Origin of the sequence: Pseudomonas sp. PDM01, assembly GCF_014852325.1 — a bacterium.
GTDB lineage: Bacteria > Pseudomonadota > Gammaproteobacteria > Pseudomonadales > Pseudomonadaceae > Aquipseudomonas > Aquipseudomonas migulae.
Genome location: NZ_JACVBK010000003.1, coordinates 287,166 through 344,836, shown reverse-complemented (window position 1 = coordinate 344,836; position 57,671 = coordinate 287,166). Strand labels below are relative to the sequence as shown.

The 57,671-nt window shown below is 61.3% G+C and carries 52 protein-coding genes and 1 pseudogene (2 of these 53 cut by a window edge); 26 read left to right on the top strand and 27 right to left on the bottom strand.

What is annotated here, in order from left to right; genetic code table 11:
- The 21 genes from IB246_RS09430 to gspM all read left to right on the top strand — a co-directional run.
- Window positions 1-238 carry the end of a pilus assembly protein PilP gene (locus tag IB246_RS09430; protein WP_008041856.1) on the top strand. 290 nt of this gene lie to the left of the window's left edge, so 238 of the gene's 528 nt are visible here — the last part of the coding sequence; the start codon falls outside the window, past its left edge; its stop codon occupies window positions 236-238.
- A 13-nt stretch (window positions 239-251) separates the two neighbouring features.
- Window positions 252-2,336 (top strand): type IV pilus secretin PilQ, encoded by a 2,085-nt coding sequence (pilQ, locus tag IB246_RS09425; RefSeq protein WP_008041855.1) that lies wholly within the window; start codon window positions 252-254, stop codon window positions 2,334-2,336.
- 4 nt (window positions 2,337-2,340) lie between these two features.
- Window positions 2,341-2,859 carry a shikimate kinase AroK gene (gene aroK / locus IB246_RS09420; RefSeq protein ID WP_032828585.1) on the top strand — a complete coding sequence of 173 codons (519 nt, stop codon included), beginning with the start codon at window positions 2,341-2,343 and terminating at the stop codon, window positions 2,857-2,859.
- Window positions 2,860-3,010: 151 nt separating this feature from the next.
- The gene (gene aroB, locus IB246_RS09415) at window positions 3,011-4,111 is read left to right on the top strand and encodes a 3-dehydroquinate synthase (RefSeq protein ID WP_008041853.1); all 1,101 of its coding nucleotides are present in this window, start codon (window positions 3,011-3,013) and stop codon (window positions 4,109-4,111) included.
- Window positions 4,112-4,121: 10 nt separating this feature from the next.
- Entirely contained in the window at window positions 4,122-5,747 is a 1,626-nt protein-coding gene (locus IB246_RS09410; protein ID WP_008041851.1) for an AAA family ATPase, read from the top strand.
- 350 nt (window positions 5,748-6,097) lie between these two features.
- Window positions 6,098-10,543 (top strand): glutamate synthase large subunit, encoded by a 4,446-nt coding sequence (gltB, locus tag IB246_RS09405; protein ID WP_192230019.1) that lies wholly within the window; start codon window positions 6,098-6,100, stop codon window positions 10,541-10,543.
- Window positions 10,544-10,576: 33 nt separating this feature from the next.
- Window positions 10,577-11,995: an FAD-dependent oxidoreductase gene (locus tag IB246_RS09400; protein ID WP_008041850.1), complete on the top strand. Its 1,419-nt coding sequence runs from the start codon at window positions 10,577-10,579 to the stop codon at window positions 11,993-11,995.
- Window positions 11,996-12,236: 241 nt separating this feature from the next.
- Window positions 12,237-13,304, top strand: a complete 1,068-nt coding sequence (gene hemE / locus IB246_RS09395; protein WP_008025187.1) for a uroporphyrinogen decarboxylase — start codon at window positions 12,237-12,239, stop codon at window positions 13,302-13,304.
- A gap of 292 nt (window positions 13,305-13,596) precedes the next feature.
- The gene (gbpA, locus tag IB246_RS09390; protein WP_008041848.1) at window positions 13,597-15,063 is read left to right on the top strand and encodes an N-acetylglucosamine-binding protein GbpA; all 1,467 of its coding nucleotides are present in this window, start codon (window positions 13,597-13,599) and stop codon (window positions 15,061-15,063) included.
- Between the two features lie 77 nt (window positions 15,064-15,140).
- A complete protein-coding gene (locus IB246_RS09385) occupies window positions 15,141-15,683 on the top strand; it encodes a cytochrome b (RefSeq protein ID WP_008041847.1) in 543 nt (180 codons plus the stop codon).
- 101 nt (window positions 15,684-15,784) lie between these two features.
- Window positions 15,785-16,189, top strand: coding sequence for a type II secretion system protein N (locus IB246_RS09380; RefSeq protein ID WP_318652992.1), 405 nt, complete (start codon window positions 15,785-15,787; stop codon window positions 16,187-16,189).
- 7 nt (window positions 16,190-16,196) lie between these two features.
- On the top strand, window positions 16,197-18,125 hold the full coding sequence (gene gspD / locus IB246_RS09375) for a type II secretion system secretin GspD (protein ID WP_192230017.1): 1,929 nt from the start codon (window positions 16,197-16,199) through the stop codon (window positions 18,123-18,125).
- Window positions 18,122-19,603, top strand: coding sequence for a type II secretion system ATPase GspE (gspE, locus tag IB246_RS09370; RefSeq protein WP_008041844.1), 1,482 nt, complete (start codon window positions 18,122-18,124; stop codon window positions 19,601-19,603). The genes gspD and gspE overlap by 4 nt, the downstream gene beginning before the upstream one ends.
- Window positions 19,604-19,606: 3 nt before the next feature.
- The gene (gene gspF, locus IB246_RS09365) at window positions 19,607-20,815 is read left to right on the top strand and encodes a type II secretion system inner membrane protein GspF (protein WP_008041839.1); all 1,209 of its coding nucleotides are present in this window, start codon (window positions 19,607-19,609) and stop codon (window positions 20,813-20,815) included.
- A gap of 3 nt (window positions 20,816-20,818) precedes the next feature.
- The gene (gspG, locus tag IB246_RS09360; protein ID WP_008041838.1) at window positions 20,819-21,274 is read left to right on the top strand and encodes a type II secretion system major pseudopilin GspG; all 456 of its coding nucleotides are present in this window, start codon (window positions 20,819-20,821) and stop codon (window positions 21,272-21,274) included.
- Between the two features lie 3 nt (window positions 21,275-21,277).
- Window positions 21,278-21,745, top strand: a complete 468-nt coding sequence (gene gspH / locus IB246_RS09355) for a type II secretion system minor pseudopilin GspH (protein ID WP_008041837.1) — start codon at window positions 21,278-21,280, stop codon at window positions 21,743-21,745.
- Window positions 21,738-22,121 carry a type II secretion system minor pseudopilin GspI gene (gspI, locus tag IB246_RS09350; protein WP_008041835.1) on the top strand — a complete coding sequence of 128 codons (384 nt, stop codon included), beginning with the start codon at window positions 21,738-21,740 and terminating at the stop codon, window positions 22,119-22,121. The genes gspH and gspI overlap by 8 nt, the downstream gene beginning before the upstream one ends.
- The gene (gene gspJ / locus IB246_RS09345; RefSeq protein WP_008041833.1) at window positions 22,114-22,656 is read left to right on the top strand and encodes a type II secretion system minor pseudopilin GspJ; all 543 of its coding nucleotides are present in this window, start codon (window positions 22,114-22,116) and stop codon (window positions 22,654-22,656) included. Before gspI ends, gspJ begins: the two co-directional genes overlap by 8 nt.
- Window positions 22,653-23,504, top strand: coding sequence for a type II secretion system protein GspK (locus tag IB246_RS09340; RefSeq protein ID WP_008041832.1), 852 nt, complete (start codon window positions 22,653-22,655; stop codon window positions 23,502-23,504). Before gspJ ends, IB246_RS09340 begins: the two co-directional genes overlap by 4 nt.
- Complete coding sequence (gene gspL / locus IB246_RS09335; protein ID WP_008041831.1) at window positions 23,501-24,607, top strand: type II secretion system protein GspL; 1,107 nt, start codon at window positions 23,501-23,503, stop codon at window positions 24,605-24,607. Before IB246_RS09340 ends, gspL begins: the two co-directional genes overlap by 4 nt.
- Complete coding sequence (gene gspM, locus IB246_RS09330; RefSeq protein WP_008041830.1) at window positions 24,604-25,035, top strand: type II secretion system protein GspM; 432 nt, start codon at window positions 24,604-24,606, stop codon at window positions 25,033-25,035. Before gspL ends, gspM begins: the two co-directional genes overlap by 4 nt.
- Here gspM and IB246_RS09325 read toward each other — a convergent pair.
- Window positions 25,028-26,260 (bottom strand): MFS transporter, encoded by a 1,233-nt coding sequence (locus tag IB246_RS09325; RefSeq protein ID WP_225609813.1) that lies wholly within the window; start codon window positions 26,258-26,260, stop codon window positions 25,028-25,030. The genes gspM and IB246_RS09325 overlap by 8 nt on opposite strands.
- 167 nt (window positions 26,261-26,427) lie before the next feature.
- Between IB246_RS09325 and IB246_RS09320 the strand changes: the two genes are divergently transcribed.
- Complete coding sequence (locus tag IB246_RS09320; RefSeq protein ID WP_008041827.1) at window positions 26,428-27,330, top strand: LysR family transcriptional regulator; 903 nt, start codon at window positions 26,428-26,430, stop codon at window positions 27,328-27,330.
- 416 nt (window positions 27,331-27,746) lie between these two features.
- Here the strand turns inward: IB246_RS09320 and IB246_RS09315 are convergent, their stop codons facing one another.
- From IB246_RS09315 to IB246_RS09220, 20 genes are all read right to left on the bottom strand, one after another.
- Window positions 27,747-28,973 (bottom strand): beta-ketoacyl-ACP synthase, encoded by a 1,227-nt coding sequence (locus IB246_RS09315; RefSeq protein ID WP_008039910.1) that lies wholly within the window; start codon window positions 28,971-28,973, stop codon window positions 27,747-27,749.
- On the bottom strand, window positions 28,973-29,701 hold the full coding sequence (gene fabG / locus IB246_RS09310; RefSeq protein WP_008039909.1) for a 3-oxoacyl-ACP reductase FabG: 729 nt from the start codon (window positions 29,699-29,701) through the stop codon (window positions 28,973-28,975). The genes IB246_RS09315 and fabG overlap by 1 nt, the downstream gene beginning before the upstream one ends.
- On the bottom strand, window positions 29,698-30,186 hold the full coding sequence (locus IB246_RS09305) for a hotdog family protein (protein WP_008039908.1): 489 nt from the start codon (window positions 30,184-30,186) through the stop codon (window positions 29,698-29,700). Before IB246_RS09305 ends, fabG begins: the two co-directional genes overlap by 4 nt.
- Window positions 30,183-31,379: a beta-ketoacyl-[acyl-carrier-protein] synthase family protein gene (locus IB246_RS09300; RefSeq protein ID WP_008039907.1), complete on the bottom strand. Its 1,197-nt coding sequence runs from the start codon at window positions 31,377-31,379 to the stop codon at window positions 30,183-30,185. Before IB246_RS09300 ends, IB246_RS09305 begins: the two co-directional genes overlap by 4 nt.
- Window positions 31,376-31,981: a hypothetical protein gene (locus tag IB246_RS09295; protein ID WP_008039906.1), complete on the bottom strand. Its 606-nt coding sequence runs from the start codon at window positions 31,979-31,981 to the stop codon at window positions 31,376-31,378. Before IB246_RS09295 ends, IB246_RS09300 begins: the two co-directional genes overlap by 4 nt.
- Window positions 31,981-32,706 carry a class I SAM-dependent methyltransferase gene (locus IB246_RS09290; RefSeq protein WP_008039905.1) on the bottom strand — a complete coding sequence of 242 codons (726 nt, stop codon included), beginning with the start codon at window positions 32,704-32,706 and terminating at the stop codon, window positions 31,981-31,983. The genes IB246_RS09295 and IB246_RS09290 overlap by 1 nt, the downstream gene beginning before the upstream one ends.
- Window positions 32,703-33,950 (bottom strand): NAD(P)/FAD-dependent oxidoreductase, encoded by a 1,248-nt coding sequence (locus tag IB246_RS09285; RefSeq protein ID WP_008039904.1) that lies wholly within the window; start codon window positions 33,948-33,950, stop codon window positions 32,703-32,705. Before IB246_RS09285 ends, IB246_RS09290 begins: the two co-directional genes overlap by 4 nt.
- Entirely contained in the window at window positions 33,937-35,094 is a 1,158-nt protein-coding gene (locus IB246_RS09280) for a hypothetical protein (RefSeq protein WP_008025140.1), read from the bottom strand. Before IB246_RS09280 ends, IB246_RS09285 begins: the two co-directional genes overlap by 14 nt.
- Window positions 35,094-37,433, bottom strand: coding sequence for an MMPL family transporter (locus IB246_RS09275; protein WP_008039903.1), 2,340 nt, complete (start codon window positions 37,431-37,433; stop codon window positions 35,094-35,096). The genes IB246_RS09280 and IB246_RS09275 overlap by 1 nt, the downstream gene beginning before the upstream one ends.
- Complete coding sequence (locus IB246_RS09270; RefSeq protein ID WP_008039902.1) at window positions 37,417-38,121, bottom strand: outer membrane lipoprotein carrier protein LolA; 705 nt, start codon at window positions 38,119-38,121, stop codon at window positions 37,417-37,419. Before IB246_RS09270 ends, IB246_RS09275 begins: the two co-directional genes overlap by 17 nt.
- Window positions 38,118-38,543: an acyl-CoA thioesterase gene (locus IB246_RS09265; RefSeq protein ID WP_008039900.1), complete on the bottom strand. Its 426-nt coding sequence runs from the start codon at window positions 38,541-38,543 to the stop codon at window positions 38,118-38,120. The genes IB246_RS09270 and IB246_RS09265 overlap by 4 nt, the downstream gene beginning before the upstream one ends.
- Window positions 38,536-40,080, bottom strand: coding sequence for an HAL/PAL/TAL family ammonia-lyase (locus IB246_RS09260; RefSeq protein ID WP_008039899.1), 1,545 nt, complete (start codon window positions 40,078-40,080; stop codon window positions 38,536-38,538). Before IB246_RS09260 ends, IB246_RS09265 begins: the two co-directional genes overlap by 8 nt.
- Window positions 40,061-41,008, bottom strand: a complete 948-nt coding sequence (locus IB246_RS09255) for a glycosyl transferase (RefSeq protein ID WP_008039898.1) — start codon at window positions 41,006-41,008, stop codon at window positions 40,061-40,063. The genes IB246_RS09260 and IB246_RS09255 overlap by 20 nt, the downstream gene beginning before the upstream one ends.
- The gene (locus tag IB246_RS09250; RefSeq protein WP_008025129.1) at window positions 41,005-41,739 is read right to left on the bottom strand and encodes a glycosyltransferase family 2 protein; all 735 of its coding nucleotides are present in this window, start codon (window positions 41,737-41,739) and stop codon (window positions 41,005-41,007) included. The genes IB246_RS09255 and IB246_RS09250 overlap by 4 nt, the downstream gene beginning before the upstream one ends.
- 131 nt (window positions 41,740-41,870) lie before the next feature.
- On the bottom strand, window positions 41,871-43,553 hold the full coding sequence (locus IB246_RS09245) for an acyl-CoA synthetase family protein (RefSeq protein WP_008042030.1): 1,683 nt from the start codon (window positions 43,551-43,553) through the stop codon (window positions 41,871-41,873).
- A complete protein-coding gene (locus IB246_RS09240; RefSeq protein ID WP_008025126.1) occupies window positions 43,550-44,095 on the bottom strand; it encodes a hypothetical protein in 546 nt (181 codons plus the stop codon). The genes IB246_RS09245 and IB246_RS09240 overlap by 4 nt, the downstream gene beginning before the upstream one ends.
- Window positions 44,092-44,346, bottom strand: a complete 255-nt coding sequence (locus IB246_RS09235; protein WP_008025124.1) for an acyl carrier protein — start codon at window positions 44,344-44,346, stop codon at window positions 44,092-44,094. The genes IB246_RS09240 and IB246_RS09235 overlap by 4 nt, the downstream gene beginning before the upstream one ends.
- Before the next feature lie 9 nt (window positions 44,347-44,355).
- Window positions 44,356-44,616 (bottom strand): phosphopantetheine-binding protein, encoded by a 261-nt coding sequence (locus tag IB246_RS09230; RefSeq protein ID WP_008025122.1) that lies wholly within the window; start codon window positions 44,614-44,616, stop codon window positions 44,356-44,358.
- Window positions 44,597-45,406 carry a lysophospholipid acyltransferase family protein gene (locus IB246_RS09225; RefSeq protein WP_008025119.1) on the bottom strand — a complete coding sequence of 270 codons (810 nt, stop codon included), beginning with the start codon at window positions 45,404-45,406 and terminating at the stop codon, window positions 44,597-44,599. Before IB246_RS09225 ends, IB246_RS09230 begins: the two co-directional genes overlap by 20 nt.
- Window positions 45,382-46,107, bottom strand: a complete 726-nt coding sequence (locus tag IB246_RS09220) for a beta-ketoacyl synthase chain length factor (protein WP_008042032.1) — start codon at window positions 46,105-46,107, stop codon at window positions 45,382-45,384. The genes IB246_RS09225 and IB246_RS09220 overlap by 25 nt, the downstream gene beginning before the upstream one ends.
- Window positions 46,108-46,462: 355 nt before the next feature.
- Between IB246_RS09220 and IB246_RS09215 the strand changes: the two genes are divergently transcribed.
- Window positions 46,463-47,233, top strand: a complete 771-nt coding sequence (locus tag IB246_RS09215; protein ID WP_008025116.1) for a ParA family protein — start codon at window positions 46,463-46,465, stop codon at window positions 47,231-47,233.
- Window positions 47,234-47,363: 130 nt separating this feature from the next.
- Here IB246_RS09215 and trxC read toward each other — a convergent pair whose 3' ends face one another.
- The 6 genes and pseudogenes from trxC to IB246_RS29005 form a co-directional block, all read right to left on the bottom strand.
- Window positions 47,364-47,798: a thioredoxin TrxC gene (gene trxC / locus IB246_RS09210; protein WP_008042033.1), complete on the bottom strand. Its 435-nt coding sequence runs from the start codon at window positions 47,796-47,798 to the stop codon at window positions 47,364-47,366.
- An 85-nt stretch (window positions 47,799-47,883) separates the two neighbouring features.
- Window positions 47,884-49,347 (bottom strand): protein adenylyltransferase SelO, encoded by a 1,464-nt coding sequence (gene selO / locus IB246_RS09205; RefSeq protein ID WP_008042034.1) that lies wholly within the window; start codon window positions 49,345-49,347, stop codon window positions 47,884-47,886.
- Between the two features lie 48 nt (window positions 49,348-49,395).
- A complete protein-coding gene (gene mscK, locus IB246_RS09200; RefSeq protein ID WP_008042036.1) occupies window positions 49,396-52,746 on the bottom strand; it encodes a mechanosensitive channel MscK in 3,351 nt (1,116 codons plus the stop codon).
- A 34-nt stretch (window positions 52,747-52,780) separates the two neighbouring features.
- On the bottom strand, window positions 52,781-54,523 hold the full coding sequence (locus tag IB246_RS09195) for a potassium/proton antiporter (protein WP_008025108.1): 1,743 nt from the start codon (window positions 54,521-54,523) through the stop codon (window positions 52,781-52,783).
- Window positions 54,524-54,774: 251 nt separating this feature from the next.
- Window positions 54,775-55,638, bottom strand: a complete 864-nt coding sequence (locus IB246_RS29010; RefSeq protein WP_407013414.1) for a methyl-accepting chemotaxis protein — start codon at window positions 55,636-55,638, stop codon at window positions 54,775-54,777.
- Window positions 55,630-56,385: pseudogene (locus tag IB246_RS29005) on the bottom strand (MCP four helix bundle domain-containing protein); the annotation flags it as partial. The gene IB246_RS29010 and the pseudogene IB246_RS29005, both read right to left, overlap by 9 nt.
- Before the next feature lie 404 nt (window positions 56,386-56,789).
- Here IB246_RS29005 and IB246_RS09185 point away from each other — a divergent pair.
- From IB246_RS09185 to IB246_RS09175, 3 genes are all read left to right on the top strand, one after another.
- Entirely contained in the window at window positions 56,790-56,999 is a 210-nt protein-coding gene (locus IB246_RS09185; RefSeq protein WP_008025106.1) for a hypothetical protein, read from the top strand.
- On the top strand, window positions 56,996-57,298 hold the full coding sequence (locus IB246_RS09180) for a cell division protein ZapA (RefSeq protein ID WP_008025105.1): 303 nt from the start codon (window positions 56,996-56,998) through the stop codon (window positions 57,296-57,298). Before IB246_RS09185 ends, IB246_RS09180 begins: the two co-directional genes overlap by 4 nt.
- Before the next feature lie 100 nt (window positions 57,299-57,398).
- Window positions 57,399-57,671, top strand: partial view of a methyl-accepting chemotaxis protein gene (locus tag IB246_RS09175; protein ID WP_008042041.1) — the beginning only. The gene runs 1,662 nt beyond the window's last position; only the first 273 of its 1,935 coding nucleotides appear in the window; it begins with the start codon at window positions 57,399-57,401; the stop codon falls past the right edge of the window.

Genomic DNA, 57,671 nt, shown 5'->3' with positions numbered 1-57,671 from the left:
TTTCAACATCGAGCAGTTTGAAATGGTCGGCACGATCTCCAATGCGGCGGGCTCCTTTGCGCTGTTGCGCGGGGCGGGCGGTGTGCATCGGCTGAAAGTCGGCGATTACCTGGGGCGCAACGATGGCCGGATCGTCGCCATCAGCGGCTCGCAAGTCGATGTGGTCGAAATCGTTCCTGACGGCGAAGGCGCCTGGCTGGAGCGGCCACGGACTATCCCTTTGAAAGAGCACTCATAGTGGAACTCGAATAATGAACAGGATTTTCGCAACCTTCGGTATTTCGCTATGGATAGCGTTGCTGTCGCCGATGGTACAAGCGGCCAACCTCAAGGCGCTGGATGTTGCCGCGCTGCCGGGAGACCGCGTCGAGTTGAAGTTGTCATTCGATGGCGCGCCGCCGGCGCCCCACGGTTACACGACGGAGCAGCCTGCGCGGATTGCGCTGGATCTGCCTGGCGTGGTCAGCCAGTTGGCGAGCAAGACCCGTGATCTTGGTGGCGGCAACGCCCGCAGCGCCACAGTGGTGGAAGCCAAGGACCGCACGCGTCTGATCATCAACCTGACTCAATTGACCCCGTACACCGCACGGGTCGAAGGTAACAACCTGTTTGTTGTGGTCGGGCGGGGAGGCAGTAACGCTGCCGCGCCTGCCGCCAGGCCTTCGCGGGTCGCCACGGCAACTGCGGCGCCGGCCAAGGCTTATGCGCCGGCGAGCAAGGCCATTCGCGGCGTGGATTTCCAGCGTGGAACCCAAGGCGAAGGCAACGTGGTCATCGACCTGTCGGACCCTTCCATCGCCCCGGACATTCAGGAGCGCGATGGCAGGATTGTCCTTAATTTTGCCAGAACCCAATTACCGGAACCTCTGCGAGTGCGCCTGGACGTCAAGGATTTCGCCACGCCGGTGCAGTTCGTCAACGCCAGTGCCACTGGTGACAGGGCGACCATCAGCATCGAGCCCAGCGGCGCCTTCGATTACTCGACCTACCAGACCGACAACAAGCTGACCGTCAGCATTCGCCCGATGACCGTCGATGACCTGCAAAAGCGCAACGCCGAACGTTTTGCCTACACCGGTGAAAAGCTCTCGCTGAACTTCCAGGACATTGACGTGCGCTCGGTGCTGCAACTGATCGCCGACTTCACCAACCTCAATCTGGTGGCCAGCGACACGGTGCAGGGCGGTATCACCTTGCGCCTGCAAAACGTGCCATGGGATCAGGCGCTGGACCTGGTGCTGAAAACCAAGGGGCTGGACAAACGCAAGATCGGCAACGTGTTGCTGGTGGCGCCGGCCGACGAGATTGCCGCGCGCGAACGTCAGGAGCTGGAGTCGCAGAAGCAGATTGCCGATCTGGCGCCATTGCGTCGTGAGCTGCTGCAGGTCAATTACGCCAAGGCGGCGGATATCGCCAAGTTGTTCACGTCGGTGACCAGTGCCGAGGCAAAAGTGGATGAGCGGGGTTCGATCACTGTCGATGACCGGACCAACAACATCATTGCCTATCAGACCCAGGATCGCCTCGACGAGCTTCGCCGGATCGTCGCGCAACTGGACATCCCGGTGCGTCAGGTGATGATCGAGGCGCGAATCGTCGAAGCCAACGTCGACTATGACAAAAGCCTCGGCGTGCGCTGGGGCGGTTCGTTGCAGAACAAAGGCAACTGGAACACATCCGGGGTCAGCAACGGCGCCGATGCTTCGTCGACCATCGGCACGCCTGGCAGCACCAGTACCAACTCGCCGTTCGTCGATATGGGCGCCGCCGCCAATACCTCGGGGCTCGGCATCGCCTTCATCACTGACAATGTGCTGCTGGATCTTGAGCTGACCGCGATGGAGAAAACCGGTAACGGCGAAATCGTCTCACAGCCCAAAGTGGTCACGTCCGACAAGGAAACCGCAAAAATCCTCAAAGGCACCGAGATCCCGTACCAGGAGGCCAGCTCCAGCGGCGCCACATCGGTGTCCTTCAAAGAGGCCTCGTTGTCGCTGGAAGTGACGCCGCAGATCACCCCGGACAATCGGATCATCATGGAGGTCAAGGTCACCAAGGACGAACCGGACTACCTGAACAAGGTCCAGGATGTACCGCCGATCAAGAAAAACGAGGTCAACGCCAAGGTCCTGGTCAATGACGGCGAGACCATCGTAATCGGTGGCGTTTTCTCAAATACTCAGAGCAAGGTTGTAGATAAGGTGCCATTTCTCGGCGATGTGCCGTATCTTGGCCGCCTTTTCCGGCGTGACGTGGTTTCGGAGAAAAAATCCGAGCTGCTGGTATTTCTCACTCCGCGTATCATGAACAACCAGGCGATTGCTGTGAGTCATTGATTCTGTGCGAAATTTGATTCTTGTTGGACCGATGGGGGCTGGAAAAAGCACCATCGGCCGGTTGCTGGCCAAAGAGCTGCGCCTGCCATTCAAAGATTCCGATAAGGAAATTGAATTGCGCACGGGCGCCAATATCCCATGGATCTTCGATAAGGAAGGCGAACCGGGCTTTCGTGACCGCGAGCAGGCGATGATTGCCGAGCTGTGCGATTGCGACGGCGTGGTGCTGGCGACCGGTGGCGGTGCAGTCATGCGCGAAGCCAATCGTCGGGCGCTGCGTGCCGGTGGTCGGGTGGTTTATCTGCACGCTTCCGTGGAGCAGCAGGTCGGCCGCACTGCCCGCGACCGCAATCGGCCACTGTTGCGTACTGCCGACCCGGCCAAGACCCTTCGGGATTTGCTGGAGTTGCGCGACCCGCTTTATCGGGAAATCGCCGACCTGGTGGTTGAAACGGATGAGCGGCCGCCGCGTATGGTGGTGCTCGATATTCTCGAGCGCTTGCAGCAGCTGCCTCCCCGTTAAAGCGCAGCGCGAAATGCGCTATCCTCGGCGTCCTGCCACGACCGCTCAAGGTTGTGGCGGATGGCTACCGAACGGCGTCACACCATCAGATGCCCTGGATACTCGATAACTCAAGGCGGGATGCCTGATTTCATCTTCACTGTGGGGACACATGCAGACACTCAAGGTCGATCTAGGCGAGCGTAGCTACCCGATTCATATTGGCGAAGGTTTGTTGGATCAGCCTGAGCTGCTGGCCCCGCATATTCGCGGACGGCAAGTGGCGATCATCTCCAACGAAACCGTTGCGCCGCTCTATCTTGAACGTCTGACCCGCAGCCTTGCACAGTATTCGGTGATTTCCGTGGTGCTGCCCGACGGCGAAGCCTTCAAGACCTGGGAAACCCTGCAACTGATTTTCGACGGCTTGCTGACCGCACGACACGACCGTCGCACGACCGTGATCGCCCTCGGTGGCGGCGTGATTGGCGACATGGCCGGGTTTGCCGCCGCCTGTTACCAGCGTGGCGTCGATTTCATCCAGGTTCCAACCACTCTGTTGTCGCAAGTCGATTCCTCGGTGGGCGGCAAGACCGGGATCAATCATCCGCTGGGCAAAAACATGGTCGGCGCGTTCTATCAGCCGAACGTGGTGCTGATCGATACCGCCTCCCTCAATACCCTGCCGGCCCGCGAGTTGTCCGCCGGGCTTGCTGAAGTCATCAAATACGGCTTGATCTGCGACGAGCCCTTCCTGACCTGGCTTGAAGAAAACGTCGATCGCCTGCGCGCCCTGGACCAGGTCGCCCTGACCTATGCCATCGAACGCTCCTGCGCGGCGAAGGCAGCGGTGGTCGGCGCCGATGAAAAGGAAACCGGCGTTCGCGCCACGTTGAACCTGGGCCACACGTTCGGCCACGCCATCGAAACCCACATGGGCTATGGTGTCTGGCTGCATGGTGAAGCGGTCGCTGCCGGTACGGTAATGGCGTTGGAAATGTCCACGCGTCTGGGCTGGATCAGTGAGCAAGAGCGTGATCGCGGCATTCGCCTGTTCCAGCGTGCCGGCCTGCCGGTCATCCCGCCTGAAGAGATGACTGAAGCCGATTTTCTCGAACACATGGCAATTGACAAGAAAGTGATCGACGGTCGTTTGCGCCTGGTGCTGCTGCGCCACATGGGCGAAGCAGTGGTGACCGACGATTATCCGAAAGAGGTTCTACAGGCCACGCTGGGAGCGGATTACCGCGCCCTGGCTCAGCTTAAAGGTTAATAAGATCCCGATGACTAGTTTGCACGCCGACGAGGCTTTCCTCGGCCATTACCAGTTGAGTCATGACCCTTTTGCTCCACGGGTGCCTGGCTTCAAATTCTTCCCGGCCCAGCGCAAACCTGTGCTGGGTCAGCTGCACCACCTGGCCCGTTACAGCCAGTTGCTGCTGGTGGTCACCGGCCCGCAAGGCAGTGGCAAGACCCTGTTGCGTCAGGCCCTGGTGGCCAGCACCAATAAACAGTCCGTTCAAAGCGTGGTGGTTTCCGCCCGTGGCGCCGGTGATGCGGCGGGCGTGCTGCGTCAAGTGGCTCAGGCGCTGAACGTCGCCGAGGCCGAGACCGGCGCGATTCTGGCTCAGGTCGTGCAGCTCGCGCTGACCGGTCAGGAAGTCTATTTGCTGGTGGACGACGCCGAGCAGCTCGACGAGTCCGCGCTCGAAGCCTTGATGGAGCTGGCCGCCGGTGCGCCGGAAGGCCGCCCGCACGTGTTCCTGTTCGGCGAATCCTCGCTGATCGCTCAACTTGAGGCGCTGAGCCTTGAAGAAGAGCGCTTCCACGTCATCGAGCTGCAGCCTTACACCGAAGAAGAAACCCGCGAATATCTGGACCAGCGGCTCGAAGGTGCTGGACGGGGTATCGAACTTTTCACCGCAGAACAGATCTCTGATATTCACGAAAGCTCCGACGGCTGGCCTGGCAACATCAACCAGGTTGCCCGCGATGCAATGATCGAAGCCATGATTGCCAGCCGCTCAGCGGTCAAGCGTCCAAGTATGGGGTTCAACATGCCGAAGAAACACGTATTGGCGATTTCCGCCGTCGTCGTGGTCGCGGTAGCCGCCGCCTGGTTGATGCCGGGTCGCAGCAAAGCACCGACCACCGGCGCACCTGCCAACGAACAGGCGCAACTGCCGCTCGGGCAGGGCACGCCACAACCTAACAGCGGCGGCGCACCAGCCGTGGAATTCGCCGGTAATTCGCAACCGATGCCATTGCCGTTGGTCGGCAACTCGCAGCCGGTCATGCGTGGCCCGCTGGCTGAAGCCGCCGGTGGCATTACCGAGGGCGACGATGGCGTGCCGGTAGAGGGTTCCAGCGCTACACCGCCGACCGTGACCACCATCGCGCCTCCTGCGGGCATCCAGGCCGGTCCTGCGCCGACGCCAGCCGCCAAGCCGACGCCAGCGCCTGCACCAGCGCCTGCACCAGCGCCGACTCAGGTCGCGACGGCCAAGCCGGTTCCGACGGCGCCTGCAGTGAAGCCGGCACCAGCGCCTGCGCCAGCCAAGCCAGCGGCCGTCGCAACCGCCAAGCCTGCCGAGAAACCAGCGGCTGCGGCCAAGGCTGCCGGCGGCACCTGGTACGCCGGTCAGGCTCCGGGTAACTACGTGGTGCAGATCCTCGGCACCAGCTCCGAGGCGACTGCGCAAAACTTCGTGAAAGAGCAGGGCGGCGAGTACCGTTATTTCAAGAAAGTCCTCAACGGCAAGCCGCTTTACGTCATCACTTACGGTAACTTCGCCAACCGCGATGCAGCCGTTACCGCCATCAAGGCCTTGCCAGCGAAGGTTCAGGCTGGTAAACCTTGGCCTCGCACTGTCGCCAGCGTCCAACAGGAACTGGCAACAACTCGCTGAAGATTCGGCGGCCTTACCCAGGCCGCCTCTCCCGGCACCTCAAAATTTCTACAAGCGCATGCCGCCTCTACAGGCCGCGTGCCTTGTGGTGTCTGCGTCACAGTAGTCTTTGAGTCGTTGCAGTCAAAATTAAAAAAGTTTTGACTAGCACAGCAGATCGCTTTAAACCTTTCACAAATGCGACATAGATTTGCGACATTTCGTCGTCAAATTTGTGAGCCTCTGTGTCGGTGTGTACAATGACCTCCCTTTTGCCCCCGCAAAGCTGGCGTACGTTCGGCGCGGATGGTAAGTGGTTGAATTGAAAAGAAATTTGCCTCGATAAGAGGCAGCCTGGTGAGAAAGTGTCTATGAAAGCAGGTCTGTACCAACCAGATGAATTCAAGGATAACTGCGGTTTCGGCCTGATAGCCCATATGCAGGGCGAGCCCAGTCATACCCTTTTGCAAACGGCCATCGAGGCCCTGACCTGCATGACCCACCGCGGTGGGATCAACGCCGACGGCAAGACCGGTGACGGTTGCGGTCTGCTGATTCAAAAGCCGGACGTGTTCCTGCGAGCCATCGCCCAGGAAACCTTCGGCGTCGAACTGCCCAAGCAATATGCGGTGGGCATGGTCTTCTTCAACCAGGACCCGGTCAAAGCCGAAGCCGCTCGCGAGAACATGAACCGCGAGATACTGGCCGAAGGCCTGACCCTGGTCGGCTGGCGCAAAGTGCCGATCGACACCAGCGTCCTCGGTCGCCTGGCCCTTGAGCGCCTGCCGCAGATCGAGCAGGTCTACATCGGCGGTGAAGGCCTGAGCGATCAGGACATGGCGATCAAGCTGTTCAGCGCCCGTCGTCGCTCGTCCGTGGCCAACGCCGCCGACGTCGATCACTACATCTGCAGCTTTTCGCACAAGACCATCATCTACAAAGGCCTGATGATGCCGGCGGATTTGACCGCCTTCTATCCAGACCTCAGCGATCAGCGCCTGCAAACCTCGATTTGCGTGTTCCACCAGCGCTTTTCCACCAACACCCTGCCGAAATGGCCGCTGGCCCAGCCATTCCGCTTCCTCGCCCACAACGGCGAGATCAACACCATCACCGGCAACCGCAACTGGGCCCAGGCCCGTCGCACCAAGTTCACCAACGATCTGATGGATCTGGAAGAACTCGGCCCGCTGGTGAACCGCGTCGGTTCCGACTCCTCCAGCATGGACAACATGCTCGAGCTGATGGTCACCGGTGGCATCGACCTGTTCCGTGGCGTGCGGATGATCATTCCGCCTGCGTGGCAGAACGTCGAAACCATGGACCCGGACCTGCGTGCGTTCTACGAATACAACTCGATGCACATGGAACCGTGGGACGGCCCGGCCGGCGTGGTAATGACCGATGGTCGTTACGCGGTGTGCCTGCTCGACCGTAACGGTCTGCGTCCGGCGCGTTGGGTCACCACCAAGAACGGTTTCATCACCCTGGCGTCGGAAATCGGTGTCTGGAACTACCAGCCTGAAGACGTGATCGCCAAGGGCCGCGTTGGCCCGGGCCAGATCTTTGCCGTGGACACCGAGACCGGCCAGATCCTCGACACCGACGCGATCGACAACCGTCTGAAGTCCCGTCATCCGTACAAGCAATGGCTGCGCAAGAATGCCCTGCGCATCCAGGCGACCATGGAAGACAACGACCACGGTTCGGCGTTCTACGATGTCGATCAGCTCAAGCAGTACATGAAGATGTATCAGGTCACGTTCGAAGAGCGCGACCAGGTGCTGCGTCCGCTCGGCGAGCAAGGCTACGAAGCCGTTGGCTCCATGGGCGACGATACGCCGATGGCCGTGCTGTCCCAGCGCGTGCGCACGCCGTACGACTATTTCCGCCAGCAGTTCGCGCAGGTGACTAACCCGCCGATCGACCCGCTGCGTGAAGCCATCGTCATGTCGCTGGAGATCTGCCTCGGTGCCGAGCGCAACATCTTCCAGGAGTCGCCGGAACACGCCTCGCGCGTAATCCTCAGCTCGCCGGTCATTTCCCCGGCCAAGTGGCGCTCGCTGATGAACCTCGATCGTCCGGGCTTCGAGCGCGCGATCATCGACCTCAACTACGACGAAAGCGTCGGCCTCGAAGCTGCCGTGCGCAACGTCGCCGATCAGGCTGAAGAAGCCGTTCGCGCCGGTCGCACCCAGATCGTCCTGAGCGACCGTCACATTGCACCGGGCAAGTTGCCGATCCACGCTTCCCTGGCCACCGGCGCGGTACACCACCGCCTGACCGAAAAAGGCCTGCGTTGCGACTCCAACATCCTGGTGGAAACCGCCACCGCACGCGACCCGCACCACTTTGCGGTGTTGATCGGCTTCGGCGCCTCGGCGGTCTATCCGTTCCTGGCTTATGAAGTGCTGGGCGACCTGATCCGTACCGGTGAAGTGCTGGGCGACCTCTATGAGGTGTTCAAGAACTACCGCAAAGGCATCACTAAAGGCCTGCTGAAGATCCTGTCGAAGATGGGTATCTCGACCATCGCTTCTTACCGCGGTGCTCAACTGTTCGAAGCCATCGGCCTGTCCGAGGAAGTCTGCGACCTGAGCTTCCGTGGCGTGCCGAGCCGCATCAAGGGCGCACGTTTCGTCGACATCGAAGCCGAGCAGAAAGCCCTCGCCGCCGAAGCCTGGAGCCCGCGCAAGCCGATCCAGCAAGGCGGTCTGCTGAAGTTCGTCCACGGTGGCGAATATCACGCCTACAACCCGGACGTGGTCAACACCCTGCAAGCCGCTGTGCAGCAGGGCGACTACAGCAAGTTCAAGGAATACACGTCGCTGGTGGACAACCGTCCGGTGTCGATGATCCGCGACCTGTTCAACGTCAAGACGCTGGCCACGCCGCTGGACATCAGCGAGATCGAACCGCTGGAATCGGTGCTCAAGCGCTTTGACTCCGCCGGCATTTCGCTTGGCGCACTGTCGCCGGAAGCTCACGAAGCCCTGGCCGAAGCCATGAACCGCCTCGGTGCGCGTTCCAACTCCGGCGAAGGCGGCGAAGACCCGGCGCGCTACGGCACCATCAAGAGCTCGAAAATCAAGCAAGTCGCGACTGGCCGTTTCGGTGTGACCCCGGAATACCTGGTCAACGCTGAAGTGCTGCAGATCAAGGTCGCTCAGGGCGCCAAGCCCGGCGAAGGCGGTCAACTGCCAGGTGGCAAGGTCAACGGTCTGATCGCCAAGCTGCGTTACGCAGTGCCGGGCGTGACCCTGATTTCGCCGCCGCCGCACCACGACATCTACTCGATCGAAGACTTGTCGCAGCTGATTTTCGACCTGAAACAAGTCAACCCGAAGGCGCTGGTCTCGGTGAAACTGGTAGCAGAAGCGGGCGTCGGCACCATCGCCGCCGGTGTGGCCAAGGCCTATGCGGACTTGATCACCATTTCCGGCTACGACGGCGGCACCGGCGCATCGCCGCTGACCTCGATCAAATACGCGGGCGCTCCGTGGGAACTCGGCCTGGCCGAAACCCACCAGACCCTGCGTGGCAACGACCTGCGCGGCAAAGTCCGGGTACAGACCGACGGCGGCCTGAAAACCGGCCTCGATGTGATCAAGGCGGCCATCCTCGGCGCTGAAAGCTTCGGTTTCGGCACCGCGCCAATGATTGCCCTGGGTTGCAAATACCTGCGTATCTGCCACCTGAACAACTGCGCCACCGGCGTCGCGACTCAGAACGAGAAGCTGCGTAAGGATCACTACATCGGCACCGTCGACATGGTGGTGAATTTCTTCACCTACGTCGCCGAAGAAACCCGTGAGTGGCTGGCCAAGCTGGGCGTGCGCTCCCTCGAAGAGCTGATCGGTCGCACCGATCTGCTGGAAGTCCTCGAAGGCCAGACCGCCAAGCAGAACCACCTGGACCTGACCCCGTTGCTGGGCAGCGATCACATCCCGGCAGACAAGCCTCAGTTCTGCCAGGTCGACCGCAACCCGCCGTTCGACAAAGGCCTGCTGGCCGAGAAAATGATCGATATGGCCACCTCGGCCATCAACGACATGAGCGGCGCCGAATTCGCGCTGGATATCTGCAACTGCGACCGTTCGATCGGCGCGCGGATCTCCGGTGAAATCGCGCGCAAGCACGGCAACCAAGGCATGGCGAACGCGCCGATCACCTTCCGCTTCAAAGGGACGGCCGGTCAGAGCTTCGGTGTGTGGAACGCCGGCGGTTTGAACATGTACCTGGAAGGCGACGCCAACGACTACGTCGGCAAAGGCATGACCGGTGGCAAACTGGTCATCGTTCCGCCGAAGGGCAGCGCCTACAAGACTCAGGACAGTGCCATCATCGGCAACACCTGCCTGTACGGCGCCACCGGCGGCAAGTTGTTCGCTACCGGCACTGCGGGCGAGCGTTTCGCCGTGCGTAACTCCGGTGCTCACACCGTGGTGGAAGGCACTGGCGATCACTGCTGCGAGTACATGACCGGTGGTTTCGTCTGCGTCCTGGGCAAAACCGGTTACAACTTCGGCTCAGGCATGACCGGCGGTTTCGCCTACGTGCTCGATCAGGACAACACCTTCGTTGACCGGGTCAACCACGAACTGGTGGAAATCCAGCGGATCAGCGGCGAAGCGATGGAAGCCTACCGTAGCCACCTGCAACGCGTGCTGAACGAGTACGTCGAGGAAACCGACAGCGAGTGGGGTCGTGAACTCGCGGAAAACCTCGATGACTACCTGCGCCGTTTCTGGTTGGTCAAGCCCAAGGCTGCCAGCTTGAAAACGTTGCTTTCCAGCACCCGTGCCAACCCGCAGTGATATGCGCCTGAAGAGTTTGATGAGGTTTTAACAATGGCTGAACGTCTGAATAACGACTTCCAGTTCATCGACGTCGGGCGCAAAGATCCGAAGAAGAAACTGTTGCGTCAACGCAAGAAAGAGTTCGTGGAGATCTACGAACCCTTCAAACCCCAGCATTCGGCCGATCAGGCCCACCGCTGCCTGGGTTGCGGTAACCCGTATTGCGAATGGAAGTGCCCGGTGCACAACTTCATTCCGAACTGGCTGAAACTGGTGGCCGAGGGCAACATCCTCCAGGCCGCCGAGCTGTCGCACCAGACCAACACCCTGCCGGAAGTCTGCGGCCGGGTGTGCCCGCAGGATCGTCTGTGCGAGGGTGCCTGCACCCTCAACGACGGCTTCGGCGCGGTGACCATCGGTTCGGTCGAGAAGTACATCACCGACACCGCGTTCGCCATGGGCTGGCGCCCGGACATGTCCAAGGTCAAGCCGACCGGCAAACGTGTCGCGATCATCGGCGCAGGCCCGGCCGGTCTCGGTTGTGCCGACGTGCTGGTACGCGGCGGCGTGACCCCGGTGGTGTTCGACAAGAACCCGGAAATCGGCGGTCTGCTGACCTTCGGTATCCCGGAGTTCAAGCTGGAAAAGACCGTGCTGAGCAATCGCCGCGAAGTTTTCACCGGCATGGGCATCGAGTTCCGCCTGAACACCGAAGTGGGCAAGGATGTGTCCGTCGAGCAACTGCTCGAAGAATACGATGCCGTGTTCATGGGCATGGGCACCTACACCTACATGAAGGGCGGCTTTGCCGGTGAAGACCTGCCGGGCGTGCATGACGCGCTGGACTTCCTGATCGCCAACGTCAACCGCAACCTGGGCTTTGAAAAGTCGCCGGAAGATTTCGTCGACATGAAAGGCAAGAAGGTTGTGGTACTGGGCGGCGGCGACACGGCGATGGACTGCAACCGTACGTCGATCCGCCAGGGCGCCAAGTCGGTGACCTGTGCGTATCGTCGTGACGAAGCGAACATGCCTGGCTCGCGCAAAGAGGTGAAGAACGCCAAGGAAGAAGGCGTGAAATTCCTCTACAACCGCCAGCCGATCGCCATCGTGGGTGAAGACAAGGTTGAAGGCGTGAAGGTGGTCGAGACCCGTCTCGGCGAGCCGGACGCTCGTGGCCGTCGCAGCCCCGAGCCGATCCCGGGCTCCGAAGAGATCATCCCGGCCGACACCGTGGTCATCGCTTTCGGTTTCCGTCCAAGCCCGGCGCCGTGGTTCGAGCAGTTCAGCATCCAGACCGACAGCCAGGGCCGCGTAGTTGCGCCTGAACAAGGTCAGTTCAAGCACCAGACCAGCAACCCGAAAATCTTCGCCGGTGGCGATATGGTTCGCGGTTCCGACCTGGTGGTGACGGCGATCTTCGAAGGCCGCAATGCGGCTGAAGGGATCCTGGACTACCTGGGCGTCTAATTAGACGACGCCAAACCCTGTGGGAGCGAGCCTGCTCGCGATAGCGGTGGATCAGTCAACAGAGATGTTGAATGTGAAGCCCTCATCGCGAGCAGGCTCGCTCCCACATTGGTTTCAGGGTGTTGCCAAACACTGTATTCCCCCGCGACAAATTGACCCGATAGACAAAAGGCTGACCTGCATCCGTGCCTTTTGCGTCGAGCTCTGAGAAAATGCCCGCACTTTTTTTCCGGATGCCGACATGACTGCCCTGAAGAACGACCGTTTCCTTCGCGCCCTGCTCAAGCAACCTGTAGACGTCACCCCTGTGTGGATGATGCGTCAGGCCGGTCGCTACTTGCCTGAATACCGCGCCAGCCGTGCCAAGGCCGGCGACTTCATGAGCCTGTGCATGAACCCGGCGTTCGCTTGCGAAGTCACCATGCAACCGCTCGACCGCTATCCGCAACTGGATGCGGCAATCCTGTTCTCCGACATCCTCACCATCCCGGACGCCATGGGCCAGGGCCTGTACTTCGAAACCGGTGAAGGTCCGCGCTTCAAAAAAGTCGTCAGCACGATGGCCGACATCGAAGCCCTGCCGATTCCTGATCCGCACAAAGACCTCGGTTACGTGATGGACGCGGTCAGCACCATCCGCCGCGAACTGAACGGCCGTGTACCGCTGATCGGTTTCTCCGGCAGCCCATGGACCCTGGCCACCTATATGGTTGAAGGCGGTTCGTCGAAAGACTTCCGCAAGACCAAAGCCATGCTCTACGACAACCCGCAAGCCATGCACCTGCTGCTGGACAAGCTGGCGCAGTCGGTGACCTCGTACCTCAACGGCCAGATCATGGCCGGCGCGCAAGCGGTGCAGATCTTCGACACGTGGGGCGGCAACCTGTCGGCGGCGGCGTACCAGGAATTCTCCCTGGCCTACATGCGCAAAATCGTCAGCGGCCTGATCCGCGAACACGAAGGCCGCAAGGTTCCGGTCATCCTGTTCACCAAGAACGGCGGCCTGTGGCTGGAAAGCATCGCTGATGCCGGTGCTGATGCGCTGGGCCTGGACTGGACGTGCGATATCGGCAATGCCCGGGCTCGCGTTGGCGACAAAGTTGCCTTGCAAGGCAACATGGACCCGACCGTGCTCTACGCCAAACCGGAAGCCATTCGTACCGAAGTCGGACGGATCCTCGCCAGCTACGGCAAGGGCAGCGGCCACGTGTTCAACCTGGGTCATGGCATTACGCCGGAAGTCGATCCGGAACATGCGGGTGCGTTCTTGCGCGCGGTGCATGAGCTGTCGGCGCAGTATCACGAGTAGTTCTCGCAGGTTCCATCAAGCCTGTCCGGCCAACGCCGGGCAGGCTTTTTTTTTGTCTGAAATACCGTGTGCCCGCCTAATCCGTTTCATCCTGTAAGAATGTTTTCCCTCTTTGTCAGACAAGTGAAGAGAGAGAGTAATCCCCATCTAAACGGCGACTTGTCCTACATAGAATTCGTGTCCATCTCCGTAAGGTTTCAGACCTTCGTCCGGTGCAGCCCACCGAACGAGATTACGAACAGCGGCGTCCTTGTGGCGCCTTAATTTTCGATAAGTAGTCTGGAACACACTCATGAAAAAGACCTTCTACAAGGGAGGTGCGCTAACCGCATGCTCCTCTTCAATGATCCTGTTATCGGCAATGCTGGCGTCTCAAACTGTTTCGGCCCATGGCTATATGGAAGTGCCGCCCTCGCGCGCACTGCTGTGCCAGAAAGGGGTGAACACCAACTGCGGTTCCGCGCAATACGAGCCTCAAAGTGTTGGCGAAACATTCAAAGGTTTTCCGGCCGGTACAGGCGGTGCGCCTTTGCAAGGGCCGATCGATGGCAAGATTCCGAGTGGCGGTCATCCATCGTTCTCCGCTATGGATGCTCAGTCCGCTACCCGTTGGCAATTAACGGAAATCAAAGACCGCAACATCGATTTCCAATGGCGCTACACCCAGGCTCACCCTGCCACCAAGCATGAGTACTTCATCACTCGCAACGGCTGGAACGTTAACGAATCCCTCAAGCGCGCCTCGTTCGAAAGCACCCCGTTCTGCATCGTCGAGGGGAATCATCAACTGCCGGTGTCCGGCGCCAAACACAACTGCAACATTCCTGACGACAAATCCGGTCAGCACGTCATCCTCGGGATCTGGACCGTCGGTGATACCGACGCGGCGTTTTACAACGCTGTTGATGTGAACATCCTCGGCGAACCGTCGTTGCCCGGTGGCTGGTCTTCCGTTGGCGGCATCACGCCATCGGCCCAATTGCTGATCGGCGACAAGGTCAAGGCCCGCGCATTCTCTGCCAACGGTGTCAGCCCGAATTACGACGTCGAGATCTCCATCGACACTGCCGAGGAAGGCTCGCCGAACAACTGGGCGTTCAAACTCGCAGAAAAAATCAACAGCACCCAATCGCTTATCCGTGCCGGTATTCGTGATGAGAGCGGCAACATCGAACCGGTCCGGGGTAACAACACCCTCTACGCCCAGAAAGAAAGCGGCGTAACCCGATTCGAAGTTCAGCTGGACATGAAGGAAGACACCGCCGCGCGTATGTCGGTGGCCTCCCAGCAAGCCGAATACGTTCTGGACAAAGGCCTGGCCAACGTCCAGTTCAGCATGATCTCGAACCGTGCGATGAACGTCGAAGCGACCTTGTTCGACGAGAACAACAAGCCGGTCGGTTCCGTCGCGAAGCAGGTAGACAGCGGTCCGACCTGGCTGACCATGGATGTTCGCAGCAATCCCGGCAAACACACCCTGACGCTGGTCGGCACCACGCTGGATGGTCGCACCACTCGCCAGGACACCCAGCCCACCCACATGACCGGTGAAGGCGCGGGCATCGAGCACGACTTCGTGTTCCCCGAAGGCATCAGCGAGTACACCGCCGGCACCAAAGTGCTGCAACCGAAGACCAATGAAATCTTCGAATGCAAGCCATTCCCCGCGTCCGGTTACTGCAAGCAATACACCCCGACGGCCAACGGCTTTGAGCCCGGTGTAGGGGGGCACTGGCACATGGCGTGGGACAAAATCTAAGTCTCTCGTAACACTTCAGGCGATCCGGAACAGGATTGCCTGAAGGCTTATCTTCCTGTTGAAAAATCGAGTTGAAAATGACGGTTTCGGGTTACTCCACCCAACGCGTATGGCTGCACTGGGTGTCGGCGGCGGTGATTATCTGGACGCTGGTGTCGGGGTTCTATGTGGCCTTTGTGGACGTGCCAGCCCGCGTCGGTGAGCGGGTTGCCTTTATCAATGTGTCGCTGACGACGGTGTTCATCCCGTTTTTTGTCTGGCGGCTGTTTATTTTTGTCGTTCACGCCCGGCAGACGAGCGTGAACACCTTGTCGTCCATGGAAAAACTCGCGCTGTTTGCCCACACGCTGATCTACCTGACGGTGACTGTCGTGCTGGTGACCGGTGTGTTGATGATGGACCGCCCGATTGATGTATTCGGGTGGGTCGATATTGCGCAGCCGCTGAGTGATCCAGCGCTTATCGCGCTGTTTGTCACCGTTCACGTTTGGTCGTGCCTGGTGCTTTCACTGCTGATCGCGATGCATGTCGGTGCGGTGATTTTCCATGAACTGTGCGGTCACCGCGTACTGCGACGAATGTCCTTGTGCAGCAAGTTTGGCAGTGGCCGCGCCGAGTGAACGGGCGACTCTGCACCCTCGGCCTGCTACTGGTGACAGTCGCGTACGGATCCTTTCTGGTGTGGCAAGAGTGGGGGTTTCGTCAAAGCCGTGTCGCACCGATGCCTGTCGTTTCAACGATAGCGACGCCACCGTCCCGTGCACCTCTGGATACCACTGCGGTGGCGACGGTGCTCGGTCTGACGGCGGGAGCCACGTTGTTGGCCAGCGCCGAGCCGCTGACCCTGCAGGCCAGTTTTGTCCTGGCCACAGGGTTGTCCAGAGCGCTGCTGGCAGACGCTCAAGGCTCGCGGATTTATCAGGTGGGCGATCCGTTGCCGGGCGGCAGCGTCCTGCGCCGCGTCGAGGCGGATCGGGCGGTGTTGTGGAACAAGGGGCGAGAAGAAGTGCTGACGCTGCAGACTTCTGCCACGCAGCTCTTGCGTCGATTAGACGCGCAAACCGAGGCTCCGGCCCCCGCGACTCCTGCGCATTTTCTACGCCCGCTCTCCGGGCCGTCAGAGTGATCAACCCATGAACTTTTCCATCAGCGCGAAGGCGTTGCGCCCCCTGCTTTTTTTCGCCGCGTTGGCGCTGTCACTCTTTCACGGCGCGGTACGGGCCGAGGAAGAAAAATGGCAACTGGCGATGAACAATGCCGAGCTGCGCGACATCGTCGAGGAAATCTCCACCATTCTCGGTACCACGGTGGTGCTTGATCCCAGAGTCTCCGGGCGCATCACCGTCATGTCCCGTCAGGCCCTCGACCGCGAAGGTGTTCGCCGATTGTTTTATTCGGTGCTGGATGCCCACAACTTCACGGTCATCGACGAGGGTGACCGGATCCTGATTACGCCGGTCACTGAAGCGAAAACCCGCGCCGGCCAAGGCATTGCAAAAAACGCCACGGCTTCGCAATTCATCACCCAGGTCGTCGAACTGAACACCAGCAGCGCTTCCGACATCGCCGGCCTGGTTCGGCCGCTGGTGTCGGCCAACGGCTATGTCGGTCCTTCGGTGTCAGCCAATGCGCTGGTGGTCACCGATACTGCGGCCAATGTGAACCGTATCGCGCAGGTGGTCCGGCAACTGGATTCCGGGCAGAACAACCAGCATGCCGTGGTGCAAATGCAGCACGCACAGGCTGCTGATGTGGCGACTGTCATGGAGTCCTCTCTGGGCAAACGCAGCGCTGATACGGCGATCCAGGTACTGGCCGACGCCAGAACCAATCGGCTGATCCTCATTGGTCCACCGTCGGTTCGCCAGCGCCTGATCGACCTCGCACGCCGTCTCGATACCCCCGCGACCGCCACCCTCGACAATGCGCGGGTGATTCGCCTGCGTCACAGCGATGCCAGGCAACTGGCCGAAGTCCTCGAAACGATGGGCCAGGGCCGAAAGCCGGCAACAGCCGTCGGCGGCGCCCGGGATAACTCACCCGGCACGACGTTCATGATCAAGGCCGACGAAAGCCAGAATGCGCTGGTGCTGATCGCCGAGCCGGCGCAAATCCGCACCATCGAGGACATCGTGCGTCAGTTGGACCAGCCTCGGGCGCAGGTGCTGATCCATGCCGCCATCGTCGAGATTTCCGGGGACATCGCCGAGGCCGTGGGTGTTCAGTGGAGCGTCAGCGGCAGCGATGCAAAAGGCTTCATCAACTTTCCCGGCACCGATATTCCGATCATTGGCGGGCTGAACTTTGACGAGAAAAAATCCGCGCCGGAAGGGGCCGTCCTGCAGCTGGGTAATGACCGCTTCGGCGCGTTGGTTTCGGCGCTGGCCAGCAACACCCGCAGCAACCTGCTGTCCACGCCGAGCCTGCTGACCCTGGACAATCAGGAGGCAGAAATCATCGTCGGCCAAAACGTCCCGTTCAAGACCGGCTCCTACGCCACCAACAGCAACGGCGCGGAAAATCCGTTTACCACGGTCGAGCGCAAGGACGTGGGCATCAGCCTGAAGATCAAGCCGTACATCAACGAAGGCTCGACGTTGCGCCTGGAGGTCGCGCAGGAAGTGTCGGACATCGCGCCTTCGGTATCGGGCATCGATTCTTCGGACCTGATCACCAACAAACGTGCGCTCAAGAGCACGATCCTGGCGGACGATGGCGAAATCATCGTCATCGGCGGGCTGATCAGGGACAGCGTCCGCACCCAACAGAGCGGGGTGCCGTTGCTGCGCGACATTCCCTACCTCGGTGCGCTGTTTCGCTGGACCCGCGACACCCAGACCAAAAGCAACCTGATGGTGTTTTTGCGGCCGACCATCCTGCGCAGCAAGGAAGACCTGTCAGACGTCAGCCAGCAGCGTTACAACGCGCTGCGTGAATTGAGCAAGCCCGGCGCGCGAGGGAACAACTCCTTGCTGCTGCCGGCCGAGGCGCGTCAATTGTTCGACCCCGCGCCCGACGCCCCCGTGTTCGATTTGCGTAAGCAAGCGGCGGAATCGCCATGAGCGAACCGCGTGAATCCCTCCAGCCATTGCCCTTCGGTTTCGCCCGGCGTTTCGGCGTACTGCTGGAGCACGACGGGCCGGGCTCAAGCCTTGTACTGCGCGCCAATGCGCCGCTCACGGCCCTGTCGGAAGCCCGTCGGGCAAGCGCTCGGGATCTGCCGATGCGGGTGCTTGAGCCTGATGTGTTCGCCGCACGTCTGGCCGTCGCTTATCGCGAAGGTCAGAGCGCGGCCGAGCAAGTTGCCCAAGGGCTGGACGAAGAGCTGGACCTGCTCAGTCTGGTCGATCAAGTCCCGCAAACCGCCGACCTGCTGGAGCAGCAGGGCGACGCGCCGATCATCCGGTTGATCAACGCACTGCTCAGCGAAGCGGTGCGCGAGCACGCGTCGGACGTGCACCTGGAAACTTTCGAGCAGTACCTGTCGGTACGCATGCGCGTCGACGGGCAATTGCGCGAAATGCTCAGGCCTCGACGTGAACTGGCCACCTTGCTGGTGTCGCGGATCAAGGTCATGGCGCGCCTGGACATTGCTGAAAAACGGGTCCCGCAGGATGGTCGAATGGCCCTGCGACTGGCCGGGCACGAAGTCGATGTGCGGGTCTCCACGCTGCCTTCGGCCCACGGCGAACGGGTGGTACTGCGCCTGCTCGACAAGCAGGCCGGGCGCCTGGAATTGCCGCGACTCGGCATGCCTGCCGATACCCTCGCCGCGTTGCGCCAGTTGCTCGCAAAACCTCACGGCATTCTCCTGGTGACCGGGCCTACCGGTTCCGGCAAGACCACCAGTCTGTACGCCGCGCTGAGCAGCCTGAACGATCAGACACGCAACATCCTCACGGTCGAAGACCCCATCGAATATCACCTGCCGGGTGTGGGGCAGATGCCGGTCAATCCGAAAGTGGACATGACGTTTGCCCGCGGCTTGCGGGCGATCTTGCGACAGGATCCGGACGTGGTGATGGTCGGTGAAATCCGTGATCGCGAGACGGCGGAAATCGCCGTCCAGGCATCACTGACCGGGCACCTGGTGCTCTCGACGTTGCACACCAACAGTGCCGTCGGTGCAGTGACGCGGCTGGTGGACATGGGCGTCGATGCCTACCTGCTCGCGTCGTCGCTGGTGGGCATTCTGGCCCAGCGTTTACTGCGCACGTTGTGCCCCCATTGCAAGACGGCGTACAGCGCCGATGAGGCCACGTGCGAGCGCCTCGGGCTCGATTCGGCAGCGCCACCGCAACTGTTCAGGGCTGTGGGGTGCGACCAGTGTCAGCACGGTTATCGCGGGCGGATCGGAATCTACGAGCTGATCAGCGTGACGCCCGCCGTCTCGGTTCTGATTCATCAAGGTGCGAGTGAACAGGCGTTGATAGAAGAGACGCGCAAGGTCTCCCGCAGCCTGTTTCAGGACGGTTGCCAGCGGGTGCTGGAGGGCGTGACCAGCCTCGACGAATTACTGCGCGTGACGCAGGAGGACTAGCGAGTGCCGACGTTCGATTACCGCGCTGACGACGCCCAGGGCCGACGCTGCAAAGGCCGACTGGAGGCCGACGGCCCGCGACATGCCCGGCAACTGATGCGTGAACGCGGCTTGTGGCCGCGTGAGTTGAGCGAGGTTAGGGCAGGTGGCGACACGGGGACGCAGTCTCGCAGCGGACGCCTGAGCGCGGCGGATCTGGCGCTGTTGACCTTGCAGTTGTCCACCCTCGTACAGGCGGGGCTACCGCTGGAGGAAGCCCTTGAAGCGGTGACGAAGCAGAGTGCGAAGCGCAAGGTTGCCGGTTTGTTGTCGGCAGTCAGGAGTCGGGTGATGGAAGGTCATGCCCTGTCGACGGCGCTGGCTCAATTTCCCAAGGCGTTCCCCGAATTGTTCCGCGCCACTGTCGCGGCTGGCGAACGTTCCGGTCACTTGGGGCATGTGCTGGAACAACTGGCCGCTTACACCGAGGCCCGCCAGGCGTCGCGGCAGAAAATCCAGATGGCCCTGGTGTACCCGTTGATCCTGATGTTGGCCAGTGTCGCGATTGTTGGTTTTCTGCTCGGCTACGTGGTGCCGGACGTGGTGAAGATCTTCGTCGACAGTGGCCAGCCGTTGCCCTGGCTGACGCAGGCGCTGATTGCCCTCAGCAATGGGCTGCGCAATCACTTTCTGCTGTTGATGGGCGTGCTGACGACGTTGCTCGGCCTCTGGCGCTGGAGCCTGCGCCAGCCGGCCTGGCGCCTGCGCTGGCATCGTCTCGCGTTGAAACTGCCGGTAATGGGCGAGGTGCTGCGGGCGATGGAAGCCGCGCGGTTCGCCAGCACGCTGGCAATCCTCGGCAAAAGTGCAGTGCCATTGGTGGACGCGCTGGAGATCGCGGCGGCCGTCATCGGCAACCTGACCATCCGCAGCCGCATGGCCGATGTCGCACGCTCGGTCCGTGAAGGTGGAACGCTGACTCGCGGTCTGGAACTGAGCGGCGACATCCCGCCGATGATGCTGCACATGATCGCCAGCGGCGAACGCGCCGGTGAGCTCGATCGCATGCTGGTGCGGGCCGCCGAGCAACAGGAAAGCAGTCTGGCGGCGCGTATCGCACTGGTCGTGAGCCTTTTTGAACCGGCCATGCTGGTGCTGATGGGCGGCGTGGTGCTGCTGATCGTCATGGCCATCCTCCTACCGATTCTCAGCCTCAACCAATTGGTGAATTGACCCATGAATGCAGCACAGAGAAACAGCCCTCGCGCTCAACGCGGTTTTACCCTGATCGAAATCATGGTGGTGGTCGTCATCATCGGCGTGCTGGGGGCCATCGTGGTGCCGCAGTTCATGAGCCGTCCCGACCAGGCCAAAGTCACCGCCAGCAAAATTGATCTCCAGGCCATCGCCACGGCCCTCGAAATGTATCGCCTCGACAACTTCAACTACCCCTCGACACAGCAGGGGCTGGAAGCCTTGAGCAAACAACCTTCCGGCCTGCCGGCGGCGAGGAACTGGAACCCTCAGGGTTATCTGAAAAGCCTGCCGGTCGATCCGTGGAACACGCCCTATCAGTACCTCAATCCCGGTGTGCATTCAGTGGACGGCGGCTATGACTTGTATTCCCTCGGTTCCGATGGCGTGAAGGGTGGCGAAGGGCATGCGGCCGATATCGGCAACTGGGGCGACTGAATCATGCGCCAGCGTTGTCGGGGATTCACCTTGCTCGAACTGATGATCGTGATTGTTTTGATCGGCGTGCTGTTGGGTATGGTGAGCTTCGCCACCGGGTCGAATCCGGCGCGTCAGGCCCGGCAGGAAGCGCACGGGATCGTGGGCGTGATTCAACAGTTGCGTGAACGCGCAGTGCTCGATGGCCAGGAGTTCGGCCTGCGGCTGAGTGTCGAGGGTTATCGGGTGATGAGGCTCGATGTTCAGGGTTGGGAACCGTTGGCGGCTTTTTATCGATGGCCCGAAAACGTGCGGCTACGGCTTGAGCAGGACGGTCATCCGGTAACCCTTGGCGCCGACGATGGACCTCCTCAGTTGCTGATGTTCAGCAACGATGAAACCAGCGTCTTTACGCTGTCGTTTGGCAGCGACAAAAAGACGTGGCTCAGCCTGTCCAGCGATGGCCTTGGCCAGGTGGTGATCGATGGCTAGCCGGCCGTTTGCTTCACGCATGCGTGGCTTCACCTTGCTGGAAATCATGGTGGCCCTGGCGATCTTTTCGACGCTGGCGGCCGCCGTGTTGTCGGCGAGCCAATACGTGCTCAGGCAAACCGGCGCGGTCGAGGAACGGCTCTTCGCCGCGTGGCTGGCAGACAACCATCTGAATGAACTGCGCCTGCAAACCGGATGGCCCCTCGACCAGCAACAACGGATCGTGTCGATGGATCGCCGCGACTGGTTGCTGCGCCAGCGTATCAGCGTTTCGCCTGATCCGCGCCTGCTCAAGGTCGATGTTGACGTCAGCCTTTCCGGGCGTGAGCAAACCGTACACCGCGCCAGTGGCTGGATACCTCATCGTGATGAATAAGCAGAGCGGTTTCACCTTGCTGGAACTGGTCATCGCCATGGCGATCTTCGCGTTGCTGGGCCTGGCCAGTTGGGGGCTGTTCGATGGCGTGGTGCGCGTGCAACGAGGGACGACGGCGCATGAGCGTGAGTTCCGAAGCCTGCAACGGGCGGTGGCGGTGATCGAGCGGGATGTGCTGCACGCCACCGATCAACCTGTCGTGCTCCAGCAATCGGTGTTGCAGTTGCAGCGTAGCCATTGGCGCAACCCTTTGGACCAGCCGCGCAGCGAGCGCCAGTTGCTGACCTATCGACTCGATAACGGCACGCTGTGGCGTGAAAGTCAGGGGGAGGGGGTGCCGAGCGTGCAGCGGCAAAAACTGCTGGGCGATGTTCGAGACTTGAGTTGGCGGGTGTTTGATGCACAGTCCGGTTGGAACCGCGATTGGCCATCCGGGCGGGGCGTGAAGCGGCCGATGGCGGTGGAAGTGCAATTCTCTACGGGTCGTTTCGAGGCGATTCGTCGGGTATTGCTGTTGCCCGGCGCCTTGCCATGAGGAGGCATCAACGCGGCATCGCGTTGATCAGCGTGTTGCTGGTCATGAGTCTGGCGATGTTGATCACCAGCGGCTTGCTACGCAGCCATCGCCTGTCGCTGCACAGCAGCGGCCAGGCCCTGCAGCACATTCAAATGCGCCAACTCGCCGTTGCGGGGGAAAGCTGGGCGCTTTTGCGCTTGCGGGACGCGGCGCAGGGCTCGCAAAAAACTGTCGACCTGACCCAGGACTGGGCGCGCATGACACCCGACTTCGACGTCGAAGACGCGCAGATCCGCGTTGATATCGAGGACCTCGCCGGGCGCTTCAATCTCAACGCATTGTTGACTCAGGGGCAGATCGATCAAGTCACCCTCAACCGCTGGGCGCGCTTGCTCGAGATGCTGGATCTTCCACCGCTGCAACTTGCTCAGGTGGGGGCTTTACGAGAACTGAGCCAACTGCGCCTGCTGCCGGGGGTTGACGCTCATGTGCTGCGTCAACTTGAGCCTTGGGTGGCGATGTTGCCCGGCCACGCAACGCTGAACGTCAACACGGCTCCGGAATTGGTGCTGAGGACGCTCGATGGCGTGGACGCGACCACGGCTGCTGGGCTGGTTCGTCAGGCTTTGACGACGGGATGGGCCAGCGTACAGGCCTTTACGCAAGACCCGCTGCTCTCCGGTGCAGGCCTGAGCAGTCATGGGCTTGGCACCGGCAGCCGCTGGTTCCGCATCACGGTGCAGGTCACTCAGGGGCAGCGCCGATTGCGGCTGGCCACGGAGGTCGAACGCGACGCCGACACCCACCAACTCAACGTCCTGCAACGACGCCTTCTTCCTTCGACTGCCCACGAGATGCCGCGATGAATACCTGGCTTTACCTGACCGCCGAGGGCCTGGGCGAACCGTCGGCAGACTGGCCTTGCTGCGTCTGGTCCTCGACTGCGCAACGCCAGTCCATGCCCTTGAATCAAGCGGCGCAGTTGCTGGACGGGCAGGCGGTGGACCTGCTGCTGCCCATGGAGTTGTGCAGTTGGGTGCGTAGCGATCCGTGGCCTTCCAAACGCCAGCCCGGCGCGCAAGCCGTCGCGTTTGCCGTGGAAGATCAATTGAGCGAGGCGTTGGAAAAGCTGCACCTGAGCATCGGCGCTCGCGATCAGGAAGGGCGTTATCCGGTCATGGTGATCGACCGTCAGCGGTTTGCCGCGATGCTCGCGTTATTGGCTGAAGAGGGCATCGAGGTGCGTTCGGTGTTCGTCGATGCCGATGTCTTGCCCCTGGATCAGGCGCTCGGAGTTTGGTGGTTCGGTCGATGGCTGGTCGGCGGAGGGCTGCCGGCCCGCCTGACGTTGACGGACGACGGGTTGACGTTGCTGGGACCGGCCTTGCCCGCGGGGATTCAATGGGTCGACGAGCGTCAGGGTGCGACGGATGTCGATCAATACCTGGCCCACCGTCCCGCGCAGGCCATCAATCTGCTGCAAGGCGAATTCGCCCTGCGCAACAAACGTCTGCCCTGGCGCCTCGGCGGTTTGACGATCCTCACGTTGCTGTTGCTGACCTGGGGCGCCAGCGCTGCGCGAATCCATTTTCTGGAGAGTGAAACACGCAGGCTCTACAGCCAGAACGAGCAACGGTTCAAGACGCTTTACCCCGAGCAGAGCCGTATCGTCGATCTGGCAACGCAGCTCAACACGCTTCAACAGCAGACCGCCGAGCCGCAGCGCACACGCGTTGCCGAGCTGGTGACGCTGGTCGAGCAGGTGATTGGCGCAAGCAATGTCGAGGTCCGGCGCATCGAATTTCGTGCCGGCGATGGCTGGAAAATCCAGCTGAGCGCCAACAGCTTTGCCGAGCTGGAACAACTGCGCGAGCGTGGGCGACAACAAGGCGTGCCACTGCGGCTCGACAGTGCGAGCAAAGAGCGCGACCGCGTGCAGGCGACCCTTACAGTGGAGGACCGCGCATGAAAGCGGCCTGGCAACGGCTGTCCCTTCGCGAGCAACGACTGTTGCTGGCCATGGGCGCATTTTTATTGGTTGTCGTGGCGTTCAGCCTGATCTGGCAACCGACACGCCAACGCCTGGAAACCATGGAACGCCAGCACCAACAGCAACTGGCCGTGTCTGCGCAACTGCAACTGGCACAACCGCGAAGCCCCCCGCCCGTCGTCAGCCATCAGTCGTTGTCGCTGCGTGTCAGCGAAAGCGCCACAGAAGCGGGGCTTGAGATCCATCAGATGGACACCGACAACGACGTGTTGCGCCTGACCCTCAGCGGCGACGCGAAGGCGTTGCTGCAATGGCTGGACCGCACCGAACGTGACGGCGTCGCCTTGCAATCGCTGACCCTGGAAAAGAGTGACGCGGTGCTTGAGGCGCGAGTGGTGCTCAGGTAGTCGAACCGTTCCCCGGCAGCAGCGGCAGGCGGGCCAGTTTCAACGCAACCAGCAACGCCACCACCAGCAGCGCACCGATGAACACGCCAATCCCGTTCCACCCGCCGAGGTGCCAGAACACACCGCCCGCCGTACCGGCGATGCTCGACCCGGCGTAGTAACTGAACAAGTACAACGACGATGCCTGACCCTTGGCCTTCGTGGCGCGGCGGCCGATCCAGCTGCTGGCCACCGAGTGCGCGCCGAAGAAACCGAAGGTGAAAATCAGCATGCCGATGATCACCACGGGCAGCGGCGTGAGCATGGTCAGGGCGAGACCGGCGAGCATCAGCACGATGGTCGACCAGAGCATTTTGCGGCGTCCGAGTTTGTCGGCCAGCGAACCGATTTTCGCCGAGCTGTAGATGCCCGACAGGTACACCACCGACAGCAGCCCGACAAAGGCCTGGTCCATGTGGTACGGCTCGGCCAGCAGGCGATAGCCGATGTAGTTGAAGAGCGTGACGAACGCGCCCATCAGCACGAACGCTTCTAAGAACAACAGCGGCAAACCGGCGTCGCGAAAGTGCATGGTGAAACCGTCGAGCAGGCTGCGCGGGTGCAGCGAGCGGGCGCGGAAGTTGCGCGATTCGGGGAGGATTTTCCAGAACACCGCCGCCGCGATCAGTGCCAGGCCGCCGATCACCAGCATCGCCGTGTGCCAGCTGACGAAGTCGATCAACACCCCGGTAATCAAGCGCCCGCACATCCCGCCAATCGCGTTGCCACCGATGTACAGGCCCATCGCCAGACCGATGTGTTGCGGGTGGATCTCTTCGCTCAGGTAGGTCATGGCGACCGCCGCCAGGCCACTCAACGACAACCCGATCAACGCGCGCATCACCAGCACGCCGTGCCAGCTCGGCATCATGGAACTGGCGATGGTGCACAGCGCCGCGGCAAACAGCGCCGCCACCATCACCGGTTTGCGCCCGACCCGGTCGGAGATCGGCCCGGTGATCAGCAGGCCGATGGCGAGCATGGCCGTGGCCACCGACAGAATCAGGCTGCTCTGCGCCGCGTTAATCGAATATTCGTGGGACAGCAGCGGCATCATCGGTTGCACGCAATACAGCAGCGCGAAGGTCGCAAAGCCGCCGGAGAACAGCGCCAGTACCGTGCGCATGAACATCGGCGTGCCCTTTTCGATGTAGATCTCCTTCAGTTCAGAGACGGCATCGTCCAGCGCGGCGGGCGGAACTTCATGGGCGAGTGGGGCGACAGCAGTTTTCACTTCAGACCTCGGGGGAGCGCAGCCGGTCAGGCAATGAAAAAAGCATATAGCTGCCTAATGATTCAATCCAATATATTGTTCGACCTGTTTGAGAGGTTTTACGACCTAATGGAGTTTTCATGGAATTGCGTCACCTGCGCTACTTCATTGCCGTCGCCGAAGAACTGCACTTCGGCCGCGCCGCCCAGGTGCTGGGCATCTCGCAACCGCCGCTGAGCCAGCAGATTCAGGCGCTGGAGCAGGAAGTCGGTGCGCGATTGTTCGAGCGTACCAATCGTCGGGTCGAGCTCAGTGAGGCCGGGCGATTGTTTCTGGAAGAAGCCCGGTTGGTGCTGGCGCAGGTCGACAAAGCGGCGGATGTGGCGCGGCGGGCGCAGTTGGGTGAGCTGGGGGAATTGAAGATCGGATTCACTTCATCGGCGCCATTCAACTCGACCATTCCCCAGGCGATTTTTTCATTCCGCCAGCGGTTCCCGGCGGTGCACCTGAACCTGCGGGAAATGAGCAGCACCCAGGTGGCCGAAGCGCTGGTGGACGAGTCGATCGAAGTCGGGATCATGCGGCCGTTGGGTTTGCCGGATTCGCTCAGCGTGGTGGAGTTGATGCGCGAGCCGCTGGTGGCCGTGCTCAGCTCCAAACATCCGCTGGTGCAGGACAGTGAAGAGGGAATATTCCTGTCAGCTCTGGCCCTGGAACCGTTCGTATTTTTCCCACGCAGTTACGGCAGTGGTCTGTATGCACAATTGCTCAGCCTGGCGCGGGACGCCGGTTTCAGCCCGCACTTCGCGCAAGAGGCGGGTGAGGCGATGACCATTATCGGGTTGGTGGCTGCGGGGCTCGGCGTGTCGGTGCTGCCGGCGTCTTATCAGCGGATGCGGATTGATGGCGTTGTGTACCGACCCCTGCTCGACCCTGCAGCGGTTTCGGCGGTGTGGCTGGTACAGCGCAAGGATCAGAAATCCCCAATGGCCAAGGCGTTTGTGGACCTGCTGACACTCAAGGTCGAACCCCTCAAGTCATGAACGACACAACCCTGTAGGAGCCGGCTTGCCGGCGATCGCGGATTGTCATTCAACATTGATGTCGACTGATCCACCGCTATCGCCAGCAAGCCGGCTCCTACAGGTTTTGCATTTTTTCAGTAGCAGTTGTGGGACGTTTCCTTAGACGTCTCTAACGAGCTGAATGACCCCACAACATCGTCACACCCGTAAACCTGTAGGAGCCGGCTTGCCGGCGATCGCGGAATGTCAGTTGGCATTGATGTCGACTGATCCACCGCTATCGCCAGCAAGCCGGCTCCTACAGGTTTTGCATTTTTTCAGTAGCAGTTGTGGGACGTTTCCTAAGACATCTCTAACGAGCTGAATGACCCCACAACATCGTCACACCCCTAAACCTGTAGGAGCCGGCAAGCCGGCTCCTACAAGGGATTGCGTTACGACCAGCGCTTGAAGATCAGCGAGGTGTTGACGCCGCCAAACGCGAAGTTGTTGTTCATCACATACTGATTGCTCATCTGCCGAAACTCGCCGCGCAGGTAATCGAGCTTGCCGCAGTGCGGATCGACCTCGTCGAGGTTGAAGGTGTGTGCGTACAAATCGCGGTTCATCATTTCGATGCTGAACCAGGATTCCAGTGCGCCGCAGGCGCCGAGGGTGTGGCCGAGGAAGCTCTTCTGTGAACTGATCGGCATGTGTTCGCCGAACAGGCTGCTGGTCGCCAGTGTTTCAGCGATGTCGCCCTGTTCAGTCGCGGTGCCGTGACCGTTGACGTAGCCGATGTCCGATGGCTGCAAACCGGCGTCTTCCAGGGCCAGCTCCATGGCGCGGCGCATGGTGGCCTGCTCTGGACGGGTAGTGTGCTGGCCGTCGGCGTTGCTGCCGAAGCCGACGAGTTCGGCGTGAATGTGTGCGCCGCGTGCCAGCGCGTGTTCGAGCTCTTCCAGCACCAGCATGCCGCCGCCTTCACCGATCACCAGGCCATCGCGAGCGCTGTCGTAAGGGCGTGGTGACGTCTGCGGCGCGTCGTTTTTCAGGCTGGTGGCGTAGAGCGCGTCGAAGACCATGGCTTCGGTGGGGCACAGCTCTTCGGCGCCGCCGGCGAGCATCAAGGGCAAGCGGCCGAACTTGATCGATTCGTAGGCGTAACCGATGCCCTGACTGCCGCTGGTGCAAGCACTGGAAGTCGGGATCAATCGGCCGGTGAGGCCGAAGAAGATGCTGATGTTGGCCGCCGTGGTGTGCGGCATCATGCGCACGTAGGAGTTGGCGTTCAGGCCTTCGGCCACCGAGTTGAGCAGCATGTTGCCGAATGCCTTGATTTCGTCGGTGCTGCCGGTGGACGAGCCGCACGCGACGCCCATGCGCCCGTCCTTGATCGAAGGGTCACCCAGCAAACCGGCATCGGCCAACGCCTGTTCCGCCGCGCCGACGGCCAGGCGCGAGACGCGGCCCATGCTGCGCAGTTGCTTGCGGGTCCAGTGGCTCGGCACTTTGAAATCATCAATGGGACCTGCCAGGCGCGTGTTGAGCTCGGTGAAACGGTCCCACTCGTCCATGCGGCGGATGCCGCTGCGGTTGGCTGCGAAGTTGCCGGCGATGGTTTCCCAGTCGCTGCCCAGTGAGGTGATGCCGGCCATGCCGGTGACGACGACGCGCTTCATCAGCACAGGCCTCCGTTGACGGCCAGAACCTGCCGGGTGATGTACGACGCTTCCGCCGACATCAGGAAATTCACCGCGCCGGCCACCTCTTCCGGGGTGCCCATGCGCTGTGCGGGAATCATTTTCATCAGTTCTTCCACTGGCACGTTTTCGTCGAGCATGGCGGTGTCGATCAGGCCGGGTGCGACGCAATTGACGGTGATTTTGCGCTTGCCCAGTTCAATCGCCAACGCTTTTGCCGCGCCAATCAAACCGGCCTTGGAGGCACTGTAATTGACCTGCCCGCGATTGCCGATCAAACCGGAAACCGAGGTGATGCAGACAATTCGCCCGGCGGCGCGACGACGGATCATCGGCATCATCACCGGGTGCAGCACGTTGTAGAAACCGTCGAGGTTGGTGCGCATCACCACATCCCAATCATCCTCGCTCAGCGCCGGAAAAGCACCGTCACGCGTCAGGCCGGCGTTGAGCACCACGCCGTAATAGGCGCCATGGCTTTCCACGTCGGCTTCGAGAATGGCTTTGCAACTGGCGCGGTCAGACACGTCGAATTGCAGGATGCGTGCGTTGCGGCCCAAGGCTTCGATTTCGGCCTTCACCCCTTCGGCGTCAACCAGGCCGCTGCGGCAATGCAGCACGATGTCATGCCCGGCCTGAGCCAGACGCAACGCGATAGCGCGGCCGATGCCACGGCTGGAACCGGTGACCAGTACGGATTCAGTCATGCCTGCGTTCCTTGTGAAAAGCCTTGTGAAGAGCTTTGTGGGGTTTCATGAAGATATTGAGCGGCTTGCGGTGGACGAAACACGTTCAGACGGGCGGTAGCGTGAATGCCGGGGGCGTTGATGTGGCATTCGAACACGCCCATGCCGTTGTCGTCTTCCAGTGAACGCAGCCCATGGATAGTCAGCTCGGTGCCGGCGGGAAAGTGGTCGACATTGCATTCGAATTTGCGGGTGCCGAGCAGGAAGCCCAGCTCCACCGCATCACCTCGCTGGCGCGCATGGCAGCCGGCGAAGGCGGCGACACTCTGGGCCATCAGTTCGATGCCGACCCACGCCGGCAGGCTGCCGTCGGGACGGTTGAACAGGCCATCGGGCTTGACGGTGAGGCGGGTATGGATCTGCTCGTCATCGAACGCGAGGATCTGATCGATGAGGATCATGTCGCCAGCGTGCGGCAGCAGTTCGGCGAGCGGCCAGTCAATCATGGGGCGTCTCCGATAATCAGGCTGACGTTATTGCCACCGAAGGCAAAGGAGTTGCTCATCAGGTAGCGAGGTGCAATGGACGCCAGGCGATCGGCCGGGGTCACCCAATTCAGGGCTGGCAGTTGCGGGTCAGGCTGGCCGTCCCAGACATGTGGCGGCAACGTATGTGTTTGATTGTCAGCGCTCAGGCTCAGCCAGCAGAACGCCGCTTCCAGAGCGCCGGCCGCGCCGAGGGTATGACCGGTCATCGGTTTGGTCGAAGAACACGGCACGCCGGCCGGGAACAAGGCCGACACCGCGAGGCTTTCCATGGCGTCATTGTGTTGGGTGGCGGTGCCGTGCAGGTTCAGGTAGCCGATCTGTTCGGGTTGCAGGCTCGCGCGGCCCAGGGCTTTGCGCATCGCTTGCAGGGCGCCACGGCCGGTCGGTTCCGGCGCGGAAATGTGGTGCGCATCTGAGCTGGCGCCACTGCCGAGCAGTGCAATCGATTGTTTATCGCCAGCCACTTTGGTCATCAGGAACAGCACTGCCGCTTCACCGATGTTGATGCCGTTACGGTTGACCGAAAACGGGTTGCAACGTTGTTCAGACACCGCTTCCAGCGCCGAGAAGCCGTTGAGGGTCAGCTTGCACAAACTGTCGACGCCGCCGCACAACACCGCGTCGCACAGGCCCAGGTCCAACAGGCGCTGGGCACTCATCAGCGCACGGGCGCTGGAGGTGCAGGCGGTGGAAATCACATAGGCCGGGCCGCTGAGTTGCAGCCAGTCGGCAAGGAAATTCGCCGGTGCGCCGAGTTCCTGTTGCTGATAGTCGTAATAGTCCGGGAACTGATGTTCGCGGATGTAATGGGCCAGGCCGCGGCTGGCTTCATCGATGCCGGACGTGCTGGTGCCGAGGATCACGCCGATGCGGTCGCGGCCGTAGGTCTGGATCGCTTGATCAATGTCGTCGCGGATTTGCAGCGCCGCTTCCAGCAACAACTGATTGTTGCGGGTGCTTTGCTTTACCAGTTCCGCCGGGATCGGCGCCAGTGCACCGCGCACTGCGGCCACCGGCAACGAACGTTCCGGTACCCAGCCAGACTCGCTGCGCATGCCGGAGCAATCGCCGGCAAACAGGTTGCGCGCGACTTCGTGCTTGTCGCGGCCCAGGGCGCAGATCACCCCGAGGGCGTTCAGGTAGGCGGTCATGGTGTCTCACCGGACAGGGGCGTGACTTGGTACGTCGGACCTTTGGGCAGGTTCAATTCAAAGCTCATCGGTTGTGAATAACGGACTTCCCAGTACTCGGGCAGGGAGCGTTGTGCGCCATGCTGCCAGGCCGTTGGGTAGTTGCCGCGCAATTCATCCTTGGGCGTCAGCGCAAACACCAAAGCCGCGAACAGCTCACGGGCTTCCGGGTTGGGCGGCAACAGGCCGTCCGCTTGCCATTGACCGTCGATCAGTTTCTGACGTGCTTGTGGAATGCCCAGCAGGTCCATCATCGACCAGCGAATGCCCGGGCCCTCACGCGCGATCACCAGTACCCAGTCCTGACGCTGGCCATCCGCCAGACGCTGGATGTGCAATTGCTGCGGCAACGGCAGGCTCGGGGTTTGCTCGGGCAGCGGTGCCTTGCTGGCGCAGGCGCTGATCAGCAGGACCGCGCCAATGAGCAAAAATCTCAACACCGCCGCATACCCTGTGGGAGCGAGCCTGCTCGCGATGGCGGCCATACAGTCGATATTTATGCTGACTGACACACCACTATCGCGAGCAGGCTCACTGCTACAGTTTTGAGTTGCACTAGACATCACACAGCACCTTCAAGCGGTTTGCGCGCCACCACATTGACCAGGGTTTCTTCCCGTTGGCCGAAGGGTTTTGGCTGGCGCAGACCCCAGCGTTCAAGCAGGCCGAAATCCTTGGCGCGACTCCACCACAAGTAAGGATAAGACACGTTGTGCGGGCCGAATTCGAAACCCTGGCGACGAATCATTTCAAGGTACCCGGCGGCGCTCTTCTGCACATGCATCGGATGGCGGAACAACCAGCGGATCACCCAAGTATCAATGTAAGCCTCGGTGGATTCGGCGAACAGCAGATAACCGCCCGGCTTGAGCACACGGTAGAACTCGGCGAGCGCTTTGTCCTGTTCTACCAGATGGTGGAAGGTCTGGTGGCAGAACAGCAGGTCGACACTGGCATCCGGCACGGCCAGCGTGGCGCAGTCGCTGCCGATCAACTCCACGTTCATGCCCTGACGGGTGGCTTCTGCGCCGCTCAGGTCGAGGCTGTGCGGGTCGGCGTCCACGCCGATCAGGCGCTGTGGCGCAAAGGTCTGGCGCAGGTACTGGAACGACTTGCCCTGGCCGCAACCGGCATCCAGCAACACCGGATGGGCGGGCAACGGTTCGCTGAACAGGCTGCGCAGGTCATTGATCGCCACACGCAGCACATGGTGCTGCCAGGTGTGGCTGCGCAGGAACCAGAACCCGAAGCGCGTCTCCTCGACGTAGTTGTCGCTCAAGTAGCTCATGTGGCATCCCTTGCACAGAGTTCCGACAGCATCCGCAGCCGGCGTTTCGGTTCGGCGACGAATGGATTGCGTTCATCCCAGGCATAACCGGCGAGAATCGAACTGATCATGCGGCGGATGTCCGGCGAGCTGTCCGGATGGAAAATCACATCTTGGAACGTCCCGGCATACCAGCCTTCAACGTAGCAGCGGAAAGTGTCGACGCCACGCTTGAGCGGTGTGGCGAACTCGGTTTGCCAGTCGACGCTTTCCCCTAGCAACTGTCGGTGCAAAACACCGGCGGCCATGCTCGCCGAACGCATGGCGATGGTCACGCCGGAGGAGAACACCGGGTCGAGAAACTCCGCCGCGTTGCCCAGCAGCGCAAAACCCTGGCCGTGCAGGGTTTTGACGTTGGCCGAGTAGCCGCCGATGGTGCGCGCCGGTGTATCCCACACCGCGTTGTTCAACACGCTGGAGAGGCTTGGCGTTTCGGCAATGAAACCGCGCAGGCAATCGTCCAGATTATCGGCACGACCGGCGAAATGCTCCGCCGCCGCGACCACGCCCACCGAGCAACGGCCGTTGCTGAACGGGATGGTCCAGAACCAGACATCGCGTTTGGTTGGATGCGTGGTGACGAGGATTTTCGTGCGGTCGAAACCCGGGTGGTCGATGTGGTCTTCGACGTGGGTGAATACCGCCTGGCGCACCGGGAAATTCGAGGGTGCCTCAAGGTCGAGCAGGCGCGGCAGGACGCGGCCGTAGCCGCTGGCATCGAGCATGAAATCAGCCTCGACGCGGTACTCGCTGCCGTCCTCGCGCTGCACACCGAGCAGCGGTTTTTCCCGCTCGATATCGACGCTGACGATCGCTTCGCCATAGCGGATTTCCGCGCCTTGCAGCGCGGCTTGATCGGCCAGCAGTTTGTCGAAATCGGCGCGCTGGACTTGAAACGTGGTCGGCTTGCCGTTGCTGAAGGTGTCGCCGAAATCGAAGGCGCTGTACTGCTCGCCCCAGGCGAACGCCGCACCGGTTTTCAGCTGGAAACCTGCAGCGTTAACCGCCTCGAGCATGCCGGCTTCTTCGACGAAATCCAGGCAGTGCGACAGCAGGCTTTCGCCGATGGAGAACCGTGGGAAATGCTGGCGTTCGATCACTAAAACATCGTGACCCTTGCGCTTGAGCAGCGCGGCGGCGATGGCGCCCGATGGACCGGCGCCGATGATCACTACCTGACGACGTTCCATTTCAACGATTGGCATGGGGGCTCCTTGCCGGGACGGCAGCTTTCAAAGGGATTCGGTGCATGCCGGCCAATGCCGGCAGCAATGTCGCGATAAGACCCATCAGCATCAGCGCAAAGTACAGCGGCGGGCTGATGAGCTGTTGTTGCAGCAGCAGGTTGAGAAAGACGATCTCGCTCAAGCCGCGAATATTGAGCAGCACACTTTCGCGCCAGCGACTGGCGCCCGCAAACGAAGCGCCGGCCCAGCCAAGTCCCAGCCAGTTGCCCAGCAGTTTGCTGGCAATCGGGAACAGCAGCAGCGCAGCCAGTTGCGCCCAGCTCAGGCTGTCCATGGCGCTGTGGACGTTGATCTGCACGATGCCGAACGTCAGGATCAACGGGATCGCGATCCAGGTCTGCAGGCGATTCATCCACGCCGCCGGCATTGGCAGCACCAGCGGCACCTTCAGCGCGGCCATGCACAACAAGTAACCGATGCCGACAATCAGCGCATTGAGCTTGTAGTGCTCGGCCACCACCAGCAACGCGAAGAAACACCCGCTGTAGAGTCGTGGCTGGCGCAAGCCGAGTACCCGCAGCAGCAAGGGCACACATGCGCAGACCAAGGGCAGCAGCAAACTGCTCAGGTGCAGGCTGCCTTGGGCGATGGCGAACACGGTCCAGCACGTGAGGTCGATGAGGATCGCGGTTTGTACCAGGCGCCGGGTCGCGGCGACCGGGTAATCGATATGCCGAAGGTACAGGTACAACACCGGAATCGCGGTAATGGCGAACAGCAGCCCGACCGCCAAAGAGCTGATCCACGGCTGTGGCGGCAACAGCCAGATCGCTGTCGCGAGCCCGCCGGCGAACGGAATGCAGAAACTCGGCAGGGCGATTTTCAGGCTCTGGCGGTCCAGGCGCAGGTCGATCACGTCGCTGAGGATGTAGCCCAGCAATAGCGCGAAACTCAGGCTGTAGAGGTTTTTCAGCCAGATCGGAGCGACCAGCGTTGCGCCGCTCAAGTGCCATTGAGGTTCGATCCAGAAGTACATCAGCAGCGGCAAACCGACGGTGGCCAGCAACAATTGGCTGACGATCGGGATCAAACCGAAGTGGCGCCCGACACGCGTGGCCACGGCGAACAGCGCCAGGGCCATTGCCCAGAACAACACGACCATCACGCTGCCGACTCCGCGACCGTGGCCGCTTGCACGTGCCGTCCGGCCCACGGCGCGAGGATGAAGCTGAACGCCAGGCCGAGGCTCACCGACAACCCGAAGTTACTCACCGCGGGGGTGCTGGACACGGCCAGCAATCCGAACGACAGCCACGTGGTCAACGCCGCCAGCAGGGTGCCCAGCAGGCTGACGGCGGCGCCGCCGACCTGTTCGCGCATGAGGATCGCGTAATCGACGCTGATCGCCGTCACCAGCAGCAGGCCGAACAGGCTGAACAACGTCAGCGGCTGTCCGAGCCAGCCGAGACTGGCGAGGCTGCACAGCGCCGCCAGCAACGGCAGGGCGACGATGCGCAAGGCGCCGCCAAGGCCGAACGGCAGGATCAGCACCAGTACGATCAGCACGCAGGAGGCGAGTTTCAGTTCCGCAGCGCTGATCTGGGTTTTGGCGAACACGTTATTCAATTCGCCCAGACGATCCACCAGTTCCACCCCCGGCAGATCCAGCGCTTGCACCCGCAGCAGTGCAGGGTTGTTCAGGCCTTGCAGGCTGACCATCGCCGCCACGCCGTCTTCGGTCGGGCCCAGCCATAGCGTGCGATAGGGTTCGGCCAGCGGACCGGTCAGTGCGCTGTCGATGTCTTCGACCGGCAGGGCCTGCAACTTCGCCAATTCGGTTTTCAGTGCTTCGACCGGCACGCCGACGTCGAGCAGCGGTTGCCAGAACGCCGGCAACTTGTTCAGCGCTTCGCGCACTTGCCGTTGTTCGCTAGGCTGGCTGACCAGTTGATTCAGCGATAGATAGCCTTGAAGTTTGTTCAGATTGACCAGCTGATCCAGCCGCTCGCTCAACGCGGTTTGGCGTTCGAGCAATGCTTGTTGATTGGCCGCTCGCACCAGGAAGAACTGGCTGGTGGGTTGGTAGCCGGTGATGCGCGCAATAGTCTGGGCTTCGTCGGTCAATTGCTGCGGTGCGCCGACCCATTGGCGAATATCGTTTTTGGTATCGAGCTGCAACAGACCGCCCACGCAGAAGGCAATCAGCAGCACCAGCAGCACGGGCGTACGGGCGATTTTCAACAGCCTTTCGCGCAGTGCCAGCAAATACTCGGCGACGCGCAATGGCCATTGCGCCGGGCGCAAATCCGAACCCTTGAGCAGCGCAGGCAACAGGCACACCGCAGACAGGTAGGCGCCGAGCAGGCCGGCGGCGGAGAACACGGCGATCTGGGTCAGGGCCGGGAACGGGGTCCAGGCCAGCGCGAGGTAACCGATGCAACTGGTGATCAGGCTCAGCGTCAGCCCCGGCAAGGTCAGGCGCAACGCCGGCCAGCTGTGCCAGGGTTTCAGGCTCCAGCTCTTGGACAAATAGTGCAGCGGGTAATCGACCGCGACGCCGATCAGGCTGGAGCCGAGCACCAGCGTCATCACATGCATATGGCCGAACAGCGCCACGCACGCCACCGCGCCAAACAGCATGCCCACCAGCACCGGGACGAACGCCAGCAATACGCGCAAACGGCGGAAGGCCAGCAACAACAGCAACAGAATGCCGACGGTGGCACCACCGCCGACCCAGGTTATCTCGCGTGTGGCTTGCCGCTGCCCGTTGGCCGCGTAGAGCAAACCGCTGGCGGCCAGCAGCTGCACGTCAGCCTGGGCCGCTTCTTCACGGCTGTGCTTGAGCAGATCAGCCACTTGCAGCGGCAGGTTCATGTCGAAAGCATTGCCGGTGGTGCGCGCCCGCAGCAACACCCAGCTCTTGCCGTCAGCATCGGCGACCAGTGCGCCGCTGCCGATGTCCAGTTGCACCGAACCGTGTTGCGGCTGGCTGTTCTGGATGCGCCCGGTCAGGCCCAGCCAGTCATCCTGGCTCGCCACCAGGCTGAAACCGGTGAATGGGTCGAACAATGCCTGCACCCGTTGCTGGATAAACGCGTCGGGGTGCTCGATCAATTGTTGGCGATCCGCTGCCGAGAGCATCGCCAACCTGCCTTGCAGCAGTTGCGTGCGCAGCGCCGGCAAGTCGGCTTGCAGGGTCCACTGGACCTTTTCGAACAAACCGCTGGCCTGCCATTGCTCGCCCAGTTTCTGCGCCATGGCCACGGCTTGCTGGCGATCGGTGTGACCGACCAGCACCAGCATTTCGCGGTTCAGCGGTTCTTGCATGCGTTGTTCGGCGCGCAGTTCCAGCGCGTCCGGCGCCGTGCCCGGCACCAGTTCCATCAGGTTGGCCGACAGCGGCGCACCGTCCCGCCATTGCCAGCCGGCGAGCGCGAGCACCGCCAGCAGCAGGATCAGAAACAGCCGTGGAAGCGTGCGTTCACTCGGCAAAGTCATGTTGCTCCGCGTCGCTCAACGGTTGGGTGGCGGTGCTGTCCTGCATCCGCAGCAAGGTGCTGTCACCCTGGGTTTCCAGCAGTTCGATGGTGTTCACCAATTCGCCACCGGTGATGTTGATCTGATTGAACACCTGCTTGAGCAGCAGCGAACGCGGGGTCAGCGTCAGTTTCCAGTTCTGCGCCTCACCGCTCAGCGACAGTTCGAAGTCCCGTTGCAGCCCGCTGCTGTCGCCTTGCAGCACGGCGAGGAACAAGCGGTTCTGCTCGGCGCCGGCACTCTTGCCGGGCAGCATTTGCCAGCCGCTGGCGTCACGTCGCGCAATGCCTTTGCCGGTGATGCGGTAATCCTGTTGCAGCGGAGTTTTCAACAACCACAGCAGGCCGTGGTTTTTAGCGAGAACGAAGGTGCCTTTGCTGGTCAGCGGCTGGGGCAGGGCGCGCAGGTGTTTTTCCTGGATGAAGTGGCCGTGGATCACATCGGGTTTGGCCAGTTGATCGCTGAGCTGTTGCAGATCGAAGGCATGGGCCAGGCCTGGAATGCCCAGCAACACGCACAACACTGTAGGAGCGAGCTTGCTCGCGAAAAACCTGAGAACGCCGCGGAGTGTCAGGTGTCCAGCGTCATCGTTAACGACCATCGCCGGCAAGCCGGCTCCTACAGGGGAACGGGGGTGGCAGAAAATCATGACAGGGCCCTTGCGACGGCGTCGGTGAAGATCTTGGGTGAGGCCAATTGCATCTCGCGGCTGCCCATGTCGACGGCGACCTGCACGGAGACGGCGCGGGTCAAGCGTTCGCCGGTTTCCAGGTCGCTGATCAGGTAGTTGATCTTCAGCCGGTTCTCCCACTCCACCAGATTGGCGCGCACGTTCAGCTTTTGGCCGAACACCGCACCACGCACATAGCGCAATTGCAGGTCGATCACCGGCCAGGCGTAACCCGACTCGGACATGGCCGTGTAGTTGTGGCCGATTTTATCCAGCAGCGCACAACGGGCGATTTCCAGGTATTTGACGTAATGGCCGTGCCAGACCACGTTCATGCTGTCGACGTCAAAGAACGGCACGAGGATTTCCGTATCAGTGTGAAGCACTCCCTTGCTACGCATGCAGCCTCCAGTGTTGCTCGGCAATCCGTTTCAGGCACAGGCGCAATTCGCCTTCCAGCGCGCGGTCTTCGATGACCGGCGGGAAGTCCTTGGCCAGCTCTTCATGCATGGCAGCAAGGGCCGGCGGCAACGGGCGCGCGTCCTCGGCCTTGCTGCGCAGCCACACGCCCTGGTTGGCGGCGAGCAGCGTGGCGGCAGCGACCTGTTCGGTCAGCTCCAGCACACGAATGGCATCGCGGGCAGCGATGGTGCCCATGCTCACTTTGTCCTGGTTGTGGCATTCGGTGGAGCGTGAAAACACGCTGGCCGGCATGGTGTTTTTCAACGCTTCGGCGGTCCAGGCGCTGGTGCCGATCTGCACGGCTTTGAAGCCGTGGTTGAGCATCGCTCGATCTGCCGTGGCGCCGGACAAATTGCTCGGCAAGCCATGGTTGTAACGCTCGTCCACCAGCAACGCGAGTTGACGGTCGAGCAGGTCGGCCACGTTGGCCACCAGGTTTTTCAGGCTGTCCATGGCGAACGCGATGTGGCCGCCATAGAAATGCCCGCCGTGCAGCACGCGCTCGGCTTCGGCGTCGATGATCGGGTTGTCGTTGGCGCTGTTGAGTTCGATCTCGATGAACGAACGCAGCCAGTTCAGGCTGTCGGCCAAGACGCCGAGCACGTGCGGCGCGCAGCGCAGGGAATAGCGGTCTTGCAGGCGATGCAGCGGTGCGGTCGGCGCGTCGATCGCCAGGTCCTTGCGCAGCCACGCGGCGACCTGCATTTGCCCCGGATGCGGTTTGGTGGCGAACAGGCGCTCGTCGAAGTGCTCGGGATTGCCTTGCAGCGCAACCACGTTCAGCGCGGTGATGCGCGTTGCCAGTTGCAGCAGGTAATCGGCGCGGGCATAGGCCAGGCAAGCGAGGCCGGTCATGACGGCGGTGCCGTTCATCAGCGCGAGGGCTTCTTTGGGGCGCAGCACCAGCGGCTCCCAACCGAGTTCGCGGTGCACATCGGCGGCCTGGCGGCGTTCGCCACGGAACATCACTTCGCGTTCGCCGGACAAGGTCGCGGCGACATAGGACAGCGGCGTCAGATCACCGCTGGCGCCCACTGAACCTTCTTCCGGGATCAGCGGCAAGATGTCGTGTTCAAGGAATGCTTGCAGGCGTTCCAGCAGCTCGATGCGAACCCCCGACACGCCGTGGCACAGCGACTGCAAGCGTGCAGCCAGCACCGCGCGGGTGGCTTGGGCGTCGAGCAGTTTGCCCAGGCCGCAACCGTGGAACGTGTACAGATGACGCGGCAACGCTTCGACGTGATGCAGCGGCACCGCGACCACGCAGGAATCGCCGTAACCGGTGGTCACGCCATAAATCACGCCTTCCTTGTCCAGCAGGGAATCGAGGAATCGTGCGCCCTTGGCGATGCGCTCGCGGTACGCAGGGTCAGCCTGCAACTGCGTCGGCACCTGACGGTTGGCCAAGGCCAGCACGTCTTCGATGCGCAAAGGGAGTTCGCCGAAGGTTACCGGCTCAAGCGTTGGCGTCGTCATCGGTCTTCCAGAAAGGGTAAAAGTTGAACCATTGTTGAGGTGCTTCGAGGCAATAGTGGCCCAGGCGCTCGGCGTAGCGGGTCGCCCACTGATGAATGACCTGCTCGCGGTCGCTGCGCTTCCAGGTGATCGCATCGGCGAACGGTTCGAGAGTCAGTCGATAATCGCCGTCGGGTTTTTTCAGGCACAGCATCAGGTTGACCGGGCATTTCAACAGGCCGGCCAACAACCACGGGCCCTGCGGAAATTTTGCCGGATGGCCAAGGAAATCCACGGTCACGCTGCGACCGCCGTGCAACGGCACGCGATCACCGGCAATCGCCAGCCATTCGCCGCGCTCCAGGCGCTCGTGCAGTTGCAGCATGATCACCGGGTCCAGTTCGCTGACCTGAATCAGCCGCAGATTGGTGGCCCCGGCTTCGCCCAGCAAACGGTTGAACTGCTCGGCGTGCTTGGTGTGCACCAGCACGTTCATCGTGACCTTTTCGCCGATCTCCGCCAGCGCGCGGCAGACTTCGAGATTGCCCAGGTGTGCGCCCACCAGCAGTTGCCCGCGGCTGCCACGCAACTGATTGCGCAGCAACGCCGGGTCGACGATTTCGATCTGCTCGATGCTCAGCTTGCCGTTCCACACGTCGAGTTTGTCGAGCATCGAATCTGCGAAAGCCATGAACTGACCGAATACCCGCCAATGGGTCGGGCGCAATTCAGTGAGAGCGCTCCAGTCGGCGAGGCGTTGCTGGTATTGCCAGGCACTGCGGCGGGCGCTGCGACCGAACAGGAAAAAGTACAGAACGATGCCGTACAACAGCGGGCTCAACAGTCGGCGGCCAAGGACTTTGGCGCCGAACGCAGTGAGCTTCATCAGCCAGAAACTGCCGCGCTCCTCGCGGTCGGCCCAATGTTTTTTGTCGACGTTGCTGCTCATGCTCGCCACCGCCGCCAGAGGATCACCGGCGCCCGCAGCAACATGCCGAAGAACAACCGGGTGTGCATGCTCGAAATCAGCACATTGTCGTGGAACATGCGGAAATGCGAGACGCCGTCCAGCGGGTAATGCACCTTGGTGGGCAGCCACTGCATCGGCTGATTGCGCCAGGACAGGCGCACCAGAATGTCCGAGTCGAAGTCCATGCGCTTGCCGACTTTGGCCGATTCGATCACGGCGAGGGTCGGTGACAATGGATAGACGCGGAAACCGCACATGGAATCGCGAATCTGCAACGACAAGGTGTTGATCCACACCATCACGTGCGTCAGGTAGCGGGCGTACAACCGACCTTTCGGCACACTGGCGTCGTATTGCGGATAGCCGCAGATCACCTCGCGCGGATGGGTGCGTGAGTGCTCGATGAACGTCGCGACGTCTTGCAGGTCGTGCTGGCCGTCGGCGTCCACCTGCAAGGCGTGGCTGAAGCCCAGGCGTGAGGCTTCGCGCAGACCGGTCATGACCGCGCCACCCTTGCCCTGGTTGGCGGCGAGGCGGATCAGGTAGACCATCTCGCGCTCAGCCAGGCGATCGAGCACCTTTGCGCAGGCCGGGCTGCTGGCATCGTCCACCAGAATGCATGGCAGGCCGCAGGTAATCAGGGCGTCGACCACTGTGGTGATGGCGGTTTCGTGGTTGTAGACGGGCACGACGGCGCAGGGGTTATGCATGTTGGCGTACACCTGGGAGACCGCGTTGATTCCATCGCGAGCAGGCTCGCTCCCACACTAGATTCGTGCGCGACGCAGACACCCTGTGGGAGCGAGCCTGCTCGCGATTGAGTGCGTAGCACTCACCAAATTTATGCATCACTCGAAGCCTCCAGCAAAATCCGCCCGCTGGAACACGTGGCGGTCTCGTTGCGATAGGCGAAATACAACTTGCTGCGTACCGGGTCGAAACGCAGGTGTAACTGGATTTCATCGCCGGGGCGCACCAGTTGCTGGAACTTCAGCACTTCCATGCCGGCGAATTTTTCCGGCAGGTTCATCAGTTGCTGGCCAAGGCTCAACGCCCAATCCACTTGCACCACGCCGGGCAATACCGGCGCCTGAGGGAAATGGCCGCTGAAGTAGGCGAGGTCCGGTGGCACCGCCAGTTGCAGGCTCCATTCGCCATCGGCTTCGACCTGCTCCAGCACTTGCGGTGCCTTCGGACGCGGCGCCAGCAGCTGCGCTTCGACGTCGGCCTGAGGCAGTTTGCCCTGAGCGTTCAGCGGCAACTGCCGCAGTAAACGCCAGCGTCGAGGCAAGGCAAGGGCTTCGCAATGCTGACTCAGGTGTTGGCGCAATGCCTGAGTGAGGGTGCGTCGACCTTGATTGCGCAAGGCATGCAAACCTTGCTCACTCAGCACCAGCAACGCACCCAGTGAAGCGCGATTTTCCTGAACCACGCCCAGGCGCGCTTCGGCGACCCAGTCGTGGGCCATCAGCGCGTGTTCCAGCATCGGCAGGGAGATACGTTTTTCTTCCAGTTTGACGATCCGGTCCAGACGGCCCAGCAATTCGAAGCGGCCATCGGCAGCGATTCGCGCGGCATCCGCGGTGTGTTCAATATGGCCGGGCGGCAGGTACGGCGAGGCAATGAGCAGCGCGCCATCGCTGTCCTGGCTCAATTCGATACCGGCAAACGGCTGCCACAAATCAAGTCCCTGGCGCCAGGCAATGCCGCCGGTTTCCGAGCTGCCGAAGATTTCCGTCGGCCACTGTTGCAGGCGTTGCTGCAGGCAATGCGCCGCCTCGGCCGGCAATGCGCCGCCCGAGGAAAACACCCGACGAACCGCGCTCAAGGCCGGCCAGTCGAGGTTGTCGCCCATGCGTTTGAGCAGCGCCGGGCTGGCGACCCAGGCGAAGGCCGGGTGTTCGCGGCTGGCGCGCTGCAAATCTTCCGGAAAGGCCAGTTGCTTGCGCACGAACGAGCGCCCGGCACACAGCGGCCACAACACCCGAAACAGCAAACCGTAGATGTGTTGGGTGGCGACGCTGCCGATGATGCAGGCTTCAGCCAGATCGGCGCCCCAGAGGTGTTCCAGGGCTTCGACTTCATTGGCCAGTTGGCGCAGGTTTTTGTCGATGCGTTTGGGTGCGCCACTGGAGCCGGAGGTGCACAGGCTAAGCGTGCAGCGATCCAGGTCCAGCGCAGCGCCACTCAGCGGCGCATGGCGATAGTCGCTCAACTGAGCGTCATCGGCCTGATCCGTCAGCCACAGATCGACTTCACTCGACCAGCGCTGGCGCGTCTGGGGTTGCAGGTCGGCAGGCAGCAACACGCTGACCCCGGCCCGCCAGGCGCCGAGCAGGGCAATTGCCAGGTCGGCGGCGTCTTCCAGATGCACGGCAATGCGCTGCACACCCTGCGCTTGCAGGCCGGCGGCCAGGCTCAGGGCCTGTTCGCACAATTGTGCGTGATTCAGCACCGGCTCGGCCGTCACGGCGCGTTCCGGTTGAGCCTTGAGCAACAGGTGCTCAAGTTTTATCCAATTCATGGGTGGCCTCGTACCCGTTGTCGTATAAGCCATTCAATGGCAAACATCAGGCCGATCAACCCATAGGAGATCAGGCCGGTGTACAACATCCACCAACTCAGCGGCGCCCAGAGGGTCAGGGCGGCGGCGCACAAACCGTTGCAAAGAAAAAACCAGCACCAGGCAATGGTGACCTGGCGGGTATAGCGAATGGCCTTGGCCGGCAAGCGTGGCTCACGCAGGCGGGCCAGGCGCTCGATCATCGGCGGGCCGAATTTCAGGCTCAACCCGAACAGCACCAGCATGAAGCCGCTGATCAGCACGGGGTACCAGCGCAGCATGGCGGGGCTGTCGAACAGTGCGAGCAACAGGCAAAACACGATGGCGACGATGGCCATCCACAGGCTTCCTGGTCGCCGCACGCCCGTCACCGCTCGCGCCAGCCACAGGCTGCCCAGCAGCAGGCCGAACTGCCACGGGGCGAAATGCTCCATGCCGAAATACACCGCGAAAGGGTACAGCAGCCCCGCGAGCAGCAGGCCGAGGCCGATCAGTCGACTCATGCGGCCGGCTGAACCAGACGGTAGACCGCCTCGACGACGTCGCTGACGGTACGCACCGATTTGAATTCTTCGGCGGCGATTTTCTTGCCGGTCTGGCGTTTGATGTGATCGATCAGGTCGACCGCGTCAATGCTGTCGATTTCCAGGTCCTGATACAGGTTGGAGTCGAGGCTGACACGTTCTGGATCCAGCTCGAAGAGTTCGACCAAGGCATCGCGCAAGGTGTTGAAAATGTCGTCACGAGTTTGCATGGTCCGGTCTCAAGCTGCCTGTTTTGCAGTGACGAACGCCGCAAGGCTCGCCACGTTGCTGAAGTGATTGCGGGTGTCCTTGGCGTCGGCATCGATTTTGATGCCGTACTTTTTCTGGATCGCCAGGCCGAGTTCCAGGGCGTCGACGGAGTCCAGGCCCAGACCTTCACCGAACAGCGTCTGGTCATTGCCGATGTCTTCGACGCTGATGTCTTCGAGGCCAAGGGCGTCGATGATCAACAGTTTTATTTCACGGTGCAGATCGCTCATCTTCGGCGAGCTCCTTAATAAAGTAGTGATGCAGGTAATCATTGAGCTTGCGCGAGGCTTGAGGCGCCGGGCCTTGTGCAGCGAAGGCCTGTGGGTCTATATCGGCCCCGACACGGAAACTGAAGTGCACGCGACGTTTAGGGATCCGATACCAGGGTTCAGCCTTGGTCAAAGTGGTCGGGCTGACCTTGATGACCACCGGTGTGAGAATTTTCGCACCGCGCAGTGCGATCGACGCCGCACCCCGATGGAAGGCGGGTGCTTCGCCGGGCTGGGTGCGGGTGCCTTCGGGGAAAATGATCAGGGTCTGGCCGCTTTTCAGCGCGTCGGCCGCGGCGTCGAGCATGTCCATGCTGCCATCGTTGCTGATGTATTCGGTGCAGCGTAACGGGCCACGGGTGAAGGGGTTTTCCCACAGGCTGCTTTTGACCACGCAGTTGGAATGGCGCACCAGGCCGATCAGGAACACCACGTCGATCAGCGACGGGTGATTGGCGATGATCATTTGCCCGGGGCGGCCGAGTTTTTCCGCGCCCTCGATGTCGTAGGTCAGCACGCCGGTGCGGGCCATGAACCGGACGAAAAACCAGAAACAGCGGCTGACGGTTTGCCGCGCACGCAAGCGGTGCGTCTGCGCATCGCCGGGCAGACAGCCCAGCACCGGGAATACCACCAGGCGCAGGCAAAGCCCGCCCAATCCGAAGAGGGTGAAGCTTGCGGCGGTGGCCAGCAAACGCCAGTAATAGGCGTCGCGGTTTTTTTCGGTTACCGATTGCGTTGCCAGTTCCATACACGATTTTTCCAGGCATGTTGGCAGGTGGTCTGCTGGCCCAGCAGGGTACGCAAGAGATTCAGGGCATGGGGCCAGTGGGCTTTGGACAACTCATCCGAAGTGCTGTTCAAGGACAGTTGCCAGTCATTGCCCGGTGTGAGCAACAAAGCCACCGCGTAGGGAAAGGGTACGTCGTCGATCCAGGTCGAATAGGCTTCGGGTGGCTGCTCTTCGGTGACCACCAGCAGGACGGCGGGCGCTCCTTCGCCAAGCAGCGCCGCAGCCTCTAGCATGCCGTGTTCAAGGCCATCGCCGGCCGCAGCCAGCGCGGTCATTTCGCTGGTTTCGCCGCGCATGATCGACCACAGGCCGATGACTGCGTTATGCACAGACAGGCTGAACTGAGTCGGCGACAGGGGCTGATCGGCGGCCAGATCGCTGAGGATTTCGAAGGTGCGCGGGGTTTCGCCGTGGCGGGAAATAAAGACCAACGGTAGGTCAGGGCGACCATCGGCCAATGGCCAGCCGACACTGAACGCCATCCGCGCCAGACGGCTGAGCCGCCGCCGTTGCATGGCCGGCAGAAACGAGACGTCGGGGGCGGCATCGCAGCTTGGCAGCACGACCGGTTGTCGGCTCCAGGCCTGCCAATCGTCCACGCTTTCGAGCCCAGGGGCCCACGCGCGCCATTGGGCGATGTTGAAGTTGATCACAGACATTCATCCCGCCCCTGCGGGCTTTCTTGACGCGGCAAGTCGCAAAATCGGCGATTCACCTGACGTGACGCTGAGCGTCGAGTGGCGCGCATTATCCCGTTGCGGCGAGCGCGTAGCAAATGCTGGTTACATTTTGTTCAACGAAATGTACCGATTGGTTCGTGAAAAGCTGTCGTTTGGCCATTATTCACGTCGGTGGACGGATGTCTGTCGGCGCCGAGAGCATTTTTCCGGACGAGAAGGCGGCTTTTTCGGTGAGTGTTTGCACCTGACTGCGTAGTCCCTGTGCCGGCGAGGTAGCTAAGCGACGCCGTGGACTACTACACTCGGTCATTCTTTGATACACGGAGGTTTTGACATGCGGCGCGTGGTATTCAATCAGAAAGGCGGCGTAGGCAAATCCAGCATTGCCTGCAATCTGGCGGCGGTCAGTGCCAGCGAGGGCTATCGCACCCTGTTGGTGGATCTTGATGCTCAGGCCAATTCGACCCAGTACCTCACCGGGCTCACCGGTAATGACATTCCGATGGGGATTGCGGACTTCTTCAAGCAAACGCTGTCTTCAGGCCCGTTTTCGAAGAAAAACCAGGTCGATATCTACGAAACCCCTTTCGACAACCTCCACGTCATCACCGCCACCGCCGAACTGGCGGACTTGCAGCCCAAGCTTGAGGCGAAACACAAGATCAACAAGCTGCGCAAACTGCTCGACGAGTTGGCCGAAGATTACGACCGGATCTACCTCGATACGCCGCCAGCGCTAAATTTTTATGCGGTTTCTGCCTTGATTGCCGCCGATCGTGTGCTGATCCCCTTCGACTGCGACAGTTTCTCGCGCCAGGCACTGTACGGCTTGCTGGCGGAAATCGAAGAATTGAAGGACGACCACAACGAAGGGCTGGAGGTCGAGGGTATCGTCGTCAACCAGTTCCAGGCCCGCGCCAGCCTGCCCCAGCAGATCCTCGACGAGCTGATTGCCGAAGGGCTGCCCGTGCTGCCGGTGTACTTGGGCACTTCGGTGCGGATGCGCGAATCGCATCAGGCCAACACGCCGCTGATCCACCTCGACCCACGGCACAAGCTGACCCAGCAATTCGTCGAGCTGCATAGCCTGCTCGAAAACGCCTGATCTTCCCGGCACCACCGAGCCCCTGTGGGAGCGGGCTTGCTCGCGAATGCGGTGTGTCAGTCGACATCAACATTGGCTGACACTCCGCATTCGCGAGCAAGCCCGCTCCCACATTTGATTTGGGGTGGCTTCAGATCCCCTGGCTACGCAACCAGCTCATCAACTGCGGCAATGGAAACGCCCCGCTCTGGCGTGCCACTTCCCGGCCGTTCTTGAATAGAATCAGGCTCGGAATCGAGCGAATCCCCAACTGCGCCGACAACTGCTGATTCGCCTCGCTGTCCAGCTTGGCCAGCCTGCATTTGCCCGCCAACTGACTGGCTGCCTGCTCAAACACCGGCGCAAAAGACTTGCACGGCCCGCACCAGTCCGCCCACACGTCCACCAGCAACGGCAGATCGCCCTTGATCTGACTGGCGTAGTCACCTTGTTTCAATTCGAAAGGCTTGCTCAGCAAGACCTCGGCTTTGCAGCGCCCACATTTCGGCTGATCGCCGAGGCGCTCGGCGGGGATGCGGTTGAGGCCGTTGCAGTGGGGGCAGGGGATGAGGAGTGGTTCGGACATAATCGGACTCTGAATAAATGGGTAATCAGTGAAGCTGATCTGGAGTCGAAGTCGGTGGTTATCAAGGCGACATTCCGTAAGTCACTCAAGAGGAACAACTGATCTCCAAATGCTTCCCCCACTCCGGCGGCCGTTCGGCGTAACCCTCCATCCCCGGTTGCTCCTCGAACGGATTGCTCAGCACCGCATGCAGCCGGCGAACCTCTGAATAGTCGCCGCTCTCCGCCGCGTCGATGGCTTTCTGCGCCAGGTAGTTGCGCAGGATGTAGAGCGGATTGACCGCGTGCATCCGTTGGCGGCGTTGTTGCTGGTCAACTTCACCTTCGCGGGCAACACGGGCGACATAGCGTTCTGCCCAGGCATCAAAGCCCTTGATGTCGACGAAGTCGTCGCGCAAGCGGGCGACGGCCAGCTCGGGTGACTCGTCGCCGAGGCGGCGGAAGAACAGGCTGTAATCGACGCCGCTGTTCTGCATCAGTTGCAGCAGCTGTTCCAGCAGTTTCTGGTCATCGTCTTCAGCGGTGGTGAAGCCGAGGCGACGGCGCATCAGGTCCAGGTAATGGGCCTGGAACAGCGGCAGGTACAGCCCGAGGGTTTCGCGCAGGGCTTCGACGCTGATGAACGGCGTCAGCGCCTGGGCCAGGGCGCTGAGGTTCCACTGGCCGATCGGCACCTGGTTGCTGAAGGAATAACGGCCCTGATCATCGGAGTGGTTGCAGATGAAGTTGGCGTCGAAGTCATCGAGGAAGGCGAACGGGCCGAAGTCGAAGGTGATGCCGAGGATCGACATGTTGTCGGTGTTCATCACGCCGTGGCAGAAGCCATAAGCCTGCCATTTGGCGATCAGCTCGGCATTGCGTTCGACGACTTCGCGGAACATCGCCAGGTACGGTTCTGGCTGTTCGAGGCATTCCGGGAAGTGCATGGCCAGCACGTGCTCGCCGAGCTCTTTCTGCTTTTCGGGGCGTTTGGTGTAGTAGAAATACTCGAAATGCCCGAAGCGCACATGGCTCGGTGACAGGCGCAGGATCATGGCTGCGCGTTCCTGTTTTTCGCGCCACACCGGCGTGTCGGAGCCGATCACGCACAACGCACGGGTGGTCGGGATGTTCAGGGCATGCAGTGCTTCGGACGCAAGGAACTCGCGGATCGACGAACGCAGCACCGCACGGCCATCGCCCATGCGCGAAAAAGGCGTCTGGCCGGCGCCCTTGAGGTGCAGGTCCCAATGCTCGCCGGCCTCGTTGTAGACCTCGCCAAGCAGCAGTCCGCGACCGTCGCCCAGCTGTGGGTTGTAGGAGCCGAACTGATGCCCGGAATAAACCATCGCACGTGGCACCGCGTCGGCCCACAGCTTGTGGCCGCTGAACAGCTCGGCGAACTCCGGGGTTTCGGCCTCGGCCGGATCAAGGTCGAGCAGCGCCATGGCGGCAGGGCTCGCGACGACCAGGCGCGGATTGTCGATGGGCTCGGGCAGTACGTGGGCAGAAAACGTATCGCCCAAGCGATCGAAGCGATTATCGAAGGTCAGTTCGTCGAGGGCTTTCACCGGCCATCTCCAGCAGAATGTCCGAGCATTCTGCTAGGGATAGGGCGGTTAGTCGAGTTTGGCGGGCGGCGGCTCTTGCAGCGGTTTGCCATCGGCCATCGGCACGATGGTTTTGGCTTCCGGCTCGATGGGCACCATTTTGTATTCCTGGCCGTGCAGGTTCTTCAGGTAAACCTCCATCTGCCGGAACGAAATGTTGATGTGCTGCTTCTTGAACTCGCGGTTGATGAAGCGGTTGACCTCATCGAGTACCGGGTTGCGGTCGCCGAGGTCACGCACATGCATGCGCAGCTCGTGGTCGAGGGTGCTTTCGCCGAAGTTCAGGAAGTACACGTGCGGTTCCGGATCCTTCAGCACGCGCGGGTTGTCCCGGGCGGCTTTGAGCAGCAGTTCTTTCACCAGGTCCAGGTCCGAACCGTAATCGACGCCGAGCTTCAAGGTCACCCGGGTAATGGTGTCGGTCAGTGACCAGTTGATCAGTTGCCCGGTGATGAACGTCTTGTTCGGGACGATGATGTCCTTGCGGTCGAAGTCGGTGATGGTCGTGGCGCGGATGCGGATCTTGCTGACCGTGCCCGACAGGTTGCCGATGGTGATCGTGTCGCCGATCCGCACCGGGCGTTCGAACAGGATCATGATCCCGGAGATGAAGTTCGCAAAAATCTCCTGCATCCCGAAACCAAGTCCCACCGAAAGCGCCGCCACCAGCCACTGCAACTTGTCCCAGCTCACGCCGAGCGTGGACAGGGTCGAGACGAAACCGATACCGGCGATCACGTAAGACAGCAGCGTGGTCGTGGCGTAGGCGCTGCCCTGCGCCAGGTTCAGCTTCGACAATACGAACACTTCCAGCAGCCCTGGCAAGTTGCGCGCGAGGGCGAAGGTGATGCCGATGATGATCAGCGCCCCCAGCATGTCGCCGATGCTGATCGGCACCATGCTCATGTTGGCGCCGGTGCCGCTGGTGTATTCGTAGAGGGTGATGTTGTCGAGGTACGAGAACACCGAAATCAGATCGGACCAGACCCAGTACAGCGCAGCGATGAAGCCGCCGAGCAGCGCCAGGCGAATCAGGCGCAACGACTGCTCGTTGACCTTCTCGATGTCCAGGGTCGGCTCTTCGATCACCGCTTCGCCATCGCCGGCCTCTTTCGCTGCCTGACGTTTGGCCAGGGCGCGCTGGTACGCGAGACGGCGTGCCGCAACGCTCAGGCCGCGGACGAACGTGGCTTCGATCACCAGCCAGAACATCAGCAGGTAAAGCGTGTTGATCAAGCGGTCGCTGAGCTTCAGCGCGGTGTAGTAGTAGCCGAAGCACACCGCCACGAACAACGCGACAGGCAGGACGGTGAACATGACCCCGACCGCTTTGCGGAACAACGAGGCGTTTTCGTGCGTCGGGCTGCTGATCAGCAATCGGCTGAGCAGCCAGGTCATCAAGGCGTAGCAGATCAGTACGACCGGCATGCCCAGCACGTCATCGGCCAGCCCCGCCGGTTGCAGCTCGGCAACGGCCACCACCGCAACCAACGCCATGACCACCAGCCCGAGACGGCGGACCCAGCCCTGAAGGAATTCGACCTGAGGCTTTTCCCAGCGGAAATGCAGTTCGGCGACGCCGCCCGGCGCGAGGATCCGGTAGGCGGTGTAGAACACCAGCCAGGCCTGAGCCATTTGCAGCAGCGCCGCGCCCATGTTGGCGTTCTGCCCCCGAGCGTCGATTTGCAGGGCCAGGCCACACAGGGCCAGGCCCAGCGCAACCGGCAATGCCAGCAGAATATTGACCAGAATCGCCTGCGGCGTGTGCAACTGGCTGTCACGTTTGAAGTGGCCGATGTCCTGGTGAACCTTGTTCAGTCGGGCATACAGGCTTTTGCGCCGCCACAGCAGGGCGCCGATCACCAGTACCAACGGGAGAAACAGCAGCGGTCGCTGAGTCAGTCCGTCAATCAATTCACTCACGCTCGACGCCAGCGGCAGGGTCGCCACCTGGCGTTGCAGACGTTCCGGCACGCCGCGCATCCATTCAAGATCGAGCGGCTTGTTGCTGGGAATCCAGAACATCTGTTCGTCGAGGGTCGCCCGCAGGCTTTGCGCGGTGCTGAGCAGTTGTTTCTGATTGAGTTGCAGCGTGATCGATTCGTTGAGCACCGCGCTGAGTTCGCGGTTCAGCCGCTCCAGTAGGTCGGCGCGGGTCGTGGCCAGTTCCAGCAGGCTCTTGCGCAGTTGCGGGGTGACTTGCTCGGGCGGCTGAGTCGACAGCAGGTTGTCGACATAGGTCGCCGGGTTGCTGAGCAATTCCCGTTGCTGGCTGACTTCGAACTGATACAGGCGAATGTCGGCGATCTGGTCGGCCAGGTCGCGGTCGACCTTGAGGCGCGGCAGGCCCTGTTTCTGTTTGTAGAGGATTTTCGACAGCAGCAGGCTGCCCTTGAGCACGCTGATTTGCTCGTCGAGGGCCGAATCGCTCTGGGTTACGTTGTCGAGTTGCTGCTTGGTTTGCAGGTTCTGCTGGGTGACTTCGTTGAGGCGGTCGGTGCTCTTGAGCAGGTAGTCCGAAAGCTTCAGGTTTGCCGCACTTTCGGTGGCCAGCAGGGCGCTGCCGCCGGACTTCTGCGCTTCGATGGACTGCTGCGTCACCGTCTCCTGGGACTGGGCCAGGCGTTTCTGGTTGATCAGGTTTTGCAGCTCCTGGATTTCGCGATCCAGGCGGTCGGATTTTTCCGAGAGCAAGTCATGCTGGCTGTTGCCCAGGTCCTGCAACTGGCTGTTGCCGGCCAGTTCCTGGCGACGCAGCGGGATCAGCGCATTCAGTGCCGCGAGTTCGGCATTGAGCAGGTCGCGCTGTTCGCTGCTCAAGGTCTTGCCGTTGTCTTTGCCGGCCTTGAGGATGTTATTGATCTGCTGGATGCGCGTCTGGCTGGTGGAAATTTCAGCCTGGGCGCGCTCAGGGCGGGTCTGGGCGGTAATGACCAGGCTGTTCGCATCGGCGAGGGCTTTCTGCATATCGCTTTGCTGGGTCGCGCGCTCGGTCAGCATCTGCTCGAGCTGCTGCACGGATTCTTTGCCATAGCGTTGCGCCACAGGGATGACGCTGCTGGCTTTGAGGCGCGTCAGCTCGCGCTGGTTCTCGATGTTCTGCTTGGGCGCGGTAGCGAGTTGCTGCTTGAGATCGGCCAGCTTGCGCTCGTAATCACGCTTGTTGTTGAGCTGGGTCAGCGTGCTTTGCAGCAGCGTTTGCAGGGCTTTCTGATCAGCTTCCGGCAGTTTGCGGTCGGCGATCTTGTCCAGGCTCGCCTGCACGGCTTCGCTGGACGGTGGTTCCGCCGCTTGCAGTGTGCCGACAGACAGACTCAAGCCCAGCAGGGCCATGATGAAAAAGGTGCGCAGGGTTGACATAGAGACCGATCGAAAACGAGACGAAGAATGAAGTTTAGAGGAAGAGTCCCGGACCCGGGCGACTTCCTTCGGGGAATCTGACGCCCACTTTGCCGATCTTGTTCCCTTCCATGACCGCGACGGTCCAGATGGTGTTGTTCCACTCCACCTGGTCACCCACGACTGGCGCACCGCCCACTTTGTGAGCAATGAAACTGGCCAGAGTCATATCCGGATCGATGCCTTCGACTTTCAACCCGTACAGGGCAGCAACCGCCGCCAGCTGGGCATCTCCTTCGAGTACGAAGTCGCCGAAGAAACGCAAATCGAGGCCTCGTTGAGGCGCCTGGCTAAACAGTTTTCCAAGGGCCGGCAGGTTGTGTTCGTGCCCGATTACGCAGAGCAAATCATCGACTTCGAGCACCGTACTACCCGACGGATGGAGCAGTTGCTGGCCACGAAACAGTGCGGCGATGCGTGTGCCTTCGGGCATTTTCAGTTCGCGAAGGGGCGAACCGATGCACCATTTTTCGGCACCGAGGCGATAAACGAACAGCTCCCACTCGCTGGTGACATGCACTTCCAGAGCTGAGCGCGAGATCGGCGCAGGTTCCGGTGGTACCGTCACCTTTAACAGTTTGGCGATCCACGGCAGGCTCGTCCCCTGTACAAGCAGCGACACCAGCACAATAAAGAAGGCGAGGTTGAAGTAGAGCTGGGCGTTGGGCAGACCGGCCATCAGCGGGAACACCGCCAGAATGATCGGGACCGCGCCGCGCAGGCCGACCCAGGAAATGAAGGCTTTCTCTCGACCGTGGAAGGCCTTGAAGGGCAGCAGGCCAACCAGCACCGACAGTGGCCGTGCAAACAGGATCATCCACAGCGCCAGGCCCAGCGCGGGCAGGGCAATCGGCAGCAAGTCGTGCGGCGTGACCAGCAGGCCCAGCACCAGGAACATGCCGATCTGCGCCAGCCACGCCATGCCGTCGAGCATGTGCAGAATGCCGTGGCGGCTGCGTACCGGACGGTTGCCGATCACCAGGCCGCACAGGTAAACCGCGAGGAAACCGCTGCCGTGCAGGGCGTTGGTCAGGGCGAATACCACCAGGCCGCCGGCAATCACCAGAATCGGATAGAGGCCGGTGGCCAGATTGATCCGGTTGACCAGTTGCAGCATCAGCCAGCCGCCACCGAGCCCGATCACGCCGCCGATGCCGAACTCGCGCAGCAGGTGGGTCAGCAGGCTCCAGTGCAGGCCGGTCTGGCCGCTGGCGAGCATGTCGATCAGGGTGACGGTGAGGAACACCGCCATCGGGTCGTTGCTGCCGGATTCGATTTCGAGACTGGCGGTGACCCGTTCGTTCAAGCCTTTGCCGCCGAGCAGCGAGAACACCGCCGCAGCATCCGTGGAGCCGACGATGGCGCCGATCAGCAGGCCCTGAATCAGGTTCAGATCGAACAGCCAGGCCGCGGCCATGCCGGTCAGCCCGGTGGTGATCAACACCCCGACCGTGGCCAGCGACAGCGCCGGCCATAATGCCACGCGAAAACTCGACACCCTGGTGCGCAAACCGCCGTCGAGCAGGATCACCGCCAGTGCGAGGTTGCCGACCAGATAAGCCGTTGGGTAGTTATCGAAAATAATCCCGCCGCCATCGACGCCGGCGGCCATGCCCACGGCCAGGATGATCACCAGAATCGGGATACCGAGGCGGGACGAAAGTGAGCTCACCAGAATGCTCGCACCTACCAGCAACGCGCCGATCAAGAACAGGCTGTTGATGGTCGTCGCATTCAAAGGCAATACTCCAGAAAGCTGAAAGGCGGGCACACACTGACCATGCAGTCTGCGTGCCAGCGATTCTAACCTGTTGAAATGTGATGCTGTCAAAAAGCTTTTGCAGATCAAAAGCCTTACGCGAAATCCGCCATTACGCAATCCCCTGTAGGAGCTGGCTTGCCAGCGATGGCGGCCTCAAGATCATCGCAAAATCTTAGGGCCTCATCGCCGGCAAGCCGGCTCCTACAGGGATTTGTGGTGTTAGCGGGTTAGAGGCTGAACCGTCCAACCATCGTGTTCAGGTCCACTGCCAGTCGCGACAGCTCGTTGCTCGCCGCGCTGGTCTGATTGGCGCCGGTGGCCGATTGCACCGACAGATCACGAATGTTCACCAGGTTACGGTCCACTTCACGGGCCACTTGGGCCTGTTCTTCGGCCGCGCTGGCGATCACCAGGTTGCGTTCGTTGATTTCGACGATGGCGCTGTTGATCGTGTCCAGCGACATCCCTGCGCCGCGAGCGATGTTCAAGGTCGACTCGGCGCGCTCGGTGCTGTTGCGCATCGAATCCACCGCGTGCTCGGTGCCGGTCTGAATGCTGCCGATCATGCGTTCGATTTCGCTGGTCGATTGCTGAGTGCGGTGCGCCAGTGCACGCACTTCGTCCGCCACCACCGCAAAACCGCGCCCGGCTTCACCGGCACGGGCCGCTTCGATAGCGGCGTTCAAGGCCAGCAGGTTGGTCTGGTCCGCCAGGCCACGGATCACGTCCAGTACCTTGCCGATGTCGCGGGATTCATTGGCCAGATCGCCGATCAACGTTGCCGTGCTCTGCACATCGGCGCTCATGCGTTCGATGGCGCTAACGGTTTCCTGCACCAGATCACGGCCGTCACCGGCCGACGTGGTGGCGTTCTTCGACGCTTCCGAGGTGCTCACCGCGTTGCGCGCGACTTCTTCCACGGCGCTGGTCATTTCATTGACGGCGGTGGCGGCCTGTTCGATTTCATTGTTCTGTTGGGTCAGGCCACGGGCGCTTTCGTCGGTGACACTGTTGAGCTCTTCAGCGGCGGAGGCCAGTTGCGTGGCCGAGCCGGAAATCCGCTGCAGGGTGTCACGCAGCTTGTCTTGCATCTTCGACATGGCCAGCAGCAAACGGCCGGCTTCGTCTTCGCCATCAACGGTGATCGGGCGAGTCAGGTTACCTTCGGCGATTTGTTCGGCAGCGCTCAAGGCATTGGCGATTGGCTTGGTGATGCTGTTGGTCAGCAGCCAGGCAAACAGCACGGTCAGGCCGGTGGCGATGACCAGCAAGGTGATCACCAGATTGAAGGCCGAATCATATTGATCGGCGGCGCGCTGATTGGTGTCGAGGGACTGCTGGGTGTTGATCTCCAGCAAGCGATTGAGCACTGCGTTGACCGCTTCGGAGTTGGTCAGCAGATCGGTGTTGAGCAAGGTGCGCAGTTCATCGACCTGATTGTTGCGCGACAGGGTTTTCATCCGGTCTTCGATCTGGCGGTACTGCCCCAGCAACTGTACGTATTGATCGTAGGCTGCACGTTCCTGCGGGCTGCTGATCAGCTTTTCGTAGGTCGCCTGAGCCGCACGAATCTGTTGGTTGCGCGTGTCCAGCAGCTCCATGGTTTTCTGCTGAACGTCGGGCTCGCGGTTCACCAGCAAACGGTAGGACAGCACTCGCAGGCGCAAGGTGAGTTGAGTGAACTCGTCGAGGCTTTTGATGCTCGGCACGCTGCTCAAGGTGATTTCCTCGGCAGCACCGCGAATCTTGCTCATCTGGTTCAAGGCAAACACCCCCAGAACCAGCATCAGACCGCCAATCAGGGCGAAACCGAGGAACGCCCGCGGAGCGATATTCATATTACGAAGGGACATGGTGTTTACCGAAAAGAGCGCACCTGTGCGGCGCTGAGACTGACGTATGGATGACTTATCGGTCATACGACTAAAGTCTTGAGGGGCTGCGCGTATTTGTCGCAGTCAGACCGTTTCCTGTAGGAGCGAAGCTTGCTCGCGAAGGACGTTAACGGTAACGCGTGCAGTCTGGATGAACGCGTTGTCTGGACGTCCTTCGCGAGCAAGCATCGCTCCTACAGGAACTATGGCGACGAAGTGCAGGAACCAGATCCGCCAATCACAGTCTTTAAAGTTCGCGAGGAAGGTCGCCCGCCAGGAAAATCAAGGCCTTGCGCCCCATTAACCCTGGCATCCGTGGTGACTTTTCTTTATCGTACGCGCCCCTTGAAAATGCTTGGAAAATCAAAATGTTGGAAGCATCCCTAAGCCAATTGGAACAACTGGTCAGCGACCTTGTTCAACAGAACCAGACCCTGAGTGCAGAACTGGCCCAGGCCAAGGATGAAAACGAAAGCCTGCAACTGAGCCTGATGGAACAGGAAGAGAAACAAGGCGCCACCGCCGCCCGCATCCAGGCCCTGGTTGAACGCGTCAGCGCCGGCCCGGTCAGCGCATGAGTGTCGGCGCCGCAGGGGTAAAAGTCGTCTCGATCCTGGGGGAGGACTATTCGATCAAGGCGCCGGCCGGGGAAGAGCAAACCCTGCTGGACGCCGCATTGATGTTGAAGGCTGCTTTGGCTGACACCAAAAGAAAGTACCCGACCCTGATCGGTGACCGCCTGCTGGTGCTGGCCGCGATGAATCTGTGTTCTCAGCAGATCGAAATGAAAAAGCAGCACAAGCTCGAACTCGACCGTTACCAAGAGCAAGTCAGCGCCACGGTTGAAGTGATCTCCAAGACGATCAATCAAGCCTGATCGGCTTTGCGCACAACCAAAGAATAAATTGTCGTTTGAGTTGTATACAATCGGCACGGCTGTTGCAGTGTTTCAGCCTCTTATTCTTTGGGGGTGCTCCATGCAGTTCTGGCGTCGCAGTATTCAGTGGCAGTTGATCCTCAGTATGGGCACCGCCCTGCTGGTCAGTATTCTGATCGTGGTTGGCGTTTATACCCTCGTGGTCAACCGTCTCGCCCAGAGCTACCTGGTCGAACAAGCGCTGCCGTCGAGCATCGAAGCGATGCGCAACGACATCGAGCGCATCCTCGTTCAACCCCTCACCGCCGCCAAGGACATCGCCAGCAACAGCATGGTGCGCGACTGGTTGGCCGGGGGTGAAAACAGTGCCCAG

Bases quoted from the DNA above. Each gene is read 5' to 3' on its own strand.
- pilQ (WP_008041855.1), top strand. From the start codon at position 252: ATGAACAGGATTTTCGCAACCTTCGGTATTTCGCTATGGATAGCGTTG.
- aroB (WP_008041853.1), top strand. From the start codon at position 3,011: ATGCAGACACTCAAGGTCGATCTAGGCGAGCGTAGCTACCCGATTCAT.
- IB246_RS09410 (WP_008041851.1), top strand. From the start codon at position 4,122: ATGACTAGTTTGCACGCCGACGAGGCTTTCCTCGGCCATTACCAGTTG.
- gltB (WP_192230019.1), top strand. From the start codon at position 6,098: ATGAAAGCAGGTCTGTACCAACCAGATGAATTCAAGGATAACTGCGGT.
- IB246_RS09400 (WP_008041850.1), top strand. From the start codon at position 10,577: ATGGCTGAACGTCTGAATAACGACTTCCAGTTCATCGACGTCGGGCGC.
- hemE (WP_008025187.1), top strand. From the start codon at position 12,237: ATGACTGCCCTGAAGAACGACCGTTTCCTTCGCGCCCTGCTCAAGCAA.
- gbpA (WP_008041848.1), top strand. From the start codon at position 13,597: ATGAAAAAGACCTTCTACAAGGGAGGTGCGCTAACCGCATGCTCCTCT.
- IB246_RS09385 (WP_008041847.1), top strand. From the start codon at position 15,141: ATGACGGTTTCGGGTTACTCCACCCAACGCGTATGGCTGCACTGGGTG.
- IB246_RS09380 (WP_318652992.1), top strand. From the start codon at position 15,785: ATGCCTGTCGTTTCAACGATAGCGACGCCACCGTCCCGTGCACCTCTG.
- gspD (WP_192230017.1), top strand. From the start codon at position 16,197: ATGAACTTTTCCATCAGCGCGAAGGCGTTGCGCCCCCTGCTTTTTTTC.
- gspE (WP_008041844.1), top strand. From the start codon at position 18,122: ATGAGCGAACCGCGTGAATCCCTCCAGCCATTGCCCTTCGGTTTCGCC.
- gspG (WP_008041838.1), top strand. From the start codon at position 20,819: ATGAATGCAGCACAGAGAAACAGCCCTCGCGCTCAACGCGGTTTTACC.
- gspH (WP_008041837.1), top strand. From the start codon at position 21,278: ATGCGCCAGCGTTGTCGGGGATTCACCTTGCTCGAACTGATGATCGTG.
- gspI (WP_008041835.1), top strand. From the start codon at position 21,738: ATGGCTAGCCGGCCGTTTGCTTCACGCATGCGTGGCTTCACCTTGCTG.
- gspJ (WP_008041833.1), top strand. From the start codon at position 22,114: ATGAATAAGCAGAGCGGTTTCACCTTGCTGGAACTGGTCATCGCCATG.
- IB246_RS09340 (WP_008041832.1), top strand. From the start codon at position 22,653: ATGAGGAGGCATCAACGCGGCATCGCGTTGATCAGCGTGTTGCTGGTC.
- gspL (WP_008041831.1), top strand. From the start codon at position 23,501: ATGAATACCTGGCTTTACCTGACCGCCGAGGGCCTGGGCGAACCGTCG.
- gspM (WP_008041830.1), top strand. From the start codon at position 24,604: ATGAAAGCGGCCTGGCAACGGCTGTCCCTTCGCGAGCAACGACTGTTG.
- IB246_RS09320 (WP_008041827.1), top strand. From the start codon at position 26,428: ATGGAATTGCGTCACCTGCGCTACTTCATTGCCGTCGCCGAAGAACTG.
- IB246_RS09315 (WP_008039910.1), bottom strand. From the start codon at position 28,973: ATGAAGCGCGTCGTCGTCACCGGCATGGCCGGCATCACCTCACTGGGC.
- fabG (WP_008039909.1), bottom strand. From the start codon at position 29,701: ATGACTGAATCCGTACTGGTCACCGGTTCCAGCCGTGGCATCGGCCGC.
- IB246_RS09305 (WP_008039908.1), bottom strand. From the start codon at position 30,186: ATGATTGACTGGCCGCTCGCCGAACTGCTGCCGCACGCTGGCGACATG.
- IB246_RS09300 (WP_008039907.1), bottom strand. From the start codon at position 31,379: ATGACCGCCTACCTGAACGCCCTCGGGGTGATCTGCGCCCTGGGCCGC.
- IB246_RS09295 (WP_008039906.1), bottom strand. From the start codon at position 31,981: ATGTCTAGTGCAACTCAAAACTGTAGCAGTGAGCCTGCTCGCGATAGT.
- IB246_RS09290 (WP_008039905.1), bottom strand. From the start codon at position 32,706: ATGAGCTACTTGAGCGACAACTACGTCGAGGAGACGCGCTTCGGGTTC.
- IB246_RS09285 (WP_008039904.1), bottom strand. From the start codon at position 33,950: ATGCCAATCGTTGAAATGGAACGTCGTCAGGTAGTGATCATCGGCGCC.
- IB246_RS09280 (WP_008025140.1), bottom strand. From the start codon at position 35,094: ATGGTCGTGTTGTTCTGGGCAATGGCCCTGGCGCTGTTCGCCGTGGCC.
- IB246_RS09275 (WP_008039903.1), bottom strand. From the start codon at position 37,433: ATGACTTTGCCGAGTGAACGCACGCTTCCACGGCTGTTTCTGATCCTG.
- IB246_RS09270 (WP_008039902.1), bottom strand. From the start codon at position 38,121: ATGATTTTCTGCCACCCCCGTTCCCCTGTAGGAGCCGGCTTGCCGGCG.
- IB246_RS09265 (WP_008039900.1), bottom strand. From the start codon at position 38,543: ATGCGTAGCAAGGGAGTGCTTCACACTGATACGGAAATCCTCGTGCCG.
- IB246_RS09260 (WP_008039899.1), bottom strand. From the start codon at position 40,080: ATGACGACGCCAACGCTTGAGCCGGTAACCTTCGGCGAACTCCCTTTG.
- IB246_RS09255 (WP_008039898.1), bottom strand. From the start codon at position 41,008: ATGAGCAGCAACGTCGACAAAAAACATTGGGCCGACCGCGAGGAGCGC.
- IB246_RS09250 (WP_008025129.1), bottom strand. From the start codon at position 41,739: ATGCATAACCCCTGCGCCGTCGTGCCCGTCTACAACCACGAAACCGCC.
- IB246_RS09245 (WP_008042030.1), bottom strand. From the start codon at position 43,553: ATGAATTGGATAAAACTTGAGCACCTGTTGCTCAAGGCTCAACCGGAA.
- IB246_RS09240 (WP_008025126.1), bottom strand. From the start codon at position 44,095: ATGAGTCGACTGATCGGCCTCGGCCTGCTGCTCGCGGGGCTGCTGTAC.
- IB246_RS09235 (WP_008025124.1), bottom strand. From the start codon at position 44,346: ATGCAAACTCGTGACGACATTTTCAACACCTTGCGCGATGCCTTGGTC.
- IB246_RS09230 (WP_008025122.1), bottom strand. From the start codon at position 44,616: ATGAGCGATCTGCACCGTGAAATAAAACTGTTGATCATCGACGCCCTT.
- IB246_RS09225 (WP_008025119.1), bottom strand. From the start codon at position 45,406: ATGGAACTGGCAACGCAATCGGTAACCGAAAAAAACCGCGACGCCTAT.
- IB246_RS09220 (WP_008042032.1), bottom strand. From the start codon at position 46,107: ATGTCTGTGATCAACTTCAACATCGCCCAATGGCGCGCGTGGGCCCCT.
- IB246_RS09215 (WP_008025116.1), top strand. From the start codon at position 46,463: ATGCGGCGCGTGGTATTCAATCAGAAAGGCGGCGTAGGCAAATCCAGC.
- trxC (WP_008042033.1), bottom strand. From the start codon at position 47,798: ATGTCCGAACCACTCCTCATCCCCTGCCCCCACTGCAACGGCCTCAAC.
- mscK (WP_008042036.1), bottom strand. From the start codon at position 52,746: ATGTCAACCCTGCGCACCTTTTTCATCATGGCCCTGCTGGGCTTGAGT.
- IB246_RS29010 (WP_407013414.1), bottom strand. From the start codon at position 55,638: ATGCAAGACAAGCTGCGTGACACCCTGCAGCGGATTTCCGGCTCGGCC.
- IB246_RS09185 (WP_008025106.1), top strand. From the start codon at position 56,790: ATGTTGGAAGCATCCCTAAGCCAATTGGAACAACTGGTCAGCGACCTT.
- IB246_RS09180 (WP_008025105.1), top strand. From the start codon at position 56,996: ATGAGTGTCGGCGCCGCAGGGGTAAAAGTCGTCTCGATCCTGGGGGAG.